This is a genomic window from Acinetobacter sp. YH01022 (assembly GCF_013420235.1).
GTDB lineage: Bacteria > Pseudomonadota > Gammaproteobacteria > Pseudomonadales > Moraxellaceae > Acinetobacter.
Genome location: NZ_VOYP01000002.1, coordinates 1 through 57,671, shown reverse-complemented (window position 1 = coordinate 57,671; position 57,671 = coordinate 1). Strand labels below are relative to the sequence as shown.

Genomic DNA, 57,671 nt, shown 5'->3' with positions numbered 1-57,671 from the left:
CGTGACTGTTTTAGTGATGCCGTTTGTCTTTAAGCTGCCTCTCAGTCTCCGATCTGGATGCCAGCCGAAAAGCGATGTTTTATGTGAATGTTTTTTAGTACATGGACATGGTAGTATTGATTCATAGCTTGACGGAGCGCGAGTAATAACTCGCTGAGATCGCCTAAATTCTATATGCAAATATGGCATTTGAGGGTGAGTACCGTTGAACCTGATCAGGTTAAGACCTGCGTAGGAATCAAGCCATCAAAAAACCTAAGCCTTCAATTGATTTGTGTTGATTTTAAAATCATTCAATCAGATCAATCTGCCACGTTTTTGGTCGTGCTTGATTCGTTGATATTATTCACAAGGATCATTACCATGGACCAATTAACGAATCGCTCTGCAACAGATATTTCCGCTCAGCATGAGCAAGATGCCAAAGATCTCACCCGAATTTTACCCGCTTCCAGAAAAGTCTACATTCAAGGTTCGCGTAGTGACATTCAGGTGCCTATGCGTGAAATTTCCCTGACCGAAACCCCAACCGGTCTGGGTGGTGAACACAATCCGGCCATTATGGTCTATGACACTTCAGGCGTTTATACCGACCCGAACGTGGCGATTGACCTGAATAAAGGTTTGCCCAATGTGCGTGAAAGCTGGATTGAAGAACGTCAGGATACCGAACGTTTAGATACCTTGAGCTCTGCTTTTGGACAGGAACGTCTGAAAGATATTCGTACGGCAGAAATCCGTTTCGCCCATATTCAAAAGCCACGCCGTGCTAAAGCGGGCAAAAATGTTACCCAGATGCACTATGCACGTCAGGGCATCATTACTCCGGAAATGGAATATATCGCCATTCGTGAAAACCAGCGCCAGCAGGCAGGTGTCGATGCACGCCAGCATGCCGGTCAAAACTTCGGGGCCAAGAATCTGACGGAAATTACCCCTGAATTTGTGCGTCAGGAAGTAGCGGAAGGCCGTGCCATTATTCCGGCCAATATTAACCATCCTGAAATTGAACCGATGATTATCGGACGTAATTTTCTGGTCAAGATCAATGCCAATATCGGCAACTCCGCACTCGGTTCCAGCATTGATGAAGAAGTAGCGAAAATGACCTGGGCCACCCGCTGGGGTGCTGACACCATTATGGATTTGTCGACCGGCAAAAATATTCATGAAACCCGTGAATGGATTATCCGCAACTCTCCTGTTCCAATTGGGACAGTTCCTATTTATCAGGCACTGGAAAAAGTTGATGGTGTAGCCGAAGATCTGACCTGGGAAATCTTTAAAGACACCCTGATTGAACAGGCAGAACAAGGCGTGGACTATTTCACCATTCATGCCGGCGTGCTTTTAAGATATGTACCGCTGACGGCTAACCGCTTAACCGGAATTGTTTCTCGCGGCGGCTCTATCATGGCGCAGTGGTGTCTGGCGCATCATCAGGAAAACTTCCTGTATACGCATTTTGATGAGATCTGCGAGATCATGAAGGCCTATGATGTGTCCTTCAGCCTGGGGGATGGCTTACGTCCAGGCTGTATTCAGGATGCCAATGACGAAGCACAGTTTAGTGAACTACGTACCTTGGGTGAACTGACCCATCGTGCCTGGGAGCATGATGTACAGGTGATGATTGAAGGTCCGGGGCATGTACCGATGCACATGGTCAAAGAGAATATGGATCTGCAACTGGAAGTCTGTAAAGAAGCGCCTTTCTATACCCTAGGGCCTTTAACCACCGATATCGCTCCCGGTTATGACCATATTACCTCGGCAATTGGCGCTGCCATGATTGGCTGGTACGGTACCGCCATGCTGTGCTATGTCACGCCAAAAGAGCATTTGGGCTTACCGAACAAGAAAGATGTCAAAGACGGTATCATCACCTATAAAATTGCAGCCCATGCCGCCGATCTGGCCAAAGGCCATCCGGGTTCGCAAGTCCGTGATAATGCCCTATCCAAAGCGCGTTTCGAATTCCGCTGGGAAGATCAGTTCAATTTGAGTCTGGACCCGGATACGGCACGTAGTATGCATGATGAAACCATGCCGAAGGAAGCACACAAATCTGCGCATTTCTGTTCCATGTGCGGTCCTAAATTCTGTTCGATGAAAATCACTCAAAATGTGAGGGATTATGCGAAAAATCAAACTAACGAGGGACAGGATACAGAGATTGAAGCAGGTTTGAATGCCATGAAAACCAGCTATCATGAACATGGTCAAAAACTGTACCACAAGCTGTAATTCTTAAAAAAAAATCTTTTATTTTCATAAAATTCTCAGTTAGGATGAATGTATGCTTTTCATCCTGACTGAGCTATATGAATATTATTAAACAAGCCACATATAACAACGACCAAGTTAAAATTCAGTCGCGTGAATATCTTTTCCGTGGCTTCATTCAGGTTGAAAAAGTCAATCTCTGTCATCGTTTATTTAACCAGAGCAAATTCACTCCTGTTATGCAGCGTGAACTGATTCACCGCCCTGAAGCTGCAGGTGTACTGATTTATGATGATACCCAGCAAAAATTTGCCTTGATTGAACAATTCCGTGTTGGTGCAATGGATGATCCAGAATCCCCCTGGCAACTAGAAGTGATTGCCGGTGTACTCGATGGTGATGAATCGCCGGAAAGCTGTATACGTCGTGAGAGCGTGGAAGAATCAGGCTGCGAGATTGACCAGTTACAGCATTTATTCAGCTTTTATCCTTCGGCTGGGGCCTGTTCTGAACTGTTTCATTTATATAGTGCCCAGGCGCATCTTCCTGAACACGGCGGAGTGTTTGGCATGCCGGATGAAGGGGAAAATATTCAGCTGCATATCATTGATTATAGTGAAATCACTACCTTATTGAGTAATGGCCGATTAAGGAATGCGCCAGTCATTATGGCCTTGCAATGGCTGCAACAACATATTAAAACAACAAGGAATGTCTAGGAGTCGGACATGACTTTATACCAACCCAATGAAGACCAGCAAGACTGGACCATTATTCAGATTTCAGACACACATTTGATGGATCAGGACGATCTGGAATTTGTAGAGATGAATCCGGAACACAGCTTTCATGCTGTGATGCAACAAATTCAGCAGCAATATCCGAGTACCGATGCCATTATTCATACTGGGGATCTGGCACAAGTACCGGTCAAACAGACGTATACACGTTATTTATCTTATATGCAGAATCTTGGTATTCCCTTTTATCAAATTCCAGGCAATCATGATGATATTGATCTGTTCCCTTTCTATCAGCATAAAAATCAGGTACACGCCATTCATTTTGGCAGATGGAGCGTGCTGCTGCTAAACACAGCCGTAGACGGCAGAATAGATGGCCGGATTGAACCAGAGCAATTACAACAGCTAGATCAGCTACTGGCAGAACTGCAACAGCAATTTGTCATTGTGGCATGTCATCATCATCCTTTTGCCATGCAATCAAAATGGATCGATCAACATAAACTGAAAAACCCTGAAAACTTGACCGCTGTTTTAGCCAGGCATAGTCATGTTAAAGCGGTTATTTTTGGTCATGTGCATCAGGATTCGTGTCATGAATGGCAGCACATCCTGTTTTTCTCAACTCCATCGACCTGTGTCCAGTTCAAACCTTTCAGTGAAAATTTTGCCCTAGATGACCAGGCCCCGGGGTTTCGTGTCCTGCATCTAAAAGCCAATGGTGAGCTTGAAACCCGAATTCAGCGTGTCCAAACAGTACGGCAACAAATTAATAGCGAAATTTCAGGTTACTAACTTTTCATTTTGCTTTTTTTCTATTACTTTATGGCTTCTGAAGGAAGCATGATCGATAGAATCCAAGCATCAAAGACTATCAAAAAGCACAAAAAGTCTATATGATGACGACCCTCGAAGGAGAATCTCCTTAGGGTTGGATAAAAACACTTGCATATCACCATATTTTTTGCGTATAGATAATACGCATATGATGAGGAATGCCCTATATGGCGAATGACAACCAAAATCAAGTCTTGGACGAACAAACTGATGTGGTAGATGAAAAATCTACCAAACGCGTGCGTAAAACAAAGCCAAAAGCGTCAGAAAGTGGTTCTACTGCTAGCTTATTTGGTATTGCACCTTATCAGCCTAAAAAAAATGAAGAATACATGTCTGAAGGACAGCTTGAGCATTTCCGCCAGATTTTATTGGCGTGGAAAGCAGAGCTCATGTCTGAAGTAGACCGTACACTCAACACCATGCAAGACGAAAATACCGCATTGCCTGATGTTAATGACCGTGCCACACAAGAAGAAGAGTTTGCGATTGAACTCCGTACACGTGACCGTGAACGCAAGCTGATTCGCAAGATTGAGCAATCTATCGAAGCGATTAAAAACGACGATTACGGTTTCTGTGAAACCTGTGGTATTGAAATTGGTCTGCGTCGTCTTGAAGCACGTCCAACGGCTACCCTTTGTATTGACTGCAAAACTTTGGCAGAAATCAAAGAGAAGCAAAATAACGGTTAATACTGTGTTAAGTAATCCCTCCCTGACCCTCCCTTTAAAAAAGGGAGGGAAAGCTGAAGAGAATTACGTGGGTCGGTTTGCGCCATCGCCAACCGGCCCTTTGCATTTTGGCTCGCTTATTACAGCGGTGGCCAGTTATTGCGATGCCCGTGCCCATCAGGGTCAATGGCTGATCCGGATTGAAGATACTGACATGCCGCGTATTTATCCCGGTAGTGAAGAACATATCTTGCGCTCAATCGATGCGTTCCAGTTTGAGCCCGATGCCGAGATCATTTTCCAGAAAGACCGCCTTGATATTTATGAATCTGTGATAGAACAGCTGCATCAGCAAGGCTGGGTCTATGCCTGCCAGTGCACCCGTAAAATGCTCGGTTCCAATCATATCTATGCTGGAACCTGCCGGGATTTAAACCTGCCTTTTGATCAGCAAGCCATTCGTGTCAAAGTACCAGATCAACAGATCTGCTTTACCGATCGCCTGCAAGGAACACATTGTTCCAACCTGCAACAGGACCTAGGCGATTTTGTGCTGAAGCGCCGTGATGGCATTATCAATTATCAGCTCGCCGTAGTGGTTGATGATTATCTGCAAGGAGTCACCCACGTAGTTCGCGGTGCCGACCTGCTGGACAATACCGAACGGCAAATCTGGCTCGGTTCGCTGCTGGGTTATCCGCAACTTGAATACATGCATCTGCCTTTAGCGATGAATGCTCAGGGACAAAAACTCTCTAAACAGAATCTGGCTCAAGCACTCGATCTCAAGCGTGCTCCTGAATTATTACAGCAAGCCATTCGCGCTTTGCACCAACCGGAAGTCGATTTAGACACCCCCCCAAATATGCTGAAACAGGCTATTGTCCAGTGGAATACAGACTTGATTCCCCATACAACTGAGCTACAAGGCAGCTATTTATAAAACTCGGATGATCGTTAAGCTAAAAACATCTACAGTAGACAATGACAGACTTAAAATGTTTTTTATCTTTGGTATTGGCCCTAAAACCAAAGTAGTCGAGAAAAATCAGTTTCTATGCCCGGTATGCAGAACGCGCAGCGCTTATGAATTGAAACAACAACGCAATTATTTTTCTATATTTTTTATCCCACTGATTCCCCTCTCAAAAGCGAAAGGAGAATTTGTGCAATGCTTGCATTGTGGAACTGAAATGCCGAGCACCGTGTTAAACCATGCTCAGCCAGACTGATCGTCCGAATCAAAGCTAGAAGCTTGATTCTTCTTTGCTTGGATTGGCTTTTTGTGTCGTGGCATCAATTTTCAAAATCAGGCTGATCATCACTGCACACATAATTAACGATGAACCGCCATAACTGATAAATGGCAAGGTCAAACCTTTGGTCGGTAACATGCCCATATTCATGCCGGCATTCACCAGGATTTGAAGCAGGAAAATAATACTGATGCCATAAGCCAGATAACCTGCACGCAAATATTGATACTGCAAGGCACGATGTCCAATCTTGATACAGCAGACCACCATCATGAAAGAAAGAATCAATACGGTACTGATACCGAAAAAGCCGAATTCCTCACCTAAAATAGCCAACATAAAGTCAGTATGCGCTTCAGGCAGATAAGACATTTTCTGGATACTATGACCCAGTCCGACTCCCATCCATTCACCCCGACCAAAGGCCATCAGCGCATTAGACAACTGATAGCCGGTGCCCAAGGGGTCAGCCCAAGGATTGGTAAATGATAAGGCACGCTGTAAACGGTAAGGCTCAAAGATAATTGCGGCGGCCAAAGCAAATATAATCGCGATCAGGAAGAAAATAAACTGAATCGGCGGCGCGCCAGCCAGGAAGAAAACGCCTAAAATCATCAGGACAATCACCGCAGTCGCACCCAGATCGGGTTCCAGCAGGATTAAGCCTACAGTGATGATCATCACACCGACCAAGCGATATAGGCCGGATGCACTGCTTCGCACCTCTTTTGCCCGTCGTACCACATAATCCGCAGTAAAGATGGCCATCATGACCTTGGCCACTTCCGAGGCCTGCAAGGTAAAACCAGCTATACGAATCCAGCGGGTGGAACCGTTGACCTCAGTACCGGCAACCAGCACCACAGCCAGCAGCAGAATGGTCATGATCCATAAGGGAAAGGTATTATTAAACCAGACATTCAATGACACCTTATACGCCAGAAATGCGGCTACACCTGCCACAAAAATGGAAATGCCGTGTCGGATTACATAATGAAATGCATTTTCATGTAAGCGGTCGGCATAGGGCATCGATGCCGATGCCACCATGATTGAACCGATACAAAGCAAGGCAATCACACAAAAAATCAGTACATTACGTGGCGTAACTTCAGAGGGAATTTTCGCTCCCCACTGATTGTAGACCTGATTAATTTTATTTATGGTCGTCTGAGCTAACCCAGCCATACAACTTTCCTTATCGTTCTTCTAAGCAAGTGTGTTCACACATTCAACAAACTGGTGTCCACGTTCACTATAACCTTTAAACATATCAAAACTTGCACATGCAGGTGACAATAACACCACATCATGGGCTTGGGTATGTTGCTGGCATAATTCCACCGCTTCTTTTAAAGATTCGGCATGAAGCAATGTCGTGGTTCCTTCAATGGCGGCTTCAATAATCGGACGGTCTTCACCAATTAACACCGCGACTTTGGCATATTTGCTTAAAGACTCGCGTAAAGCAGTGAAATCCTGACCTTTACCCTGCCCACCCAAGATGATTGCCACTTTACCTTGCTGCGGCTCAATTGCAGCACCCAAACCATCAATCGCCGCCAAGGTTGCGCCAATATTGGTACCTTTAGAGTCGTTGTAATAACGTACGCCCTGCACTTCTTTGACAAATTCACAGCGGTGCTCTAGGCCTTTAAAGGTTTTCAGCGTTTCCAGCATACTGTCTAGTGGTAAACCAATCGCTTCACCCAAAGCTAGACAAGCCAAGGCATTGGCAACATTATGCGTCCCTTGAATGTACATATCTGTGCTTTTTAACAGGCGTTCACGACCACGTGCCAGCCAGATCGTGCCATTATCTTCTTTTAAAATGCCGTATTGATTTAAATCCGGTGCATTCAGACCAAAGCTCTGCATGGGTGTCGTATCTGGAACCAGTGGACGAGTAAGTGAATCATCACGGTTAAACACGACTTTTTTCACGCCCTGGAAAATACGATGTTTTGCAGTGTGATAACCAAACATATCACCATGACGATCAAGATGATCTTCACTCATGTTCAGTACCACTGCCACTTCGGCATTTAAATTAGAGGTAGTTTCCAACTGGAAGCTGGACAATTCCAGAATATACAGTTCAGGGTCATCTTTGGTTAAATCCAGTGCCGGACGACCCAGGTTACCGCCTACCGCCACTTTCTTGCCGGCATCTTTGGCCATTAGGCCAATCAGGGTCGTCACGGTACTTTTGGCATTTGAACCGGTAATTGCAACAATCGGTTTATCGGTGGCACGGCGCAAAACCTGAATTTCACTGATTACCGGAATGCCTTGGGCAATCGCTGCCTGAATTTCTGCAATCTTTGGATCAAGCCCCGGACTAATCACAATTTCTTCAGCTTGTAATAACAGATCTTGATCAAGCTGACCAAAACTGGTCTGAACATCGGCAGGAATCTGATCATGTCCGGGAGGTGTCTTTCGAGAATCTGTTACTGCAACGCGGTAGCCATGTTCATGTAAGAAATTGACTGCTGCAACACCTGAAATTCCGAGTCCTGCAACAACTTTTAATCCACCACGCTGTATTAACATTTTTGCCCCATTTTATGGTCTGTTTTTAAAACTGACAAAATGTTAGCACTTTGCTGTTTTGAATGCTTTTTCTGTTTTGACTTTATCTCGGCTTTTTTGTGTCAGCGCGTAAAAAAACCGTCATAAAAATGACGGTTTTGCAAAATTCTTATTGAAGATGGAAATATGACCTGAAAGTTATTTCCATTTTACCGCTTGCACTTCAGGTTTTTTCTGAACCAAGTCGGGATTTGCAGCACAGCCACAGCTTCCTCCGCAACCTGAAACCATCGCCGGTTTTAACCACTTTGCCAAAGCTGCCCAACCTTGCTTTTCACAGTGCTTGGACAATGCCGTGAAGGCTGAATTTGATGTTCTGGGAAAAACTTTCTTAAACACCACGACAGCACTCCAAAGGACCAAAGCAGCCACAATCAGAATTTCAATCATTTCAGTCTCCTTTCACAGCCTTAAATCACACTATCCAAAGTAATGTGAAGCAATTTGATAGGTCAGGAATGACATCAGATATGCCAGACCAAACAGGTACAGGGTCATGACAGACATGGTTTTCCACGACCCCGTTTCGCGGCGCACCGTCGCTAAAGTGGCCAGACAGTGCGGTGCATAGATAAACCACACCAGCAATGACAAACCGGTCGCCAATGACCAGCCCAATTCACCTGTGCCACCGATAATAGAAGCCAGACCCTGTGACATGGCATCTTCATCTACCGCAGAAAGTGCATAGACGGTACCCAATGCAGCCACCACCACTTCACGAGCCGCCATTGCAGGAATTAAAGCAATACAGATTTGCCAGTTAAAGCCCAGTGGGGCAAAAATTGGCTGCATCACATGACCCAGCATCCCGGCAAAGGAATAATCAATTGCCGGGGCAGTCGCACCGTCCGGTGCTTGCGGGAAGGTACACAGAAACCACAGTAAAATAGACAGGGCGAAGATGATGCCACCGACACGTTTCAGGAAGATTTTGGCGCGATCCAGCAGACCAATCCACACGCTTTTCACGTCGGGAAAACGATAGCTTGGCAACTCCATTAATAACATATGCTGTGACTTGTCTTTCTGGAAAAATTTCAGCACGGTCGCCACAATCAAGGCACTAACAATCCCAGCCATATATAGACCGAATAGCACTAAACCTTGTAAATTGAATATACCCCAAACCATTTTTTCCGGAATGAAAGCGGCAATCAGCAAGGCATAGACCGGCAAACGGGCCGAGCAGGTCATCAGCGGTGCCACAAAAATCGTGGTTAAACGGTCACGTGGATCACTGATGCTGCGGGTTGCCATAATGCCCGGCACCGCACAGGCAAAGCTGGACAGTAGTGGAATAAAAGCACGACCTGAAAGACCGGCTTTAAACATCAGCTTATCCAGCAAAAATGCCGCACGCGGTAGGTAACCCGATTCTTCCAGCACCAAAATGAAAAAGAACAGGATTAAAATCTGGGGCAGAAAGACCACCACACCACCAGCACCGGCGATAATTCCATCCACCACCAGACTGTTCAATAACGGATGGGAAATCTGTGCACTGACCACTTCACCCAGCCAGCCAAAAAAGCGTTCAATGCCATCCATGAATGGCGCAGCCCAGGCAAATACTGCCTGAAATACAATAAACATCATCAGGGCCAGACTGACCAGACCTAAAACCGGATGTAAAAATATCTTGTCCAGAAAATCGGAGCGTTTGTCTTCATGGTCAACAAAAACCACCACATCTTTTAGCAGCTGAGCAATTTTTTCATGATTTGAACCCGAAATTTTGACATCACTCAGTTCAGCATTGGGCGTTCTAAACGTTTCCGCATCCAGTGCACCCATCAGGTTTTCAATCCCTGCATTACGTACTGCAACGGTTTCTACCACAGGAATGCCTAAACGTTGCGATAGTTTTTGCGTGTTGATCTGCATGCCACGGCGGCGTGCTTCGTCCATCATGTTTAAGACCAGTAAAATCGGACGGCCCAGCTCAATCATTTCCAGAACCAAACCGAGATGCAATTTTAGGTTAGTTGCATCGACTACACATAGAAAGGCATCTTGCTGACCTTCTTCTGCAATTTTGCCTTGCACCACATCACGGGTAATGGCTTCGTCCGGACTAGTGGCATTCAGACTATAGGTCCCAGGTAAATCCAGTACACGAACCACGCGAGCTGAAGGTAAAGTAAACTGCCCCACTTTACGTTCAACCGTGACCCCGGCATAGTTACCAACCTTCTGCCGTGTTCCGGTTAAATGGTTGAATAATGATGTTTTACCGCAGTTCGGGTTACCTACAAGGGCAATACGTAGCGCATCACTCATGCAGTGATCCCCTCTTCAATTTCAATTTTTTCAGCTTCAACTTTGCGCAGTGCGAAACGGGTAAACCCCACCTGTATCAGGATAGGATCACCACCAAAAATACCTTTGGTAATGACCTGAACTTTTGTCCCCGGTACAAAGCCCAAAGTTTCCAAACGACTCGCCACCAGATCAGTCTGAGCTGTATCACCATTCAAAGTACGGTTGACTTTGCGAATGATGGCCGTTTGTTTCACTTTCAAATCAGATAATCGCACCGCATCTAATCCTAAAATATTTGCTACAGTATACAAACAAATGAGAATAATTACCAAGTAAGGTTTGATTCCAATTCTCATCTTGTCTGTAGCGTTCGACATTGCAAAAAAATTGGTCTACATTGATCAAGACCAAGAAAAACTTGGATTTTTCATTCAATGTAGAAGTGACATGCTCAATAAAAAGCCTCGTATTCCTGCACCGGTAAATATTCCTGAACATTTAAGTTTTTTACAGGGTTTTCGAGATTATTTAATTGCTCAAACCGTCAGTCCGCATACACGTAATGCTTATCTATCTGATTTAATTCAATGTAGTGAATGTCATGCGGTTTCAATGCCAGACTGGAATAGTGATGACATCTCCGATGTTTTATTGAATTTGACCAAACAGGGCAAAAGTCCGCGCTCGATTGCCCGCTCACTTTCTGCACTGCGATCCTTTTATAAATTTTTACGTGAACAAAAATTACGTAGCGATAATCCTGTTGCAACCCATAAAACGCCTAAGATTGGCCGGGCCTTGCCTAAAGATTTGTCTGAAGCCGATGTTGAAGCCCTGATTAATGCACCAGATATCAATACAGCACTGGGCTTACGCGACCGGGCCATGTTTGAAGTCCTCTATGCCTGCGGCCTGCGCGTATCGGAATTACTCAATTTAAGACTGGAACTGATTAATTTAAAACAAGGTTATTTGCGCATTGTCGGTAAAGGTAACAAGGAGCGTCTGGTGCCTTTGGGACAAGTCGCTTGCGAATGGATTGAAAAGTATCTTAATGAAGCGCGTTCCCATTTATATAAAACTGCTACCGACTATGTCTTTTTAACCCAGCATGGCGGCATTATGAGCCGGCAAAATTTCTGGTATGCCATTAAACGTTATGCCTTGCAGGCCGGGATTCAGACCGAACTTTCACCGCATACCCTGCGTCACGCCTTTGCCACCCATTTACTCAATCATGGTGCCGACTTGCGTGTGGTGCAGATGCTGCTCGGGCATAGTGATTTATCCACCACGCAAATTTATACCCACGTGGCTCAGGTTCGCATGCAGCAATTGCATGCCACTTATCACCCACGCGCTTAAGGGCAGCAAATTCAGACCAAGAAGTTTTATCGCGGGCATTTTTTTTTGTTATGCTTAGGCACCTGTTTTTATGCCTACAAGAAAGGGTTGTTTATGTTATTTACCCGTTCAAAAATTTTTCTCGCATGTACACTTGCTGCTGGCTTAGGATTAACGGCCTGCTCCAATTCGAATAATGATGAAAAAAAACAAAGTACTTTAACCGCTAGTGCACCTGCTACCGGCCAGGCCTCCAATCTTTCAGAACGCAATGCACAGCAACGTCTGGTAAACACGCTGCAACAGCACTTCAAGAAAGCCAATATCAATGCCAAAATTTTAAATATCAAGGCAACCGAAGTTCCTAACCTGTATTGGGTTAACTTGGAAGGTATGTCATCAGTTTATGCCACCGCTGATGGCAAATACATTATTCAGGGTGACGTGCTGCGTCTAGGCGACAGTAAAATTCACAATGTCAGTGAAAACCTGCAATCCGAAGCCAATAAAAAGCTACTGGCCAACTTAAAAACCGAAGACTTGCTGGTTTATAAAGCCCAAGGCAAAACCAAACATATCGTGTATGTGTTTACCGATGCCAGTTGCCCGTATTGCCATAAACTGCATGAGCATATGAGCGAAATTAATGCCAAGGGCATCGAAGTACGCTATATCGCTTGGCCACGTGGCGAACAGTTCATGCCAGCCATGGAAAGCGTGTGGTGTAGTGCAGACCGTCAGGCGGCTTTTGATCAGGCCATTGCCGGAGCACCGCTTGCTCCAGCGACTTGTAAGAATCCGGTCAGAGATCAATATCAGCTGGGGCTGAATATGGGCGTCAATGGCACTCCGGCCATTTATAACAGCGAGGGCGTTTACCTGGGTGGATATCTCTCGCCTGAAGAATTGGTAGAGCGTTTAAATAACTAATTTTTATCAGTTCATCTACTAAATTTAATAGGTAGAGATAAAGTGATTTCTGCCCTAGAGTCTGGCCGTTTTTTTAGCTATGATCTAAGTTCGCTTAAAGTTGAATACATATTTGGAGTGTGACGTGAAACCAGTTCGTCTGGCAATCCTCGGTCTAGGTACTGTGGGTGGTGGTGCCCTTAAACTACTAAAAGAAAATGCTGCTGAGATTAAGCGTCGCACCGGTCGTGAAATTGAGATTACCCATGTGGGTACTCGTCGCCCTCGTCCTGATCTGGATTTGCCTGCTTCGGTGAAACAAAGTGCTGATCTGCTCGATATTGTTCGTCAACCGGATGTCGATATCGTGGTAGAAGTCATGGGCGGCATTCATCCTGCTTATGAAGTCATTATGGAAGCGATGAAATACGGCAAGCACATTGTAACGGCTAACAAGGCCCTGCTCGCTGAACATGGCAATGAGCTGTTTAAAGCAGCCGAAGACCATGCCGTGCAAATTGCCTATGAAGCCGCCGTTGCTGGTGGTATTCCAATTATTAAAGTTATTCGTGAAGGTCTGGCTGCCAACAAGATTGAATGGCTAGCGGGCATCATCAACGGTACAGGCAACTTCATTTTAAGTGAAATGCGTGAAAAAGGGCGTGCTTTTGCAGACGTGCTGAAAGAAGCGCAAGAGCTGGGTTATGCCGAAGCAGATCCAACCTTTGACGTTGAAGGCATTGATGCTGCACATAAACTGACGATTCTGGCTTCATGTGCCTTTGGTATTCCGCTACAGTTCGACAAGGTATTTACCGAAGGCATCAGCAAAGTGACTGCTCAAGACGTGAAATATGCCGAAGATCTGGGCTTCCGTATCAAGCACCTGGGAATTGCCCGTCGTGCTGCATCTGGTATTGAATTACGTGTTCATCCTACTTTAATTCCAGATGATCAACTGATTGCCAATGTTAATGGCGTGAAAAATGCAGTCTTGGTTCAAGCCAATGCTGTTGGTCCAACACTGTATTACGGCGCAGGCGCAGGTGCTGGCCCTACTGCTTCTGCGGTAGTCGCAGACATCGTGGATATTGTCCGTGATATTATTTACACAGAAGATGGTGCCGGAACCATTCCACAGCTGGCTTTTGAAGCTTTGACAGATTTGCCAATTCTGCCGCGTGAAGAAATGACCACGGGCTATTACATCCGCATTAATGCCGAAGATCAAACCGGTGTTCTGGCAGATGTCACCACCATTTTAAGCCGTGCCGGTATTAGCATTGACGCGATCATGCAACAGCCGCGCTTAAAAGACCTTATTCCTATCGTGATTCTGACTGATCCAGTCAAGGAATCAAAAATGGATGAAGCCCTTCAGCAAATTCAAGCATTGCCCGTCATTCATGGCGAAATTGTACGAATTCGTTTAGAATCGCTTGATAATTAATCGGGTTGAGGGGAGTATTCCCCTTGCCAAGCTCTACACACAATTGGAACATCATCATGTCTAATGCCAATCGTTATACTGGTTTAGTTGACCGCTATCGCGACCGTTTACCAGTGTCTGCAACTACTCGCGCAATCTCTTTAGGCGAAGGTAATACGCCACTGATCAAGCTTGAGAACATTCCACGCATTATTGGCAAAAATGTTGAAATTTATGTGAAGTACGAGGGCTTAAACCCGACTGGTTCATTTAAAGACCGTGGTATGACCATGGCGGTTACTAAAGCAGTTGAAGAAGGCTCTAAAGCGATTATCTGTGCTTCTACCGGTAACACTTCTGCTGCTGCAGCCGCTTATGCTGCCCGTGCTGGCATCAAAGCGTTTGTGCTCATTCCAGAAGGCAAAATTGCCATGGGTAAAATGGCACAAGCGATGATGTATGGTGCTGTCACCATGCAAATCCGCGGTAACTTCGACGACGGTATGCGTCTGGTCAAAGAAGTGGCTGACCAAGCACCTGTAACCATCGTAAACTCTATCAACCCTTACCGTTTGCAAGGTCAAAAAACCATTGCTTATGAAATCGTGGATGAGTTAGGTCGTGCGCCTGATTACCACTGCTTGCCTGTGGGTAATGCAGGTAATATCACGGCTCACTGGATGGGTTATACCGAAGCTGTTGCTAACCAGCCTAAAGAGCAGTTTGAACAAGTGGTTTATGATGCTGCAACTGATCAGTTCACCGGTCCTAAACCTGAAGGCTTGCCAACCATGGTCGGTTACCAGGCATCTGGTGCTGCACCGTTCCTGCGTGGTGCACCGGTTGAAAACCCTGAAACTGTAGCTACAGCGATTCGTATTGGTAACCCGCAAAGCTGGCATCATGCCAAAGCGGTGGTACGTGATTCAAAAGGCTGGTTCGATGAACTGACTGATACGGAAATTTTAGAAGCGCAACGCTTACTTTCGATGTATGAAGGTGTATTCGTAGAACCTGCTTCTGCAGCGTCTATCGGTGGTGCGATTCGTGACATTAAAGCAGGTAAAATTGCTGAAGGTTCTGTTATCGTATGTACAGTAACCGGTAATGGCCTGAAAGACCCTGATACAGCAATCAAACAATGTTCTGATGCCGTGATGTTGTCTATCGATGCCTCTATGGATCAAGTGAAAGACTCTATTCTTTCTAATATGTAATGCATATTTAGACCGAAGAAAAAAAACCCTGCAATCGCAGGGTTTTTTCATTTAGAAGCATTCAAACGTTGAGTAGATTTGAAGACTTCTCCAAATTCAGCCTTAAATACGCTTGGGTAACTGGCTAACCCAAGTCATTAAACGGGTGGCATCATTGGTACGTGCGGCAGAAGAATCTGCTCCAAGCAGTACAACCACAGCCGGACGGTTATTTAAAGTGGTATGCATGGCTACACAACGTCCTGCTTCATTGATATAACCGGTTTTGGAAATATTGATATTCCAGCCACCATTACGGACTAACGCATTGGTATTATTAGATTTCAATACCCGGTAACCAAGGTTAAAGTCATAGCTTGGAGTGGTCGAGAACTGGCGAATCAAACCATATTGCGATGCAGTATTGACCAAAATACCAAGGTCACGTGCTGAAGACACATTGCCCGGGTTCAAACCTGTTGACTCCAGATAATGGGTTGAATTCATTCCAAGTGCTTTGGCTTTTTTGTTCATCGCTGCGATGAAAGCCGAACGTCCCCCTGGATAAGTACGTGCCAATGCAGAAGCAGCTGGATTCTCAGACTTCATTAAAGCAAACAGTAAAGCTTCAGCACGATTCATGCTATCACCCGCACGGAGCGTTGAGCTTGAACTCTTACAGCCTGAACAAGAAAAGTCAGCCTGTTGTAAGGTAATTGTCTCAGACATGTTTAAACGCGCATCAGCAATGACCACAGCAGTCATCAGCTTGGTTAGAGAGGCAATTGGAAAGGCAGTATTACTATTTTTACTGTATAAAACCTCACCTGTCTGGCCATCCATCACCAAAGCAGCACGGGCATTCACCGAAGGCTGATTGCCATAGCTGGAATTATTTAAAATCTGTACAGCCTTGGGTGCAGAATGAGTAGCTGCAGTATTTGAACTGCGTACAGAAGTGGTTACTTTTGTTGAACCTTGTGGAGAGACTTCTTCAGCTGAAGCATCACCGTTTAATAATTGACTCACATCTTCAGAGGACCAGTTTAACGTCGCTTGTCCCGCCCCTTTAGACGCATCCATCACCAGCTCAGCAAAACTGGTTGAACTTATGCCTAGCAGAATCGATATGCCTAGCACATGCATTAAAGATTTTTTCGAATTTTTCACGGTGATTTACTCAACTCAAGAAGGCAATATACATTTGTATATTCCCTCAAAAATGCTTACATTTAAACACAAATATGAACACTTTTTGTTACTCACAACATTGTGTATAACATTTAATGGAAAGATAAAGAATAGGATTGCTAATTTTGTCATTTCATTGCAAGCTTATTTTGCTTTATGTAACAAAAAAATGCATTTTTTTGAGATGAGGGAGAACTAGGTGATCACAGTTTTAGTGGTAGATGACCATGAATTGGTACGTACCGGAATTTGCCGTATGCTCGAAGACCATGCGGATGTTCAAGTGGTTGGTCAGGCTGAATCTGGTGAAGAAGCGATTAACTTAGTCCGTCATCATCATCCGAATGTCGTTTTGCTGGATGTCAACATGCCGGGCATTGGCGGGGTAGAAACTACCCGACGCCTATTGCAAACAGCCCCTGAAACCAAAGTACTGGCCGTCAGTGGTCTGGCGGAGGAACCCTATCCTTCCTTATTACTGAAAGCCGGGGCGAAAGGCTATATCACCAAAGGTGCACCGGTTTCCGAAATGGTACGTGCCATCAACAAGGTCATGCAAGGCGGAAAATATTTCAGTGCCGACATTGCCGAACAACTGGCCAGTTCTTACCTTTCCGACACACAGCAATCTCCTTTCGATGCCTTGTCGGAACGCGAAATGCAGGTCGCAATGATGGTGGTAAATTGTATTAGTGCCCAGGAAATTGCCGATAAACTTTTTGTCAGTGTCAAAACGGTGAATACTTACCGCTACCGCATCTTCGAAAAGCTGAATCTGGATAGTGATGTCAAATTGACTCATCTGGCCATTCGCTATGGCCTGATTAAACCTTAAGGCCCTTTGGCTTGCTAGAAGACTTGCATGACGCAAAATAGCTATACTTTAGAGTTTAACCAATATCATTTAGGTATTTGGTATAGCACCTATAGACTCATTATTGCGACCAGTCTTCTGCTGATTTTCTTACTCACGTATCAGCGCTTAAGTCTAGATTACCACTATCAGCAACTTTATCTTTACGTGCTAATCGGCTACGTATCGGCAAGTTTTATCCAGTTAATCATACTCAAAAGCATACGCTTTAAAACTGCCCAGCAACTCCCGCTGTTATTTGTTGTCGATGTCATTGCTTTAAGCTTGCTCACCCTCGCGGTAGATGGCCCGAACCTGCAATTGAGTTTGCTGTTTGTGATTACTATCTTCGCGGCCTCGTTATTACTTGATGCCCAAAAGGCTTTGATCATTACCCTGATTGCCGTGATCAGTGTGATTTATCAGCTTTTTTTAGGCAGTATTTTTGATTTTTCTTCACTGAATAATATTGGCAACAGTGCGATATTGGCTTTTCTGTTTTTAGTGGTGTATGGCAGTGGGCAAATTGCAGTAAAACGCTTTCAACTGCTTGAAAATTTAAATTTTTCGCAGTCTTTGGAATTAAACCGGCTGCAAAACCTGAATCGCTATATTCTGGAACAGATCGAACTGGGGTATCTGGTTCTAGATGAAAACTGTCATATTGTGCTGAGCAACCCGGCTGCCTGCCTGCTTTTAGGCATTCCTCCACTCTATGCTTATGACAAATATCCCTTATACAAGGCTCAGCCGGATTTATTTGAATTGCTTAAATTTGATCAACTGCGGGATGGGGAAAAATTTCAGTTTGAGTCACAGCTCAGCCATTATCATATGCATATTGAAGTGCAAAAACTCATGGTGCCACAACAAACCCTGACATTATTGGTATTGCAGGATGCCACCAAGCTCAATCAACGTGTACAACAATTAAAACTCGCGGCACTCGGGCAACTGTCCGCCAGTATTGCTCATGAAATTCGCAATCCTTTAGCCGCGATTGTTCAGGCTAATGAACTTTTGAGTGATAGCGACCCGCATCAACAGGCGGTATTGAGCCGAATGATTGCCAAGCAGACACAGCGTATTGACCGGATTGTACAAGACACGCTGAATATGGTGCGCAATAAAGAAACCCACCCCTCAACCATTGAGTTGAAACAGTTTATTCCCCTACTAATTCTGGAAGATTTGGCTGATATTGCGCCCCAAATTAAATATACTGTTCAAAGTAAAATTTTTGTGCATTTTGACGAGGCACAACTTCGTCAAGTGCTGATTAACCTGATTCGCAATGCCATTCGACATAATGCACCAGAGCATTCACATATCGAGTTGAATGTTTACTTACATGACAACAATGTGCGTATTGATGTTCGTGATTTTGGCGCGGGCGTTGCATCCAAGGATTTGGCTTATTTATTTCAACCTTTTTTTAGTACCGAAATCACAGGAACAGGTTTAGGATTGTACTTATCACATAGTTTTTGTGAAGCCAATCAGGCAAAACTGAACTATGTAAAACAAGAACAGGGAGCATGCTTTCGGATAGAATGCCTGCAAGTTGCTTTATAAATGAAAATTGCTGGGGTGTATTGTGGAACAACAACCACTTGTCTTATTGGTGGATGATGAGGAAGATTTGTGTACCCTCATGCAAATGTCGTTATCTCGTATTGGAATTAAAACCCATATTGCCTATCGTCTGGAACAGGCCAAAAAATTCTTGTCCGAATACCGCTATGATGCCTGTCTAACCGATTTAAATTTACCGGACGGCAATGGACTGCAACTGGTGGAATGGATTAACCAGCACTTTCCATCCGTACCCGTGGCGGTACTGACGGCATATGGTAATATGGAAATCGCCATCGCAGCACTCAAAGCCGGTGCCTTCGATTTTGTCAGCAAACCCGTAAATCAGAAGCATCTGGAACAGCTCCTGCAAAAAGCCTTTAACAAACCACAAGATCATTTGCAGATCAAGGAAGATAGCCTGGAGCAAAAACTGTTAATTGGACAGTCACTGCCAATTCAACAGTTACGGGTGACCTTAAATAAAATTGCCCGCTCTCAGGCACCTGTTTTTATTACCGGTGAATCCGGAACAGGAAAAGAAGTCATTGCCAATCTGGTGCATCGCCTCAGTAACCGTAATGAAGGTCCTTTTATTGCCATTAACTGCGGCGCCATTCCGACTGAATTGATGGAAAGCGAACTGTTCGGGCATAAAAAAGGCAGCTTTACCGGCGCTACACAAGACAAACAGGGTCTAATTCAGTCTGCCCACGGCGGCAGTCTGTTTCTGGATGAAATTGCCGAACTGCCTTTAAACATGCAGGTTAAACTGCTGCGTGCCGTACAGGAAAAACGGATTCGTCCAGTCGGCTCAGATGGTGAAATTGATGTCGATTTCCGGGTGATTAGTGCCAGCCACCAGGATCTGGAAGCCCTAGTTCAGCAAGGCCGCTTTAGACAGGACTTGTTTTTCCGTATCCATGTCATGGATCTGGTCTTGCCTCCACTGCGTGACCGCGGTGACGATATTATTTTATTGGCGCATCACTTTATTCAGAAAATTAGTCAGGAATGGGATATTCCGCAAAAACAGCTGACTGATCGTGCGAAAAGCTTTTTACTGAGTCAGTATTATCCCGGCAATGTCCGCGAACTGCGCAATATTATTGAACGCGCCATTACCTTAAGCGATGATGAAAGAATCGATTTGCAACACCTGCAAAGCGCACCTTTACGCTACCCTACTGTAGCAGTGCCAGAGGTAACGGAAGACCCGCACAGCTTGCGCAGTGACATCGTGATGTCTTCCAAGAAATTACCCGATGAAGGTTTGGAGCTTTATCTGGAAAATATTGAAAAAGATATTTTACTCAATGCATTAAATTTAACCCATTGGAACAGAACACTGGCTGCCAAGAAACTGGGCATGTCTTTCCGTTCCTTGCGTTATCGACTGAAAAAATTTGGTTTAGATACCGACGAGGACTAGACCATTTTTTAAGGATCAGGCCGTTTTATTTATGAGTTAAAATGATCTCTGCAACATGTTCTAGATAGTTTTCTTCTTTCATTTCATGTTGCAGATAGTGTTGATTGGGCTGAATACCTACCCCTTCAATCATCTGCCCTTTAGGAGTGTAGTAATGCGATACCGTCATCTGTAAAGCTGCACCGTTGGAAAGTGGGAACAGTTTTTGTACCACCCCTTTTCCGTAACTCTTATCCCCGATCACCCAGGCACGGCCATGATCTTTCATCGCGGCAGTAAAGACTTCAGCGGCAGAGGCAGAACGGTTATTGATTAAAATACCCAACTTTAAATTCTGAAACTCAAAACTGGGCAGGGCCTGAAACTGCTGGTCGCCTTCGGAACGGCTTTTGGTTGAAACAATGATTCCCTGGTTCAAAAACAGATCAGCCGATTCAACCGCAGCGGACAACAATCCGCCAGGGTTATTTCTTAAATCCAATAACACCGTTTTCAAGCGTGAAGAAGAATACTCTTCAATCAAGCGTTTGATTTCATTGGCTGTATCTTGCTGAAACACCCTGACCTTGATCACCAGCACCTGATTATGCAATAAGGTTGCCTGAATATCGGTTTCTATTTTTTTATTACGAACTAAAATCAACGGCTTGCTATTTTGTGCCAGCTGTAAGCTTAAGGTCGAACCAATCGAACCATTCAGCAAGCTATTCACCTGATCATGATTGAATTTTTTCAGTTCCTGGTCATCAATCTTGAATACACTGACCCCATTGCGCAAACCTTGCTTGGTTGAATCTGCATTTTCCTTTAAGCCTTGAATGACCCATTGATGCAATTGCGGATCATAGGTCAGTTCAAAGTCGACAGAGGCGATATCCCCTTCAGTGTATTGTAATAACTGCTTATATTCTTCTGGACTTAAATAACGGGAATAACGATCGAGTCCACTGACCAGACCTTTAATCGCCTGTTGAAATAAGGCTTCATCATTTTTTTCATCGACATAATTTTCTTTGACAATGCTATAAATCTGCACGAACTGCTGAATCGATTCCACCGGAACTTCAGCATAGTTCTGTTCAGCTTCATCATCAAAATCTAAAACAGGCTGGCCCTTGCCTTTTACCGCAGCAAAAGCGGAATGGCTCACACACATGAATAACGTTGTTAAAATGACAACCTTTTTCCAGCGCTGTAAAGCCATCCATCCACCTGTTTATACGAAATTTTTTATGATTTTAAAGTAATCAAATTACGACCTTTCATTTCTTCAGGTACAGGAATTTGCATGAGGTTCAACAATGTCGGTGCGACATCTGCAAGTACACCACCTTCAGCAATGGTTGCAGAAGTTGGGCCGACATAAATAAACGGAACCAGTTCAGTGGTATGTTGAGTATGGACCTGACCACTTTGGTAGTCCTGCATTTGCTCTACATTACCATGATCGGCGGTGATCAGCATATGACCTTTTTGTGCCATCACCGCTTCATAGACACGACCGAGGCATGTATCTACTGCTTCCACTGCTTTCACTGCGGCATCGAATACACCGGTATGCCCCACCATATCACCATTGGCATAGTTCACAACCAATAAGTCATATTCACCCGAATTAATCGCAGCAACCAGTTCATCAGTCACCTCGAAAGCACTCATTTCCGGTTTCAGGTCATAAGTGGCAACGCTTGGAGATGGAATCAAAATGCGTTTTTCACCTGGATATTCATCTTCACGACCACCACTGAAGAAGAAAGTCACATGGGCATATTTTTCTGTTTCGGCAATACGCAGCTGTGTTTTACCCAGACTTGATAAATACTCGCCAATCGAGTTTTTCAGCGCTTCAGGCATGTAGGCCACAGGTGCATCAATGGTCGCCTGGTAACGGGTCAACATCACAAATTTAGACAGGTTTGGAACCACTTTACGTTCAAAACCAGCAAAATCTTTTTCGACAAAGGCCTTGGTGATTTCACGCGCACGGTCGGCACGGAAGTTCATAAACACTACACTGTCGCCATCCTGAATTTTCGCCACATCACCGATACGGGTGGCTTTGACAAATTCATCGCTTTCTTCAGCTGCATAAGCCTGTTCCAGACCTTCAACGGCTGTTGCAGCGGTACGTACTGCTTCACCTTCAGTCAGCAGACGGTAGGCCTGTTCTACACGATCCCAACGGTTGTCACGGTCCATGGCAAAGTAACGGCCGATCAGGGTGGCGATACGGCCTTGACCCGGATATTGGGCAAACAATGCATCGAGTTTTTCTAGAGATGGCTGTGCACTTTTAGGCGGTGTATCACGACCGTCCAGGAAAGCATGCAGATAAACTTTTGCACCACGTTTCAGTGCCAGTTCAGCCATGGCTACAATATGGTCTTCATGCGAATGCACGCCACCTTGCGACAGCAAGCCCAAAATATGGACTGCTCCATTTGCGGCTTTGGCTTTTTCAACGGCATCGACCAGCACTTCGTGCTCAAAAAAAGCACCGCTACGGATGTCTTTGGTAATGCGAGTGAAATCCTGATACAGCACTCGACCTGCACCCAGGTTCATATGACCCACTTCAGAGTTGCCCATTTGACCATCAGGCAGGCCGACATCTTCACCTGAACCTGAAATCAAACCATGTGGATGCTTTTGTTGCATAGCCGTTAAGTTAGGTCGTTTTGCTGCTAGGAAAGCATTGTCTTCGACCGCTTCGCGATGACCCACACCATCCATAATTACCAATACGTGAGGGATTTTGCCAGCAGTTGCATCCGTCATAATGAACACTCTTTTGTTTACAATTTCATCGTCATATCTTACCGAATTTTCGGTCAAGACTCTATGTGCAGATCATGACTAAAGCTGATCATGCACATTCTTTTTATCACTGTCGGAGCAGTTTAACGTGCACGGCGCAGCAAATAACCACCGACCAGCAGCATCAGCACAATCGGCACAAACACGAACCAGGCTGGTGATGGTGAATAGACCAGACTGGCATAGCCCAGAAAGTCCTGCAGATAGAAGAATCCCAAGCCAATAAACAAGGCAATGACCAGACGGAAACCCATCGACTGTTGACGTAAGGGACCAAAAATAAAGGAACAGGCAATGAGCACCAAGGCAATCAAGGCAAATGGCGAACCGACTTTTTGCCAGAATGCCAGCTGGTAGGTTTTCGGCACCTGGCTATATTCATGCATATAGCTCATAAAACTCACCAGCTGACTTGGAGATAAATCTTCCGGATCAATGGTGACCATATGCACATATTTCGGTTGCAGGGCTAAAGCCAGCGGTAGCTGTGCGCTCTGTAGCAGAGTAGAATTTCCTTGTGGCAAAATATCCATCTGGGTTGCCTGCTGCAGCTTCCAGTCACCATCTTTAATGAACTGGCCCTGTTCTGCATTCAGTACACCTTTCAGATAATAATTGTCATCAAAGTCAACCACCTGAACACGCTGAAGCTGGCCTTGTGCATTGGCATAATCAATATAAATAAAACGCTGACCTTCACGGGTCCAGTAACCCCTCACCTCACCCAATGCACTGGCGCTACGGTGATCTTTGACACTTTTGGCCTGTTCATTAGTATACGGAATCACCCACTCACTTAAGACAAAGGATAACACCACCAGAATCAGCGCTGAACGAATCACCCAGCCCACAATACGCCACAGGCTGATGCCCACCGAGCGCATCACCACCAGCTCACTATTGGAAGCCAGAGTACCTAAACCCAGCACCGCCCCAATCAGGGCAGAGATCGGCAAAATTTCATAGAGATAACGCGGTGCACCCCATAATACATAGAGAAATGCCTGCCAGGCCCCATAGTTTTCGTTCAGCGAACCCAATTCACCCAAATAGGTGAACAGCACCTGTAAAACAGAGAGCACTGCGGTTGCACCCAGCATGGCAAGTGCCGTAGTTTTGGTCACATGTTTGGCGACTATTCGACGTGCTAACATTTTAAGACCTCACCTGCTGAATTCGTTTCTTGATTTTTGGTGCCAGTTTCTGTTTCCGGGAAAACAGTGCTGCGGCAACAGCATAGGCCAGCAACACCAAAGGATAGGCCCAGATGCCCATTTCATCTTTACTAATGCGCGTTTTGACCGCCATCAGGGCCACAATCAGACTGGCAAAAATCAGTAAGGCCGGGAACAGTTTTAAATAACGTCCCTGACGCGGGCTTACTTCACACAGTGCAATCGCCAGCATTAAGGCAACCACAATGGAAAATGGTACGAAGAGACGCCAGCCCAATTCACTCACAACGACAGGATCATTGCGGTTGTTCCAAAGTTTGGCAATTGGTAAGGCTTCCACTTCAGCGCTTTCAAATTTTGCTTCTTGATCACTTTCTAAACGTAAACGATAAGATTGAAACTCTGCTTGTGTATATTTTGGTGTTCCCGGGAAAATTTCATAACGGCGCCCTTCTACCAAATCCACAATACTGGCGGTTTCATTAGCAACATCTACACGGGTGGCTTCCTTCGCCAAAATCATGACATCAGGTTTGCCCGGTTTTTCGGCACGCTGATAGAAAAACACATCTTTTAAATTGTGACGATCTTCCGACAAATCTCCAGCATAAATAGTATAGGGACCAGAGGAAATGAATTCTTTGGGGCGAACCAGATCGAAACCGGTTCTCACCGCCTGATTGGTGATCAGTTCTTCAAAGTGACGCAGTCCCCAAGGGGACATCCACACCATCAATACTGTTTGAACCGCAAGAAAAACCACCGTCAGTGGAATCAGCAAACGTCCCAACTGATTACGGCTGATGCCACTACCATTCATGACTGCCATCTCATGATCGACGTAGAGACGGCCAAACACCAGCATCAGACCAATGAAAAAGCCGAGCGGAAGAATTAATGTTAAAAATTCTGGCAGTCGATAACCAATAATGCTAAACAAAATACTGGTATCTAAACGACCTTGTGCCGCCACACCAAAAAACTTGATCAGCCGACCACCCATCATGATTAAGGTCAATAAAGCAATGACCACCAGGGAGGTAGACAGCACTTGCTTGACCAGATAACGCCGAATAATCAAATTAATTCTTCCCAAAAAAGAAACAAATAAAACTAGCGCTAGTTTACCCGAATGGTGAAAATATAAAACCTATACTGTTGTTGCGCATTGAAACCCTATTCATAGAAATGTTTCAATGGTTTAATGATTTGCAATCTTTCCAAGGCATGAATACAGCACATGAAACTGACCATTAATACGTCATTCCAAGAGAATGCATCTAGCCCATGTTTATTGATATTAGTAGATTCCGAACAGCTGCAACAGGCCTCGACCACTTATCAAATCAATGATTTAAATAGTTTAGTCGAAGCTGCACAATTCAAGGCGAGTCTATGCGAATCTTTAACCCTGATCGGCAAAGTGGCTGCCTGTACCAATACCACGCTGATTGGCCTAGATAAAGCAGCTGAAATTCAGCCGACCAAATTAGCAAAAATCGCACAAAACATTATCAAAGAGTCACAAAAAAAATTCAAACAGATCAGTATTGATATTTCTGCCCTAGCCCCTGAACAGCATTATTTATTTGCACTGGCGCTGACTCAGGCAAATTATGCATTTGATGAGTACAAATCGAAGAAAAATGAATTTGTGCTTGAAGAAATTCATCTGATTGCTGCAAACAGTACATTAAACCCGCAACAATTGTCTCTGATTCATGCCGTGCAATCCGGTCAAAACCTGGCCCGTGATTTAGGCAATCGCCCAGGTAATATCTGTTTCCCAGAATATCTGGCTGAACAGGCTCAAGCTTTGGCAGCACAATATCCGGACCTACTAAAAGTCACTGTGATTAATGAACAGCAAATGGCAGACTTGGGCATGAATGCCTTCCTGGCAGTGAGCAAAGGTTCAGACCGTCCGGGTCGTGTGATTACCCTCGAATATAAAGCCCATACTGAACAGGCCCCTGTGGTACTGGTTGGTAAGGGCGTAACCTTTGATACAGGCGGTATTTCACTTAAGCCGGGTCTGGGCATGGATGAGATGAAATTTGACATGTGCGGCGCAGCATCAGTGCTAGGCACCATCCGTGCGCTATGTGAAGCAAAACTGCCAATTCATGTGGTCGGTGCCATTGCCGCTGCTGAAAATATGCCTTCAGGTCATGCCACCCGTCCAGGTGATATCGTAACCACCATGAGTGGACAAACGGTGGAAATTTTAAATACCGATGCAGAAGGCCGTTTGGTACTATGCGACACTCTGACTTACATCAAGCGTTTCAATCCGGCGCTGGTGATTGATATTGCAACCTTGACCGGTGCCTGCGTGGTGGCCTTGGGTTCAGTGTTGTCAGGTTTATTTACCCCGGATGATGAATTGGCTACTGAAATTACCGCTGCAGGCCAGGCTTCATTTGACCGGGTATGGCGCATGCCGGTGATTGAAGACTATCAGGAACAGTTGGATTCACCATTTGCCGATATTGCCAATATTGGTGGACCGAAAGCCGGTTCTGTGACGGCTGCTTGTTTCTTGCAACGCTTCACACGTGAATACCGCTGGGCACATCTGGATGTTGCCGGTACAGCATGGAACTCAGGTACAGCCAAAAATGCAACCGGTCGTCCTGTGCCATTACTGGTTCAGTTCCTGGCCAATCGTGTGCAGTCGAATGGCTAAAGTCAGCTTTTATCTGTTTGAAAAAAGCAATGAACGGCAAGTGCAAAGCACTTGCCGTTTGTGCCGCAAGATTCTGAAACAGCCGGCACAGATCTGGTTATATTGCGAAAATACCGACTTGCAGCAGCAGCTTGATGAACAGTTGTGGAGTTTTGATCCTGGCAGTTTTATTCCGCATGGTATTGATCAGGAACAGGCCAGCATTTGCATTTCATCCCGCCTGCCGCAAGAGTCTGACTGGATTGTGTTTAATTTTAACAATCAAGCCCTTGAACAGATTGATAAATTTAGTCACATTATAGAAATCATCGAAAATAATGAATCGGCAAAACAACTGGGTCGTGAAAAATTTAAACAATATCGACGCTTAGGTATTGAGCCGCGAACATTCAAGCTTTAGCCGATCAATGGAAATAAGGAGAGATGTGGTGGCATTAAATGTCGGTCAAGATTTTAAACAGCGCTGGTTAAACGTACCTGAGGCTGTTCGTCAGGCATTTATTGATGACCTACACCGCGTCTGCAATGTCCTCAAACCTGAAACCAATATTCAGAAGTGGCTAGAAAAAGACAAAGAAGCCCAGCAGCAATCTTATGAAAAGATTGAACATGCCTATGCCGAACGTAAGGCCCAGCTGATTGAAGAAGCGCGCTTGCGCAAGCAGCGTGCCTTGGAACAGTCGCTGGAAAATAAGCGTGCCGAACAGGCGGCTTATGCACAGGCATTACAGCTAGACGAAGAAAGACAATTTGCCGAGCAGGTTCATACCTTGGCTTTTATACGTCAAAATATAGAGCACGAAATGCAAACCTATACTGCACGTTATCACAAGAACCCTGCGGGCCCGGCCTTGAATTTTGCCAAGGGCATGTTCTCGATTGCTGACCATGAAATATTATCGGAGCTGGAAAGCCTGCGTTTACGTCTGGAATTGGAAGCTGAAACGCTGATTGAGCAAGCGGTGACTGTATTTCGCGCCAAGTTGCATCAAGCCAGTCAGGAAGAAATTGACTATATTTTAAAGAACTCTAATTTATCTTCGGAAAAACCTGGCACTTGAGTTTCAGCATGGCGACTTCAGGTATTTTTTAATTTCGTTGCCATGACAAAAAAAAAAGTCCATTTCGGTGGACTTTTTTTTGACTTCAGCATATGGAATGAGGCTGAAATTCAAAGTATTCAAAATTAAAACAGGTCCACCGCTAGACCCAGTATATTCCCTGCACCGTAGCCTATACTCAATAATACCGCAATCCAGATTAAACCACCGGCTACGTTATACAGCATAAAACTCAAGAGATTCATATGCCCTGCCCCTGCAGCAAAGGGAGCAAATGAACGTACAAATGGAACAAAGCGAGCCATCAAAATGGTTTTACCACCATGCTTGGTAAAATAATGGTTGGTTTTTACGATATAGGCCGGTTTTAAGTAACGTGAATGTTCATGGAAAAACTTAAACCCCAAAATCTGCCCGGTATAATAATTGACAATATAACCCAGTACCGCAGCACTAAACAGCAACAGTCCCATGGTATTTAAATGGATCACATCTGTGGTTGAGCAGAGGGCACCAATCGCAATCAGCAGGCTGTCTCCCGGCAAGAAGAACATAAATACGGAACCAGTTTCTGCAAAGATAATCAGAAATAAAATAGCATAGATCCACAGACCATACTGATCCAGCAAAGTAGGCAACCATTGTTCAATATGCATTAGAAAATCAAGCATCTTCAGCTACTCACTTTAACCACATTATTTTCATAACTTATTAAAAATAAAAACTAAAAACAAAAAAAACAGCCTGACTTTTCAATCAGACTGTTTTCTATTCTAAGATGTTTTACTTCAAGAAGCCATTTTCTGCTAAAAATGCCATGCTTAATTTGGATTGCTCTTTGACTTCAGCAGCTTTATCCCCCAGCATTAAACGCTCGATATAACGCGCTAAAACATCGACTTCCAGATTCACTTTCGCCCCGGTTTTCCAGGTGCCAATATTGGTTCGTTCTGCCGTATGCGGAATCAGGTTCAGGCTGATAATATTGCCACGCAGGTGGTTAATGGTCAGACTAATGCCATCTACCGTCACCGAGCCTTTTTCTGCCAGATATTTGGCAATTTCCGCCGGAGCCGTGACCTCATAATAAATGGAACGCGCATCTTCACGTACCAGCGTGATTTCACCGACCGCATCGACATGACCACTGACAATATGTCCACCAAAACGGGTGGTTGGCAACATGGCTTTTTCCACATTGACCGGCTGCCCCACTTTCCAAGTGCCTAAAGTAGTTCGATTCAGACTTTCACGTGAAACATCAGCGGCATACCAGTTTTCGCCCCACTCAATCACAGTCAGGCAGATCCCGTTGGTGGCAATCGAATCGCCCAAATGCACATCAGACATGTCGAGGTCGGTGCCAATACGCAGACGCACATCACCACCCACACTTTGCAAGCTTTCCACTTTACCTAGACTTTCAATAATGCCTGTAAACATAACTTTTTCTCTAATGCTGTCCTTGTTTTACCACAATGCCAGTTGCGTACTTACACCGGTCGTATCTACTCCACCCAGTTCAGCAAAATGATACAGCTGACCCAAGAGCTGGCGCAGTGGCGGACCCGATTTGGCATGGGTATCGGTGATGACAATAAATTCTAGCACACGTGCACGTTCTGACTGGCGCTGCTTGCTCACCCGGTAGCGCGGTACATCTTGGGTCAGCAAGGTGACGCGACCACGCTTCAAGTTAGCCTGCAGCAAATCGCCCGCTTCAATATTCCCATCGGTCGAATAGCTGGTCAGAATATAACGTGCATTAATGGTTGCCAATAATTTTTCATAGGCTTCTTTGGCATGCTTGGAAGAATTGTACTGGCTCGGACGTTCTTTACGCCATGCCCGGTCAATCCCGCTTTTAAAGCCTTTGGTGTCTGGACTCGGCAAATCGACCTGATCCCACAGCGTCAAGGCATTCAATACATGATAGTTACTGCTATAGGCATGCTGGTTATACGGCGGATCCAGATAAGCGATATCGACTTCAAAATGACTCATCTGGTTGGCCAGATGCTGTGCATCAACACACCACATTTCCGCGGCCGGTTTTTTCGGGTCGCCGATTTCACAGAAACGGCTTGGGGTCAGCCAGAGTAAGGATTCAATCCGTTCCAGAGCAGTTTGGGTTTTACCGCCCCAGCCATGGTGGAAGCTTTTAAATACCCCTGAGGTATTACTGACGAAACTGGCCGAATACAGCAAGGGTGCCAGCAAAGCCGACATTTCTACATCATCAATCGCACCTTGTGCCTGCCAAGTGGCAATCTGCTGACGGATGGCATCAATACGCATCCCGTTACGACGTTTGAAGAACAGACGGTCGCGAGTCGGATCATAGATTTCGTCATTACGCGGGCACAGGTTATGCGTCACCCAGCCTTTGACTTCCGGCAAACGGTTCAGATAATCAATCGCTTTTTGATAGCCGCCCAACTCTTTAAATGCCGGTGCTTCGACACAGGACAAAATCGCGCTATTTAACGCATGGCTGTAGGGTTCCCAGTCATTGGCAATGACCCGATAGCCATTTTGTCGCGCCAGACGCGAAACCACGCCGGAACCGGCGAAAAAATCAGCAAAAATCGGCGCCCGGCCATTGTGGCTATTTAAGGTTCCCGTACTCTCAAGGGCTTCCAAAATCAGATGCAGTAACCGGCGCTTATTGCCTAAATACGGAACAAGCTGGTTGAAAAGGTATTCATCTGTAGTACGTGCTGAATGACGACGTTTATGATAAACCGAAGACTCTGAATTCATACTGTCTCTTGAGAAGGGATTAACCTTAAGCGCACATCATTCCCGACTTGAACCAGGTCGATGAGCTTAAATCGAAGTTGCTCTGCCATACGGTCGAATTCCGCATTAAACATCGCACGAGCGGTTTGACCTAAAAAGGTCGGTGCAACATAGCTGATCATTTCATCCACCAGTTGCTGCTGCAAAAAGGCTGTGGATAATGTTGCCCCTGCTTCCACTAGCACATCATAAATTTGATATTGGGTAGATAAGGTCTGTAGCAGGTCTTTTAAAGGCTGTACTGGCAATTGTAACACGCCTAAATCGGCCAGTTCCTGACGAAACGGTCCCATCACCATGACTGTTTCAGGCTGCTGTAGTATTTTTGCAGTCAGAGGTAAACGCCCCTGACGGTCCAGTACCAGACGTTTGGGCTGAACAATCGTACTGATATCGGCAATGCCATTCAGCTGACGCACATTCAGCTGGCAGTCATCGGCAAGTACCGTTTCAATGCCAGTAATCACCACACCGGAAATGGCACGCCAGTGCTGTACATCCTGACGGGCCTCGCTTCCGGTAATCCATTTCGATTCACCCGATGCCATGGCAGTTCGACCATCCAGGCTGGAAGCGACTTTTAAACGCACATAAGGCATGCCAGTGGCCATGGTTTTTAAAAAACCCAGATTGAGTTTTTCTGCTTCTTGTTCGCAAATACCAACACTGACGTCAATACCGGCCTCTTTTAAAATCTGCACACCTTTACCCGCCACTAAGGGATTCGGGTCCGGACAGGCCACAATCACTTTTGCAATTCCAGCTTCGACCAGACCTTTGGCACACGGCGGTGTACGGCCATAATGTGCACATGGCTCCAAAGTGACATACGCTGTTGCACCACGTGCCTGTTCACCAGCCTGGCGCATGGCAAACACTTCGGCATGCGGTTGCCCGGCCTTCGGATGAAAGCCCTCACCGACCAGTTGACCATTTTTGACGATGACACAGCCGACATTGGGATTGGGTTTAGTGGAATATTGTCCAAGTCGTGCCAATTCGATTGCACGTTGCATCCAAAGCTGATCTGGCTGAATGGAATCTTCTTTTAACTCGGACATTGCATGACTCTTGGAAAAATAAAATCTTAGTGTTCGATTTAGTGTTCGCGCTGCTGCATCTGTTCAATTTGACGACGGAAGGCTTCAACATCCTGAAAGTCTTGATAGACTGAAGCAAAACGGACATAAGCGACATGATCCAGGGCAAATAAAGCCTGCATCACAATTTCGCCAATGGTGCGGGATTTTACATCGCGCTCACCTAAACGGCGAATCTGTAATTGGATATCGCTGAGTACGGTTTCAATCTGTTCCTGGGTCACCGGCCTTTTTTGCAAAGCATGCATCAGGGAACGACGCATTTTTGCTTCGTCAAACGGTTCACTCTTACCATCAGATTTAATCACCCGGGGCATCACCACTTCATAGGTTTCAAAGGTAGTAAAACGTTCTCCGCAGCTGATACATTCACGACGTCGACGAATCTGGCAGCCTTCGGCAGCCAAACGCGAATCGATCACTTTACTATCTGCAGCGTTGCAAAATGGACAGTGCATAGCGGTTTAATTGAACAAATCAAATCGGATTCAGAGTGTAGCAAAAATTCTGCCCTTTGTAGAGACTTACGCAAGATATGGAAAAAAAACAGCCCTGACGGGCTGTTTTACACAATATATTGATTATTGGTTTTTATATTATTCTACACGTTCGCCATGTTGACTTAGGTCAAGACCCATACGTTCGTCATCACTCGCAACACGGATACCGATGACCAGATCAATCACTTTTAGAATGATAAAGGTCAATACTGCAGAGTAAGCAATAGTTGCCAGTACACCTTCAAGTTGCACCCATAATTGATGCATCATGTCTGTCGGCACTTTATCACCCATAATAAATTCACTGGCAAATACCGCAGTCAGAATTGCACCGACAATACCACCCACACCATGCAGACCAAAAGCATCCAAAGAGTCATCCGCTTTCAGTGCACGTTTAAGTGCAGTAATACCCCAGAAGCACACCACACCACCGATCAAGCCCATAGCTAAAGCACCGCCTACAGTCACGAAACCTGCTGCTGGTGTAATGACCACCAGGCCAGCAACTGCACCAGATGCACCACCCAATACCGAAGCTTTACCACGAATCACTTTTTCAGTAATTAACCAGGAAATTGCAGCAGCGGCAGCAGCAACTTGTGTAGCAATAAGTGCATAACTGGCTGAACCGTTGGCACCGAGTGCAGAACCACCATTGAAACCGAACCAGCCTACCCATACCAGGCTTGCGCCCACCACGGTTAAAGTCAGGTTATGGGGAGCCATTGATTCACGGCCCAAGCCCATACGTTTACCGAGCATGTATGCAGCAACCAGACCTGCAACACCCGAGTTAATATGAACTACCGTGCCGCCAGCAAAGTCTAATGCGCCATCATTCGCTAACCAGCCGCCACCCCATACCCAGTGAGTAATTGGCGCGTACACAATCACACTCCAAAGTGTAATGAATGCAACGAAAGCTCCAAATTTCATACGTTCTGCAATCGAACCAGTAATAATAGCTACAGTAATGATGGCAAAAGTCATTTGGAAAATCACAAACAGAACTTCCGGAATCGTTCCAGTTAAGGCATCTGTGGTAATGCCGGATAGCATGATTTTATCCAGGTTACCAATGAAAGCATTGCCACTGCCAAAGGCCAGGCTATAACCAATCACCACCCAGGTAATACTGACAATGGCTGCTGCAACAAAGCTATGTGCCATGGTACCAAGTACGTTTTTCTTACGAACCATACCGCCGTAAAATAATGCAAGTCCGGGAATGGTCATCAATAGAACCAGTGCTGTAGACACTAAAATCCATGAGGTGTCACCTGTATCTAATTTTGGTTTTTCTTCGACAGGCGCTGCTGTTTGTTCAGCTGGAGTAGGTGCCGCAGCTAATTCAGAATTTGTTGTTAAAGACGAGGCAGCCGTTTCAGTCGCTGCGACATTTTCAGCAGGAGTGGATGCTGCTGTTAGTGCTTCTTCAGCCCATGCAACAGAACCACCTAAAAGTGCGCCAGATAAACTCAGCGCAATAAGCATTTTTTTCATTCGTATCCCCCAACCTAGTTTTGTGAGTTATTAGCTACTCAGCAAACTTCATGCCAAATTAAACAGCATCTGCACCTGTTTCACCGGTACGGATACGGATGACTTGTTCTAAATTAGTAACGAAAATTTTACCGTCACCAATTTTTCCTGTGCTTGCTACACGGGTAATCGATTCAATGACTGAATCAACCATTTCATCGCTAATCGCGATTTCAATTTTTACTTTAGGCAAAAAATCAACAACATATTCTGCACCACGGTAAAGTTCAGTATGACCTTTTTGACGACCAAAGCCTTTGACTTCAGTTACGGTGATCCCTTGAACACCAATGTCAGAGAGTGCTTCACGCACATCATCCAATTTAAAGGGTTTTACAATTGCAGTTACGAGCTTCATGTTTGTTTTCCTTCGGCTTCTTTCACCAGTAAGGTTTTATGTTCAAATTCCGTGCCAAAAATTCTAAGGTTGGGGGAAATAGAAACTTTGACACGAGTTTTCTTTATAACCTATTTTATCCTTTTACATGTAGTCTGAATTCCAGAAACTAGACATTTTTACTATAAAATTAACGATTTTAAACATCGGATAAAGCTATATCCGGTTGAGTGGGACTATGGTCCAGGTAGCAGCAATGTTACACTAGCACCACTTCTCCATCCTTATATGGGTACTGCAATGATTGAAACCTTATTACAAGCCATAATGGAACAGCTCGATCAACCGAAAAAAGATGTTGAGCATAATTTACGTGCCTTACTGAACGAAGCAGTCAGCAAGATGGATCTGGTTTCCAAAGAAGAAATTGAACGTCAACGTACTGCATTAAATAATGCCAACCTACGCTTGAATGAACTGCTTAAACAGGTTGAAGCTTTAGAAATTAAAATCAAGAACAATAAATAAGCACTTGTTTAGTGCATAAAAAGACCAAAAACGATTAAAAATAACGCACTACAATGGAACAATAATAAATGTCTTTTGCTAAAATTTACACTCGAGGTCTGCTTGGACTTCATGCACCTTTAATTGAGGTGGAAGTTCATGTCAGTCAGGGCTTGCCTTCTTTAACCATTGTTGGGTTGCCTGAAGCAGCAGTTCGGGAAAGTAAAGACCGGGTACGTTCTGCCATTATTAATAGTGGTTTCCAATTCCCCACCAAACGTCTCACCATCAATTTAGCGCCTGCAGACTTACCCAAAGATGGCTCGCGTCTGGATTTGCCCATTGCTTTAGGAATTTTAATCGCTTCAGGCCAACTACCTGAAAATGTGACAGATCAGCTGGAATTTATTGGTGAACTGGCCCTGGATGGTCAACTTCGTCCCATCAGCGGTATTTTAAGCATTGCCATTGCCTGCCAGCAGTCTGGACATCAACTGATTTTGCCAGAACAGAATGCCCAAGATGCTTCGCAACTGCCCAATTTTGAAGTGTTTGCTGCCCACCATCTCAAAAATGTCTGTGAACATTTATCCAGACAACATCCGCTTCAGCAATATCAAGCCCCTAGCAGCAATCCAATCAATCAGTACAAATTTGATTTAGCCGATATCAAAGGTCAATTGCGCCCGCGACGGGCTTTGGAAATTGCTGCCGCTGGTGGACATTCACTATTGTTTAAAGGCCCACCAGGTACAGGAAAAACACTGTTGGCTTCACGGCTGGCCAGTATTTTGCCCCCTCTGGACATGCAGGAAAATCTGGAAGTAGCCAGTATTTACTCGGTTGCCAATAGCTCGCATCCTTTTGGGCAGCGCCCTTTTCGTGCACCACATCATACTGCTTCCGCAATTGCCTTGGTGGGTGGGGGTTCACATCCCAAACCGGGGGAAATTACGCTGGCTCATTTGGGCGTATTATTTTTAGATGAGCTGCCTGAATTTGATCGCAAGGTCTTGGAAGTATTAAGACAGCCGCTCGAATCCAAGGAAATAGTGATTTCCCGTGCCTCCAGGCAAATTACCTTCCCGGCCAACTTTCAACTCATTGCAGCAATGAATCCCTGCCCTTGTGGTTATGCTTTTAATCAGGATATCCGCTGCCAATGTTCCCCAGATGCGATTAAACGTTATCAAAACCGGATTTCAGGTCCGCTACTGGACCGGATTGACCTGCATATTGATGTGCCGCCTTTACAAGCCCATGAATTACAGGCGACTACACCAGTTGAAAACTCACACACGGTTCGGGAACGGGTAATTCAAGCCTATAATTTACAAATCCAGCGACAACAATGCCTGAATCATGCTTTAAGTCCCAAACAGCTGGAACAGTTTGCATGCCTTGATGCGCAGGCACAGAAAATTATGGAAATGGCCCAGCAACGCTTAAACCTGTCTGCCCGGGCTTATCATCGGGTATTACGTGTCGCGCGAAGCATTGCCGATTTAACCCAACATACTGACATTAAAAGCCAGCATTTAACTGAAGCGTTGTCCTATCGGGCACAACAGGGTTAATACTAAATGCGAAACTTTATTCGCCATCCTGAAAGTCTTGTCGATGCCATACAGATGGGCCAAATGATTAAACAGACATTTAAAGGTCAGTCCGATTCAAATGATGGCGAATACCTGATTGCCAATACCTTGGCTAGCCTTTTTTTACATGGATCGTCATAACACGGCATCAATTCAGTGCTGATCCGCGCTGCATTTTCTGCAACAGCCTGCACATCAGATCCTGACCTATAAAAAAACCTCCAAAGTCATGCTTTGGAGGTTTTTTAATGCTTTGAAATTACAATTAGAATGTTTTGGTAAGGGTAAATACCGCACCGGTATCCACCGCACGTTCTGCGACATCCGATAAACCATCAGTATCAATATTGGTGCCTACAGCTGCCAGTTCAGCACTAGCACCTGGAATGGATTTAAAGCCATAGCTTAGCCCCACTTTCCAGTCTACATAATTATCATCACCATTAAAGGTATATTTGTCTTCATCTACAACGGTATAGCCTACAGCAGCAACCCCACCAAAACCTGATGAACCAAATGGAACTGAATAACCCACATTCACATTCCAGCTGTCTGCATCTGCACCGGCATAGTCATTGGTATAATTGAGATTGGTTAAAATGCTATCGCCTTCTGCAATCACACTTTTGAAGCCTAATTTGCCATATAATTCTGCCCAGTTCAGATCGCTGGCACTTGGATAATTATAGTACACCACCCCAACATCTACTGTCGGTTTGCTGCTGAAAGCTTCAAGCGTGGTGGCATAGCCAAGCGATGGATCCAGTTCCAGGCTAGGTGTGCCGCTGCCAAAATTCACATTGGAACCCCACAAGCCAAAATATAACCCTGAAGTATGAGCTAGCGTGAATCCTGCTTGTACGGCTGGATCATTTTCCGTTTGAGTCACACCACGGAAACGATAGTCTGTAGTGACGGCTGCACTACCACTAAAAGACAGGCCAAAAGGTAAGGCAGGTGCATCTGCAGCAAATACAGCACCTGACATAGTAGCTAAAGTGGTCACAGCAAATAATTTTTTAAGCATTTTATAGATCCCCGACAGATTTTTATGGATTCAAGAGATATCAGCAATTGCTATGCCAGTTTAAAAAACAACACAGTAATTTTTAGCCCGTAAATCGTCAATAAAATACTAATATATTGATATTTATAAATTTATTTTTAAAAAATAAAAACAAAACCTAGTCATTTTTCGAGCTTCACAAGATTGACGACTTTCTCTCTTTTAGATGATCTGCATGCTAATACGGCTTAAATATTTATTTACAACCTGCCTTATTTTGAGACTGTTTTTTCAGGTAGAGCTAAAAATGCCTAGAAAAAGTGCACAAAAAATATTCACTGTACGCTTGTTTATGCATCTCTCTCCTTCTCTGGCTAAAATCGGCCAGTTAAAACCCCAATCCACCGGCTCAAAAATCTGGATCAAAATCAGCTGCTACCTTCTCAAGTTTTAATCAAACAATATTGGCCATGTTTGACTTACTGACATATTAAGCATGCATCGCAGTAAATGTCGGGAGCATGAGCAGCTCCTGCAAAGTTCTGTTTAAAACCTTCATCTTGATCTGCACACGATTATTCAAAAGTCCTGACATAGACTGGACAATAGCTGCGGAACCAAGGATGAATCAGCTTTTATGTACCTATGCCCTACTGATAGCTAAAAAAGATCATTATTTTTATCTCACTGCCCACATTTTATGCACAAAAGCATCGCATGGACTTTTTTGCTGATAATCAGACCGTATTTTCGACTCATATAAATCAGGAACTTATTGCGCGAAAAAATAATACAATTTTATCTGGACCTAGCAGAATTTATTCCGACTATGGAATGATTAATATTTTACCAAATGATAAACTGAACAACAATAATTAAAAATTTATCTATAATTTTTGGTCAATTTTTTGATCATTTTAAAGCATATTTATTGAACAAAAAAAATCGACATGTAAGCCTAATTTTTTGACCAGAATGTCTAATTACTTCAGCCAAAAGTCAGCTGATTTTGCTACTTTTTTAAAAATTAAATCATTATAAAGAGGTGTTTCTGCTGATATCACTGGTTGATAAAAGCCATGTTTTAGGCCTGATATCAAAATTTAGGATGCTAAAATAGCATTTTTCAAAACCACAACTCCCTATCAATTTTTAATGAGGCATCGGCATTAGCCCAGAATTTATTTAGAGTTAAAATATCATATTGTTTTGTAAAAAAATTTACACAAATAATAATTTTTTAATATTTTGTTAACCAAAAGGTATAATTTACATTTGAATACGTTATAACTTTAATTAAATAAAATGTATTAAAAAAAGCTTTTTTTGCGATACATTACGTATACAATTCTGCCAATTTCTTCTCCCATTTTGTATAAGGCTCTCTCCCAATGCAAAAAGCTAAAAAACTTACCTTAGCAGTTTTAATTCAAGCTGCCTTAATTTCAACTGTATATGCTAGCGAGCAAAGCGAATCGAAAGGCTTTGTTGAAGATGCAGAAGGTTCTGTATTGTTCCGTACAGGCTATTTAAGCCGTGACAAAAAAAATGGCGTAGATGACACAAGCTCTTTTGCTCAAACAGCAATTGTGAACCTGGATTCCGGCTACACTCAAGGCCTGATCGGTTTTGGTGTGGGTGTCGTGGGTGATGCTTCATTTAAATTGGGCGAAAATAAACATGCCGGTAATGGCATGATTCCACGTGAAACTGGCCTAAACAGTCAAGGTCAACTCACTAAAGGTGCAGGTGATACTTATGATCACTGGACCCGTGGTGGTGCCAATGTAAAAGCACGTGTATCTAATACTGATGTACGTTATGGTACTCAAGTTTTAGACTTGCCTGTATTAGCCAGCAATACAGCCCGTTTAGTTCCTGAATATTTCGACGGCTTCCTTGTAACAAGCCGTGAAATTAAAGGTCTGGAACTAACCGCAGGTAAATTCACTAAAAACCAGTATTCAGACCAGATCAATTCAGATGGTAATGAACTAGACCGTGCTGTGGTATGGGGTGCTAAATATAAAGTGAATGATGCTTTAAATACTGCATACTACGGTGTAGACATTAAAGATAAATTAGAACGCCATTATGCCAATGTAAACTTTAAGCAAAGTCTTGCCAACAACAGTTCACTCACTTATGACTTCAGTGGCTATCATACTGAATGGGATCGTGGTGCCAATAGCAACTTATATTCATTCATTGGTCCAGCTGATGGTAATTACCAAAACTCAATTTGGGCAGTTTCTGGTACTTATAACAAAGGTTCGCATAATGTCATGTTGGCTTACCAGCAAAACTCAGGCAATACTGGTTATGACTATGGTTTAGGTCGAGGTGTGGGTGATGGTCATCAAACCATTTACATGCCAAACTCTTATCTGTCAGACTTTATTGGTAATGACGAAAAATCAGCGCAAATTCAATATACTTATGACTTTGGTGCAATGAATGTTCCTGGTTTAACCTGGACATCAGCGTTCGTTTACGGTTGGGATATCAAAGCAACTGATAATAAAGGAACAATGATCAGTGACAATGCTCAAGAACGCGAGTTCTTTAACCAGGTGAAATATACTGTTCAAAGTGGTTTTGCTAAAGATGCTAGCCTTCGCCTACGTAATTCTTACTACCGTGCAAGCAATGATTATCAAAGTAATTACATTGGTGATACCAATGAATGGCGTATTTTCCTTGATATTCCTGTGAAATTATTTTAATTCACAGTAAGTTCAAGAGATAAAAAAACCTGCACAATGTGCAGGTTTTTTTATCTAAGCCTTTCAGGCTAAATTCGAAACAAACAATTATTTGTTTGCTTCTGCATAAGCTGCAATTGAGCTAAGCACTTCCTGTTTAGCAACATCAGCACCTTCCCAACCACTTAACTTCACCCATTTTCCTGGCTCTAAGTCTTTGTAGTGCTGGAAAAAATGTTCAATTTGGCTGATTAAAAGCGGAGGAAGATCGGTATATTCCTGAACGTCTTTATAGATCGGTGTTAATTTGTCGTGCGGTACTGCAACCAGTTTCGCATCAACACCACCATCATCTTCCATGTTCAATTTACCTACAGGACGGCAACGAATCACTGAACCTGGTTCAACCGGGTGTGGAGTCACAACCAATACGTCAAGTGGGTCACCATCAAGTGACAATGTGTTTGGCACATAACCGTAGTTTGCCGGGTAGAACATTGCAGTACCCATGAAACGGTCTACAAATAATGCATCAGAATCTTTGTCGATTTCATATTTGATTGGTGCTGCATTTGCAGGAATTTCAATAATTACATAGATGTCGTTTGGTGCATCTTTACCCGCTGGGATATTGCTGTAGCTCATAGCATCACTCTTTAACAAGTTAAATCTTTTTTAAACCGCAACGATTATAACGGTTTTTGCGTATTAAATAACTTTTCGATTATACATCTGCTGGGTGAAAATATGTATTTTCACCTTCTCAGGCCTCATGTGGTTAATTTAATCACCAGCAGCAACAGACAAATCGGACACAGCAAGGATAAGGTCCAGATAATGGAACGCAAAGTGGCCCAATTGGCTAAATAGCAGATGCCGTAGAAAATACGGAGTACAATATAGGCAACACCAAAAGTCATGATTACGGTTTGAGAAATCACCATATATTCTGCCATTAAAATGGAAGCAATAAATAAAGGTAAACTTTCAAAACTGTTTTGTTGTACCGCATTGGCACGGGCGGCCAAACCTGTGGTTTTAGCCAGAAATTCACGCGGGTTCTGATTATCTCGTGCTTTAAAACCGGCTGTTTTTTTTGCAATTGCAGTAAAAACATAGGGCAATAAACATGCGATTAAGATGAGATAGATTATTCCGCTAATGCTTTGCATCTCACTTTTCTCATTAAAATTTTATGCTGCCTATCATAGCATGGTGTTTTCGCAATATTTTTTGTAAATTATAGCGTTTTTATAAATGAGCAATAAGGATCCATAATGATCAATCCTGATCAAGAAAAAATGTTTGATGTACTCGAAAAGCAGCGCCAGCATCAACTTAAAGTGGATCGGGTACTCAAAATCGTATTGCCTATTACAGGATTTTTACTTGCAGTGGTGTGTGCCAATTTTAATAGGCTTTCCCTTATTTTTACCATTGTTATTTCAATTCTCGCACTTTGGATGGTGGGAATTAAACGTCAGGCCCTTTGGATATGGACTACAGTCGTTGCACTCTACTGTTTGCTCGATAATTTATATAGCTTTGGTGCATTTGATTTACAGCGATACATCTATCAATTTGGTAGCATCACGACCTTTCTATGGATTACTGGGATAGCACGTCCCTATATTGATCGATGGATGTTAAAAGATTAAAGCCTGGCCTATTTCCAAATAAAAAAGCGCCGTGATCGGCGCTTTTTTATTGCAGCATTTATGCAGTTTTACGCAAGTCTTTACGTAAGATTTTACCTACGTTGGACTTTGGTAATTCATCTATAAATTCAACATAACGTGGGCGTTTGTAGCCTGTTAAGTTCTCTTTAGCGAAAGCAAGCACTTCTTCTGTGGTGAGTGACGGATCTTTCTTCACCACAAACAGTTTAGGCACTTCACCTGATTTTTCATCCGGCACACCAATCGCAGCAACTTCCAATACTTTAGGATGCGTAGAAATTACTTCTTCAATTTCTGAAGGATAAACGTTGAAGCCCGACACCAGAATCATGTCTTTCTTACGATCGACAATCTTGATATAACCACGATCATCCATGATCCCAATATCACCGGTACGGAAGAAACCGTTAATCATCACTTTTTCAGTTTCATCTGGACGGTTCCAATAGCCTTTCATGACTTGTGGACCACGAATAGAGATTTCACCCTGTTCGCCAAGCGGCACTTCATTACCATCATCATCCAAAATTGCAACTTCAGTCAACGGTAATGGAATACCAATGGTACCGCTAAATTCAGTGGATTGCGGTGGATTGGCTGTTGCAACAGGTGAAGTTTCAGATAAACCGTAACCTTCAATAATATTGGTGCCAGTAATTTTCTTCCATGCTTCAGCAGTAGAAGGAAGGACTGCCATGCCGCCACCCATCGCCATTTTCAGTTTGCTATGGTCCAGCTGTCTAAATTCTTCATTGTTCACCAATGCATTAAACAGGGTATTCACTGCCGGGAAGAATGATGGCTGGTATTTACGCAGTTCTTTCATTACCGCAGGTAAGTCACGCGGGTTTGGAATAAGCACGTTGGCCTGACCTTTATACATGCCGTACAACGCACAGACCATGAAGGCAAAGATGTGATAGAGTGGCAAAGCACAGAAAATACGGTCATCCGGTTGCCCATCTTGAGCACCAAATTTACTTTGGAAAATACCGTCGCACTGCAACATGTTGGCAACCAGGTTACGGTGAGTCAGTTCAGCACCTTTAGAAACACCGGTAGTACCGCCAGTATATTGAAGTACAGCTGTATCACTGAGCGTAAGGTTTGGACGCTTATAATTGCTTGCGCTGACTTTAGACATTGCTGCATTAAAACGAATATGTCCTGGAATATTCCAAGCCGGAATTTGCTTACGCACTGAACGTAAAACAAAGTTGACTAATGTACCTTTTAAGGCACCCAACATATCACCCACAGAAGCCACTACCACATGCTTCACAGGGGTTTTACCAATAATTGCCTGGTAAACCGTTGCAAAGTTTTCAATAATAACCAGCACTTCAGAACCGGAGTCATTTAACTGATGCTCAAGTTCACGAGAAGTATAAAGCGGGTTGACGTTTACAAGCACTAAACCTGCGCGGAAAATCCCCAATGCGACAACAGGATATTGAAGTACGTTTGGCATCATCACCGCCACACGTGTACCCTTTGCCAAACCTAAACTTTGTAAATATGTTGCAAATTTACGGCTTGCTTCTTCCAGCTCACTAAAAGAGAGAACTTTATCCATAAAAATAAAGGCGTCACGTGAGCCAAATTTTTGGAAGTTGCGCTCAAACACATCAACCAATGAGGTATTTTCAGCCGGTAATTCTACAGTTTCTGGAATCCCTGTCTTTTGGTATTCAGCGAACCAAATCTTTTCCATAATGCCTATCACTCCAATCTTAATCCTTAGTTTTTAAACTATTTTTTTCTTTGCTGAACCTGGTTTTTTCCTTTTGTATTGTTCAACAAAGCATCCATTTGCACGAATTACACCATATATAGCCTATTTCATATCTGGGATGCTAGTTTTATCTTTGAATGAACAGTCTATTTGCTTTTTGATATCCTCGTGGTAAGAGTTGACCTTTAGTGCCTCGCTTACCGATATATTTTTGAAGATCATCACCTTTTAATTTTAATTGTTGCTGTCCAGCAACTACTTGAATTATTTCATCTAAATTCAACATTGTCATAGATACAATTTGATCTTTCGCCTCGAGTTGTATCAATTTATTACCTTTACCTTTGTTCAGGCTTGGTAATTCTGACAAATCGACAACCAGCATACGGCCTGCTGAACTGAGTAAGGCCACATGAGTCGCCTGTTCTATTGCTTGCAGTGGCATCGCCTTGCCATCTTCAGGCACAGTCAGAAAGGACTTCCCTGCCTTGGCATTGGTATCCAGTTGTTTCGCCTGGGTTTTAAAGCCATAACCTTTGGAACTCAAGGCCAAAATTTCAGCTTCATCCTCGGCAATAAACACCTGAATGAAACCTACACCGCTGGCGGGTGCAAGTTTAGAACTTAAAGGTTCACCCAAACCACGTGCCGAAGGTAAAGTGTTAATAGCCAGTGCATAACTACGACCGGTATCGTCCAGTACATAGACCCGTTGATTGGATTTACCTTGGGCATGGCTTAAATATTGGTCACCGGCCCGGAAATTCAGATTTTCGGCATCGACCTCATGGCCTTTAGCTGAACGGATCCAGCCCGCCTCAGACAACACCACAGTCACAGGATCGGCTGGCAACATGTCCTGTTCATTAATCGCCAATGCTTCGGCGCGGCGTACAATAGGCGAACGGCGGTCATCACCAAACTTTTTCGCATCTTCTTTAAGTTCATTAATAATCAATGCTTTTAAAGATTCAGGATTGGCCAGCTGCTCGCGGATAATGGCCGCACGTGCTTCCAGTTCTTCCTGTTCGCGGCGCATTTCCATTTCTTCAAGTCTGGCCAAATGACGTAACTTGAGTTCTAAAATGGCTTCAGCCTGAATTTCATCAATATTGAAATGAGACATCAGCACCGGTTTGGGCTGATCTTCCTCACGAATAATCCGAATCACTTCATCAATATTTAAGTAGGCAATAATCAAGCCGACCAGGATATGCAGACGCTTTTCAATTTTATTTAAATGATATTGCAGGCGGCGCGTTACCGTATTTTTACGAATCTCGATCCATTCCAGCAAAATGCGGCGAATCGATTTCACTTGCGGACGGCCATCGGCACCAATCATGTTCATGTTGACGCGATAGCTGGATTCCAGATCGGTCGTTGCAAATAAGTGACTCATCACTGCTTCGGCATCAATCCGGTTAGAACGTAATACAATCACCAGACGGGTCGGATTTTGATGATCCGATTCGTCACGCAGGTCACTAACCAAAGGCAATTTTTTCGCCTGCATCTGATCGGCAATCTGGGTAATCACTTTAGAACCCGACACCTGATACGGTAAGTCGGTAATCACGATTTCATTTTTTTCTATTTTATAAACCGCACGCATACGGTAACTGCCACGTCCTGTGGTCTGCAGTTTGAGCAGTTCTTCAGGGGCAGTAATAATTTCGGCTTTGGTCGGCAAATCCGGGGCTGGAATATATTCCGCCACTTTTTCATCGCTTAAATTTGGATTACGGATCAGCGCGATGGTGCCTTTAATCACTTCACGCAAGTTATGCGGTGGAATATCGGTCGCCATCCCCACAGCAATGCCTGTAGTACCATTTAGTAAGATATTCGGTACACGTGCTGGCAAATTCACCGGTTCTTTCATTGAACCATCGAAGTTGTCCTGCCAATCACAGGTGCCTTGACCCAATTCAGACAACAGCACTTCACTATAAAGCGAAAGTTTGGCTTCGGTATAACGCATTGCTGCAAAAGATTTCGGATCATCGGGTGAACCCCAGTTACCTTGACCTTCAATAAAAGGATAACGGTAACTGAATGGCTGTGCCATCAGTACCATCGCTTCATAACAGGCAGAGTCACCATGCGGATGGTATTTACCCAGCACATCCCCCACGGTACGGGCCGATTTTTTCGGTTTACCGCTATACTTTAAGCCCAATTCACTCATGGCGAAGACAATACGGCGCTGTACTGGTTTTAAACCGTCACTGATATGCGGCAATGCACGGTCCATAATCACGTACATGGCATAGTTAAGGTAAGCTTGTTCAGTAAATTCGGCTACGGAACGATTTTCTGTCGCATGATGCACAAGGCTGGTCATAAAAGCGTGAAATCCTAAATAATTCGTTTTTGTATCTACGTTGTTATGCTATGTCGCAGCTGCGGACTACACAAGGGCAGTAACCCACACTCTGCGACAAATTGTGTCTTATGGACTAAAAATATCCATTTTATAAGGGCCAATCAACCCAAAAATCAGCAATTTTATAAACCAATCGACTCTAAAGTTTTACCTTTGGTTTCTTCACCCAGCAGCAGGATAATCAGTGCCACGGCAATTAAAACGGCGGTAAACATCATAAAGACATAGCTGAAACCATGGTCGAGCACCATTATATGGGTGACAGCAAATGGCGCGAAAATACCACCAATACGGCCAATCGCCCCGGCCCAGCCTGAACCGAAGGCACGGATATTGGCTGGATACTGTTCTGGGGTATAAGTGTATAAAACACCCCAAGCCCCCAAATTAAAGAAGGACATCAAACAGCCCCACAGCACAATCTGGGTCACATTGTCGGATTGACCAAAGAAGTAGGCAGAGACCGCACACATGGCAATGAAACCGGCCAATGTTGCCTTACGTCCCAGTTTTTCCACCAGCCATGCCGCGGCAATATAACCCGGCAACTGGGCCAGAATCATCACCAATACATACTCAAAAGACTTCACAATGGTATAGCCTTCTTTGACCAGTAAACTTGGCAGCCAGGTAAAAATACCGTAGTAGGAAAATACAATACCAAACCAGATCAGCCACAGCATCAGGGTACGGCGGGCAAAAATGCCGGACCAGAGTTGAGAGAAGCTAATATCATGCTTTTCGGCCACCGGTTTGACTTCAAAAATTTCAATCACTTCCACGCCACATTGTGCTTCAATTTTTTTCACCAAAGCATGCGCTTCTTTATGTCGACCGCGGTTAATTAAGTAAGGCACCGATTCTGGCACCATTTTCCAGATCACGATGGCATACAGCGCAGGAATCCCCCCAATCAGAAAGGCAGCATGCCAGCCAAAATCTGGAATCACAAACCGCGAAACCAGTGCTGCCACCAGCCAGCCCAAACCCCAAAAACTTTCCAGCAGCACAATAAAGCGGCCACGGACATGGGCAGGAATATACTCACTCACCAGCGTCACCGCCACCGGTAGCTGACCACCCAGTCCAAGCCCGACTATGAAACGGAACACCAGCAGCCAGCTCAGGTTCGGTGCAAAGGCACAAGCCGCGGTTGCCAGACTATAAATCACCAGGGTTGAAGCAAAAACCGTTTTACGCCCCCAGCGATCGGCAAGAGCTCCCGAACACACTGCCCCAATAGCCATTCCAATAAAACCAATGGAAACCACCCAGCTTTTATCATCCGGCGTCATGGCCCAGTCTTCCGCCATTTTGGCCAAAATAAAGGAAATCAATCCGGTATCCATGGCATCAAACATCCAGCCCAGACCAATCACCCATAGCAAGGTATAGTGAAACTTACCAATCGGTAAACGTTGTATACGTGAGACTAAATCCATAACAAGAGCTCTGATTTGGTGAAAGAATGCATGCTGCTTTCCCAACAGGATTTATAATTGTATTAATTTTTATACGCCAATTTGCAGATGATGACCGCTCATTTCGTCGGTCATTCATCATATTAAGGCAATATTCTAGGAAGCATCTTTGGAGGATGCGGACTGGTCGTCGTCATCTTTATAAATAAATTTCGGCATTTCCAGACCAAAATAGATAGCGATGCAGCGTAAAGAGAAACCGAAGATTAAGGTGGAAATGACAGTGATTTCTAGAGAGAAACCAATATCCTGACAAATCCAGTAACAGATCACGGAAACAAAAGAAATACTGGCATACAGTTCACGGCGGAATACCAGTGGCACATCATTACACAGAATATCGCGCAAAATGCCGCCGGAAACTCCGGTTAACACCCCGGCAACCGCGGAAACCACAAAACCATGCCCCATCTGCAAGGCAATCTGGCAGCCAATGATGGTAAAACCGATTAAACCCAGGGCATCGAGAATCAGGAAAATAGAACGTAAATGGCGCATCCATTTGGCTATCAGAATGGTGACAAAGGCTGCGCAGCAGGTCAGGACCAGATATTCCGGATGCTTCACCCAGGTCAGAGGATAGTGCCCAAGCAGTACATCGCGAACCGAGCCACCACCCAGTGCAGTCACACAGGCAATCAGCGTTACCCCAAACCAGTCCATACTGCGCCGACCTGCCGACAGTGCCCCTGTCATGGCTTCAGCCGTAATTGCGATAATATAGATGACCAATAGCAACATTGCCCTGATTCCCCTGAGGGTAATTGATGCGCGCTATTCTAAGGCAAATTTAGCGGAAAATTACAGATATTGTGCACAACATTGCTTAAATTTTTTCCCTGAACCGCAAATACACGGCTGTTTCATCGTAATATTCATTGTGGTTGTCGGATCAAGGAAATACCATGCGCCTTCATGCTTTACAAAATGGGAAATTTCATGATGAACCTGTGCTTGCTGACCATCATGATAATGCGCCTTAAATTCAACCTGGGCATGGTGCTTGTCCAGTTTTTCCCGGGCCTGAACGACTTCCAGCTTGAGCCACTGATTGGCCTTGCTCCAGTCACGAATTGCCGCCACATCCAGCACCTGTTGCTGGCCTAAGGCTGTGGTTTTCACAATATAGTCAATTTCATGCCGAGCAAAGGCACTATAACGCGAACGCATCAATTGTTCTGCACTTTGTGCTTTGAGCTGCCCCAAATGCAAGGGCTGGCAACAGCGGGCATACTCTCCTGCACCACATGGACACTTTGCTTCTGACATCAATTTTTTCCAACTTAGATTAGGGTCTGTTAACACTTCGTCTATGTTTGCGACTACGAGTATTTTTTAGAGGATACAAGGCGTGAACTACAAAATTTAGTCATTCTAAATGCGTAGTTCACAACGACGTAGCGTCAAAAAATACTCTAGTCCCGAAGGGTTGTGGCTAAAATTATCCCAGACTTCGTTATGAAATTTAAAAATGGAACCACCATTCTTTGCATTTCATTCCTTGTCTGATCAATTTTAGCCTACAACGCAAGCCATTTATGAAATGTCAACAGACCCTCATAATCAAATAGCCCGACAATGCGGGCTATTTTAATTCAATCTCAATAAAGATCATCTGTGCAGGATGAAATTAATCTTCTGTCTGATTTTGATTGAGCGGGATGATATGAACCTTATCAATTTTATGGCCATTCATCGTCACCACTTCAAAAATATGTTTATCTGCCTGCAATTTGGCACCACTTTCCGGCAAACGCCCCAGATGGAACAGGATATAACCGGACAAGGTTGAATACTGTTCAGACTCATCTACCAGATCACGGTTTAACAACAAGGAAACATGACGAATATCGGTAGAACCTTCCAGGATTAAAGTCCCGTCTTCCAGACTTTCTGCAGCTGTTTCAAATTCATCTTCATCAGGGAATTCACCGGCAATCGCTTCAAGCACATCAATCGGGGTAGCAAGCCCTTCAATCGAACCGTATTCATTCAGTACAATCGCCATTTGCAGCGGTGCCTGACGCAACTGTTCCATTACCATCAACACCTGGGCATTTTCATGTACAATCACCGGCTCGCGTAAATGCGCTTCAAAATTCAGTTTTCCAGTTTCGATGTAGTCGTTCATGACTTTATGGGTCAGCACTATACCGGCAATATTGTCCAGTTCACCATGTGCCACAATCAAACGTGAATGGGTCATGCTTAATAACTGTTCTTTAATGGAGGCTTCATCTTCATCCAGATCAATCCATTCCAGTTCCGGACGCGGCGTCATCACCGATTTCACCGGCCGTTCCGACAGCCCCAGCACACCTTGCACTAGCACACTGTGGTAAACTCCGTTCTCTTCATTAAAGACTTCATCGGCAAAGGCACGGGTCGCCAGCACATCTTCGGCTTCATTGTTTTGCGATTCACTTTTCCCCCCGAGCATACGCATAACCGCAGAAGCAGTACGGTAACGCAGGTCCGTCGTGGTCACCATGCGCTCCTGATTACGGCGCATGGTCTGGTTGATAAATTCCACCACCACAGAGAAACCAATCGCCGCGTATAAATAGCCTTTAGGAATATGGAAACCAAAGCCTTCAACAATCAGTGAAAAGCCGATCATCATCAGAAAGCCGAGGCACAGAATCACCACGGTCGGATGTCTGTTGACAAAGGTCATTAGCGGTTTAGATGCCCACAGCATGATGCCGACTGCAATCACCACCGCAATCATCATCACCGACAGGTCTTTGACCATGCCGACTGCGGTAATCACGCTATCCAGAGAGAATACGGCATCCAGTACCACAATCTGAACGATCACCATCCAGAATGCGGCATGCACCGGGTTTTCTTCTTTCTGCGGCTGAGCGCCTTCTATGCGCTCATGCAATTCCATGGTGCCTTTAAATAACAGGAAGACACCACCAAACAGCAGAATCAGGTCACGGCCGGAAAAAGGATGATCCAAAACATGGAACAGTGGCTGGGTCAAGGTCACCACCCAGGCAATAGATGCAAGTAAAATCAACCGCATACACAAAGCCATAATCAAGCCGACGATACGGCCTGCATTACGCTGTTCTGGGGGCAGTTTTTCCGCCAAAATGGCAATAAAAACCAGGTTGTCGATACCCAGTACAATTTCTAGAACCACTAAAGTTGCCAGTCCAATCCATGCTGATGGATCTGACATCCATTCCAAGATCATTGGATATTCTCCTGTGCAGGATGATGAGGGACTGATTTTAGAAGGTTCATATTAAAATCGCTGAATATGCGATGAACAGCATGCTGTATATTTTTTTCAGAAGCATTGAAGTGTTCAGAGTGAGGACAACCACTACCCATGTTAATTCATTTGTTGGAAAACAGATTTTTAGTATAGCAAGATGAAGTAGAAATTCATCCTCTTTTCCTCACTGCGCTGTTTTTTGCTCACCCAATTTCAACAAATCTTTGCAAGGTTGGTATAAGGCTGATCACGACCTGTCATATTTAACAGTTAAGCTAGAGACTGAAAAAATAAAATGCTATGGTAAAAATATAATGATGAACAGTGTATTAAAAATGACTCCCAAACATAACAATCCTACTCCCAAAACAACTCAACCTTTAATTGCACTCTACTGTGGTTCACGTTCAGGCAATAAACCAATTTATCAGGAAAAAGCCGTAGCTTTGGCTCAGGCACTGGCGGATCTAGGTTTCGGCATGGTCTATGGTGGCGCAAGTATAGGCCTCATGGGGCAAGTGGCTGATGCCGTCAGACAGCGTGGCGGTGAAACCGTCGGGGTGATCCCTGAATTTATGCTGGATTATGAAATTGCGCATCATCAGCTCACCGAATTACACATTGTACACAGCATGCATGAACGCAAGGCCATGATGGCTGAGCGTGCCAGTGCTTTTGTCGCTTTACCCGGGGGTTTGGGCACGTTTGAAGAAATTCTGGAAATTGCCACTTGGGGACAGTTAAATCAGCACCAGAAACCGATGATGCTCTATAATGTGAATGGCTTTTATGATGCCCTAGTGAGCCAGCTGGATCATGCGGTCAGTGAAGGCTTTTTACCGCCGCAGCATCGGGCCAAACTGATTATCTGCAATCATGCCGATCAGATTCTCAATGCCATTAAAAATCTGGATGCACCACAACACTTTGCCATTTAAGTCCAAGCCAGGACATAAAAAACGAACTCCAGACAGTGCTGTCCCATAATGGATAGCACAACTTTTTCTTACACCACTTTAAACGGATTGCTTTAAACTCTGTAAAAAATCACTTTAATATTTTTATGAACGCCACTCCTTCGCATCAAGCCCTACAACCTGAATTCCGCCTGTTAGTGTTGTTGGTATCGATCGGTTTTTTTATGCAAGGTTTGGATACCACCATTGTCAATACGGCAATTCCAGCCATGGCAGCCAATCTCGCTGAAGATCCGCTACAAATGCATAGCGTGGTGGTGGCCTACGTGCTTTCGGTAGCAGCCTGTATTCCTTTAAGCGGATGGCTGGCCGACCGTTTTGGTGTGCGTAATACCTACTTTACGGCCATTATTATTTTTACCTTGGCATCACTGGGCTGCGGACTGTCCAGCAGTTTAAACCAGCTGCTCTTTTATCGGGTCATTCAGGGCATTGGCGGTGCATTGTTACTTCCTGTAGGCCGGCTGGCGATGCTCAAGGTCATTCCGCGTACACAGTTTTTATCTGCAATGAGCTTGATGAGTTTAGCTGGTCTGATGGGTCCCTTGATTGGTCCGACCTTGGGCGGATGGATGGTCGAAGTGACAACATGGCACTGGATTTTTTTAATTAATATTCCGATGGGGCTGTTAGGGGTTCTGATTACCTTTAAGGCCATGCCGAACGTCACTGAACCTGCTGTCAAATCTTTTGATTTTTCAGGTTTTATCTTGCTGGTGATTGCCATGGTGGGACTTTCACTGGGCATTGAAAATTTTGCCAGCCCCCATCAATCGCTATGGTGGAGTATAGGTCTGGTACTTGCGGGTGTCTTGGCAGCGATTATCTATGCCATTCATGCCCATACACATCACAATGCGCTGTTCCGCAGTACATTATTTAGCAATAAAATTTATGCTATAGGCATTATCGGTAATTTCTTTGCCCGCTTAGGCGGCAACGCGATACCTTTTTTAATTCCGCTGATGTTGCAGGTTGCCTTTGGCTTTGAGCCATTTATTACCGGTCTGTTGATGATTCCGACCGTACTGGGTTCTCTCGCCTCCAAGCCGATTATTCGCCAGATTATTCAACGCTTTGGGTATCGCCAGGTATTACTGGTCAATACATTATTGGTCGGAGCATGTATTGCCAGTTTTGCCCTCACTACGGCGGATACCCCAACTTGGTTAAGAGCCTTACATTTCTTTGTTTTCGGCATACTAAATTCTTTGCAGTTTGTCTCCATGAATACCCTGACCCTGAAGGATTTACCTCAGCAAGATGCCAGTAGTGGCAACAGCTTTTTGTCAATGATCATGATGGTATCGATGAGTATCGGCGTGGCTTTGGCCGGAACCTTGGTCAACCTGTTTACCGCCTATTTCGGTAGCGAGCAGATCGTGACAGCTTTCCATACCACACTGATTTTCCTCGGCTGCATTAATCTGATTACCGCAGCCATTTTCTGGCAAATTCCACGTCACACCCCGATATAATCAGATGCTATTACAAACAACGTGGTCTGAATGTTCAGATCGCGTTATCATGTGTTTGATAAATCACGCCTAAATTATCTATGTCTAATAAACGATTTGCCAAGCACCATCATCACAAACTGTATGCTTCTTGCATCGGCCTGTTGCTGAGCTGTGTTGCAATCGTATTGTATGTTTTTGTGTTTCATCATAATCCTGCTTCGGCACAGGAGTATCCAGTCAAAGGTTTTGACGTATCCCATCATCAGGGCGACATTCAATGGCAACAGATTTCACCCAAAACCTATCGATTTGTTTATCTGAAAGCTACCGAAGGTGGTGATTTTAAAGATCGAAAATTTCAGGATTACTGGCTGCAAGCCCGTGAACATGGTTTCACCGTGGGGGCCTATCATTTTTATCGTTTATGCAGGGATGGCGAAGTTCAGGCGCAAAATTTTATTGAAACCGTACCCAATAAAGCCAATGCCTTGCCTCCAGTAATTGATCTCGAATATGACAGCAACTGCATCAATACCTATACCAAGGAACAACTGCTAAAAGAAATTCAGGTCATGCATGACCGGCTGTATCAGCATTATGGCAAACAACCGATTTTCTATATTTCCAAAGCTTTCTATAACATTATTGTAGCGGGAGAGTTTGCAAAAACACCGCTCTGGGTCCGTGAATATCACAGCAAACCCGATTTAAAAGGCAAGCCAAAATGGCTGTTCTGGCAGCATACCAATCAGGGTACCATCAAGGGCATTAACAAAACCGTCGACTTAAATGTGTTTAATGGTGATGAGGATGACTGGACACGATTTTTAGAACGCAATGGAATCTATCCACTTAACAAGGTGGAAACTTTACAAAAAAAAATAATAAGATAACTCCATTTATATAATCACGATAAAAAAATAAAACTGCATAAAAACGGGAAATTTTTGGCAAATCAAAAAGGATTTTGAGTGGCGGGAGTAGGCATCAGCATACTCGTTGGAGTGGCTGCCGTGGTTCTACTACTGCAACCTTCAGGTCAAGTGTCTGATTTTCAAAAATGGCAATATCAGTCATCTGCAAAACTATCTGGATCAAACTCTGCGAACCTTAAAACCTAAAGTGGTAGTACCCATTCATTGGGATAATTTTTTCAAACCAATTAATCAGCCTTTGGAATTTTTACCTTATCTGGCAGATCACACCGAGCAAAGCCTCAAAATTCTGATTCAAGCAGCAGAACAACAACACACCCGTCTGGTTTTACTCAGTCAGCCTGTGTCGTATCCACTTGATCCTGCTCTACAATCTGACCCATGAAGATGAGATACTGAAGCCCAGCGCATACAGGCAGAGTTTGGGACTGCATGAGAAAAATCATTCACATCGATATGGATGCCTTTTTTGCATCTGTGGAACTCAAAGACCGACCGGAGTTAAAGCATTTGCCGGTGGTCGTGTCTTCCCATCATCCAAGGGCCGTGATTTGTGCAGCGTCCTACCCTGCGCGCGAGTTTGGATTGCGCTCTGCCATGTCGATGGCACAAGGCCGAAAGCTTTGTCCACACGTAGTGGTGATTGAACCCAATTTTGAAAAATACCGTGCCATCTCCGCCCAGATTCATCAGGTGTTCCAGCGTTACACGCCGCTGATTGAACCCTTATCTTTAGATGAAGCTTATCTGGATGTCACAGAAAATCTGCAAAATATTCCAAGTGCTACTGAAGTTGCGATGCGAATACGGGAAGATATTTTCAAAATTACAGGTTTAACCGCCTCTGCCGGGGTAGCACCCAATAAATTTTTAGCCAAAATTGCTTCAGACTGGAACAAACCGGATGGCATTTGTATCATTAAGCCCTCACAGGTGCAGCATTTTATTCAGAATTTACCGCTAAAAAAAATTCCCGGTGTGGGAAAAGTGATGCAAGAAAAGCTCAAGTTGCTGCAATTACAAACGCTGGGAGATTTACAAAAAATTGAGCAAAATGTGCTGGTTCAGCATTTTGGCAAATATGGCAAACGACTTTTTCTCTATGCCCAGGGTATTGATGAACGGCCTGTACAAGTTGAACGTGAACGCCAGCAAATTTCCAAGGAAACCACCTTTGATGATGACCTGACCTTAATACAATGCCAGAATGCTTGGCCTCGACTGATTGATCAGGTCTGGAACAGTCTAGAGCGCAAACAACTCTGTGCACGTGGGGTTTCGGCCAAACTCAAGCTAAAAAATTTTCAGGTCTTGCAACACAGCAAGAGTTTTAAACAGCCTTTGCAAAATCGGCAACAACTGGAACAGGTACTGCAACAGCTACTCATTGAAATGCATATTCCAGAACATTTTCAGTTTCGTCTCATTGGCGTTGGGCTGTACCAGCTTTCGGAGCAGCAAGATCAGTCACAGCTTTCTCTCTGGTAGAGTTTGCATGTTTTTCAACCAAAAGAATGAAATTAGACCAATTGATTACACACAAGTACGATTTTTGCGGTACTCTATGGGCGCGATACATTTATCCATGTAGACGCCGAGATGCTAAAAATCACCTTTACTTTTAGCATACTGTCCTGTGATTGGCGTGACGATCAAATCCGAATATTACAGGGCAACTCTGTTAAACCGCATGGTCCCTCGCTCGCATTTCTTCTGCATATATCTCTATAAATTCCTAAAAACAGCATATCTCCTACTGCACTGAAGCATTTTATACAAGCTACTCTCGATCACTCCGATTTGCTACGGTATCTTCTGCTGGTCCCTGTTATTTTAAAAATCTTTTTTGTGACAGTTTTAGCTTAACAATCACTGCTCGATAAGTGATTTACGCTCACAGCTCATGGCATTATGATGTTGCCATCTACCTGGCTGCAGGCTGTATGACCAAAATATAGCTCGCAGCAATTATGCCGAAAATAAAGGACTTATATTATGACAGTACAACGTCTGCATGTTGAAAAGCGCTTTTCTGAAATTGCCATTTCAGGCAACCTGGTACATCTGGCTGGTCAATTGGCTGCAGATACCACGCTGGATATTAAAGGTCAGACACGGCAAACCCTGGAAATTATTGATCGCTTGCTGGCGGATGCAGCTACAGACAAGAGCCAGATTATGTCTGTGACCATTTATTTAAAAGATATTGAAAATGACTATGCGGCGATGAATGAAATCTGGGATGCCTGGGTCGCTGATATTGAAGCCCTGCCTCGTACCTGTGTCGAGGCCAAGTTGTATGCTCCTGACGTTCTGGTAGAAATGACGGTTACTGCTGTTCGTGCATCGAATTAAAAGCCAAAAAATAAGCATGAACAGTCATTCATGCTTATAGTGATTTAACCTAACAGGCGGATTTTCTTTCGGCCCAAATCTGGATAAAAATCATACTTTTTTATTGAAACTTCTGTTAACTCATCTAGCTGAAAATCAGTAGGGTTTTCAATTAAAAAATCTTGTCTTAACTGAAAATATTCCGGTACATCTTCATAGCGAATCACCCGATACCCGGCCATCGCCAACAGCGCATCCTGATACTGGGCATTTTGCGGATGGCGTAAGGCCATGGGATCATCCAATGCAATAATCGCAAGCACCTGATGATGTTCATCCAGAATCACAAAATCTGCCACCATATTGCGATATTTATGGCGGGTACGGCTGTATTTGGTCGTCAACAAGGCATCAAATGAAACATGAGCCAACACGGTACTGCGCGGCAATATTTCTTTAAGGCGTGTAAATGTTATCTGTTCACTAATATTAAAAATAGCTCTTTGTTTTAAAGCACTATCTTGCTGTTTAGCACTACCTTCCAGACTTTTCCAAGCCTTCAACAGAATGCCAAACAGAAGTAAACTTCCGACCAAAATATAAATTATCATCCTCTTAATCCTTTAATTTTTTATAGTCTTTCCGGTGTCACACCGATGCTTGTTATCAACCTCAGTATACAACGCTTATTTTTATTAAATATTTCAAGCAAACGAACTGCATTTAATCATGACGAAAACATTATAAATGCTGACAAAAAGTTGCACTGATTTTATTTTTTACATCTATGCCTAGGATTCATCCATTATCTGACACCAAATTACTGTAGCGCAAGGCACAGTAGGGATGCAAGACTACTTTTGAATATTGTCCTACAATTCCGATGAGCTGTTTTCATTAGAGAGCTATTTAATTGAATGGTAAAAAAAGAACGCCTAAGCGTCCTTTTTTATTTGGCGGATTCAAGCGGCAAGTGCAACAGTATAAAAACCAGCCATAACTTCACTCGGTGTATACCAACCTAGTGTTTTTCTAGGACGATGGTTGAGTGCAAATTCTATCTGCTCTATTTGTTCGTTTGA

At 44.2% G+C, this 57,671-nt stretch carries 55 protein-coding genes, 1 pseudogene and 1 riboswitch (1 of these 57 running past the window's edge); of the genes and pseudogenes, 28 read left to right on the top strand and 28 right to left on the bottom strand.

The genetic code is table 11. The features are described 5' to 3' along the window. From FTT87_RS01065 to FTT87_RS01035, 7 genes are all read left to right on the top strand, one after another. Positions 1-33 carry the end of a hypothetical protein gene (locus FTT87_RS01065; protein ID WP_180174209.1) on the top strand. It extends 1,026 nt beyond the left edge of the window, so the window shows 33 of its 1,059 coding nt (coding positions 1,027-1,059); its start codon lies off the left edge, out of view; the stop codon is at positions 31-33. 89 nt (positions 34-122) lie between these two features. Then, a riboswitch (TPP riboswitch) is annotated at positions 123-255 on the top strand. Between the two features lie 108 nt (positions 256-363). Then, complete coding sequence (gene thiC, locus FTT87_RS01060) at positions 364-2,247, top strand: phosphomethylpyrimidine synthase ThiC (protein WP_180174165.1); 1,884 nt, start codon at positions 364-366, stop codon at positions 2,245-2,247. Between the two features lie 77 nt (positions 2,248-2,324). Further along, positions 2,325-2,945, top strand: coding sequence for an NUDIX domain-containing protein (locus FTT87_RS01055; protein ID WP_180080868.1), 621 nt, complete (start codon positions 2,325-2,327; stop codon positions 2,943-2,945). A 9-nt stretch (positions 2,946-2,954) separates the two neighbouring features. Beyond that, positions 2,955-3,764 (top strand): 3',5'-cyclic-AMP phosphodiesterase, encoded by an 810-nt coding sequence (gene cpdA / locus FTT87_RS01050; protein WP_180174164.1) that lies wholly within the window; start codon positions 2,955-2,957, stop codon positions 3,762-3,764. A 209-nt stretch (positions 3,765-3,973) separates the two neighbouring features. Continuing rightward, the gene (gene dksA, locus FTT87_RS01045; protein ID WP_086174133.1) at positions 3,974-4,501 is read left to right on the top strand and encodes an RNA polymerase-binding protein DksA; all 528 of its coding nucleotides are present in this window, start codon (positions 3,974-3,976) and stop codon (positions 4,499-4,501) included. 4 nt (positions 4,502-4,505) lie between these two features. Beyond that, positions 4,506-5,423, top strand: a complete 918-nt coding sequence (gene gluQRS, locus FTT87_RS01040) for a tRNA glutamyl-Q(34) synthetase GluQRS (RefSeq protein WP_373423489.1) — start codon at positions 4,506-4,508, stop codon at positions 5,421-5,423. A 55-nt stretch (positions 5,424-5,478) separates the two neighbouring features. Beyond that, complete coding sequence (locus FTT87_RS01035) at positions 5,479-5,712, top strand: zinc-ribbon domain-containing protein (protein ID WP_180174207.1); 234 nt, start codon at positions 5,479-5,481, stop codon at positions 5,710-5,712. Positions 5,713-5,727: 15 nt separating this feature from the next. Here FTT87_RS01035 and ftsW read toward each other — a convergent pair whose 3' ends face one another. From ftsW to FTT87_RS01010, 5 genes are all read right to left on the bottom strand, one after another. Continuing rightward, positions 5,728-6,924, bottom strand: a complete 1,197-nt coding sequence (gene ftsW, locus FTT87_RS01030; protein WP_180174163.1) for a putative lipid II flippase FtsW — start codon at positions 6,922-6,924, stop codon at positions 5,728-5,730. A gap of 21 nt (positions 6,925-6,945) precedes the next feature. Continuing rightward, complete coding sequence (gene murD / locus FTT87_RS01025) at positions 6,946-8,292, bottom strand: UDP-N-acetylmuramoyl-L-alanine--D-glutamate ligase (RefSeq protein ID WP_166169581.1); 1,347 nt, start codon at positions 8,290-8,292, stop codon at positions 6,946-6,948. 177 nt (positions 8,293-8,469) lie between these two features. Further along, the gene (locus FTT87_RS01020; RefSeq protein WP_180174162.1) at positions 8,470-8,721 is read right to left on the bottom strand and encodes a DUF6587 family protein; all 252 of its coding nucleotides are present in this window, start codon (positions 8,719-8,721) and stop codon (positions 8,470-8,472) included. A gap of 30 nt (positions 8,722-8,751) precedes the next feature. Beyond that, on the bottom strand, positions 8,752-10,614 hold the full coding sequence (locus tag FTT87_RS01015) for a ferrous iron transporter B (RefSeq protein ID WP_180174161.1): 1,863 nt from the start codon (positions 10,612-10,614) through the stop codon (positions 8,752-8,754). Further along, on the bottom strand, positions 10,611-10,871 hold the full coding sequence (locus FTT87_RS01010; protein WP_086195419.1) for a FeoA family protein: 261 nt from the start codon (positions 10,869-10,871) through the stop codon (positions 10,611-10,613). Before FTT87_RS01010 ends, FTT87_RS01015 begins: the two co-directional genes overlap by 4 nt. Positions 10,872-11,043: 172 nt before the next feature. Here FTT87_RS01010 and xerD point away from each other — a divergent pair, with 172 nt between their 5' ends. From xerD to thrC, 4 genes are all read left to right on the top strand, one after another. Beyond that, positions 11,044-11,961, top strand: coding sequence for a site-specific tyrosine recombinase XerD (xerD, locus tag FTT87_RS01005; RefSeq protein ID WP_086195418.1), 918 nt, complete (start codon positions 11,044-11,046; stop codon positions 11,959-11,961). 93 nt (positions 11,962-12,054) lie between these two features. After that, a complete protein-coding gene (locus FTT87_RS01000) occupies positions 12,055-12,870 on the top strand; it encodes a DsbC family protein (RefSeq protein WP_180174160.1) in 816 nt (271 codons plus the stop codon). A 124-nt stretch (positions 12,871-12,994) separates the two neighbouring features. After that, positions 12,995-14,299, top strand: coding sequence for a homoserine dehydrogenase (locus FTT87_RS00995; protein ID WP_180080851.1), 1,305 nt, complete (start codon positions 12,995-12,997; stop codon positions 14,297-14,299). Positions 14,300-14,355: 56 nt separating this feature from the next. Further along, positions 14,356-15,495: a threonine synthase gene (gene thrC / locus FTT87_RS00990; protein ID WP_086195181.1), complete on the top strand. Its 1,140-nt coding sequence runs from the start codon at positions 14,356-14,358 to the stop codon at positions 15,493-15,495. A 102-nt stretch (positions 15,496-15,597) separates the two neighbouring features. On the opposite strand, the gene FTT87_RS00985 is transcribed toward thrC, so the two are convergent. Beyond that, positions 15,598-16,644, bottom strand: coding sequence for a serine hydrolase (locus FTT87_RS00985; protein WP_180174159.1), 1,047 nt, complete (start codon positions 16,642-16,644; stop codon positions 15,598-15,600). A gap of 220 nt (positions 16,645-16,864) precedes the next feature. On the opposite strand from FTT87_RS00985, the gene FTT87_RS00980 reads away from it, so the two are divergent. From FTT87_RS00980 to FTT87_RS00970, 3 genes are read left to right on the top strand one after another with little or no spacing between them, the layout of a single operon-like run. Further along, positions 16,865-17,500 carry a response regulator gene (locus FTT87_RS00980; protein ID WP_086195178.1) on the top strand — a complete coding sequence of 212 codons (636 nt, stop codon included), beginning with the start codon at positions 16,865-16,867 and terminating at the stop codon, positions 17,498-17,500. 27 nt (positions 17,501-17,527) lie between these two features. Beyond that, positions 17,528-19,093: a PAS domain-containing sensor histidine kinase gene (locus tag FTT87_RS00975; RefSeq protein ID WP_086195177.1), complete on the top strand. Its 1,566-nt coding sequence runs from the start codon at positions 17,528-17,530 to the stop codon at positions 19,091-19,093. 19 nt (positions 19,094-19,112) lie between these two features. After that, complete coding sequence (locus FTT87_RS00970) at positions 19,113-20,525, top strand: sigma-54 dependent transcriptional regulator (protein ID WP_171263153.1); 1,413 nt, start codon at positions 19,113-19,115, stop codon at positions 20,523-20,525. A 25-nt stretch (positions 20,526-20,550) separates the two neighbouring features. Here the strand turns inward: FTT87_RS00970 and FTT87_RS00965 are convergent, their stop codons facing one another. The 4 genes from FTT87_RS00965 to lptF all read right to left on the bottom strand — a co-directional run bounded on the left by FTT87_RS00965 (position 20,551) and on the right by lptF (position 25,598). Then, on the bottom strand, positions 20,551-21,729 hold the full coding sequence (locus FTT87_RS00965) for a S41 family peptidase (RefSeq protein ID WP_086195175.1): 1,179 nt from the start codon (positions 21,727-21,729) through the stop codon (positions 20,551-20,553). A gap of 26 nt (positions 21,730-21,755) precedes the next feature. After that, positions 21,756-23,303 carry a 2,3-bisphosphoglycerate-independent phosphoglycerate mutase gene (gene gpmI, locus FTT87_RS00960; RefSeq protein ID WP_180042629.1) on the bottom strand — a complete coding sequence of 516 codons (1,548 nt, stop codon included), beginning with the start codon at positions 23,301-23,303 and terminating at the stop codon, positions 21,756-21,758. Between the two features lie 122 nt (positions 23,304-23,425). Beyond that, positions 23,426-24,496: an LPS export ABC transporter permease LptG gene (lptG, locus tag FTT87_RS00955; RefSeq protein ID WP_086195173.1), complete on the bottom strand. Its 1,071-nt coding sequence runs from the start codon at positions 24,494-24,496 to the stop codon at positions 23,426-23,428. 1 nt (position 24,497) lies between these two features. Further along, positions 24,498-25,598 carry an LPS export ABC transporter permease LptF gene (gene lptF, locus FTT87_RS00950; RefSeq protein WP_086195172.1) on the bottom strand — a complete coding sequence of 367 codons (1,101 nt, stop codon included), beginning with the start codon at positions 25,596-25,598 and terminating at the stop codon, positions 24,498-24,500. A gap of 159 nt (positions 25,599-25,757) precedes the next feature. On the opposite strand from lptF, the gene FTT87_RS00945 reads away from it, so the two are divergent. The 3 genes from FTT87_RS00945 to FTT87_RS00935 are packed head-to-tail and all read left to right on the top strand — an operon-like array spanning position 25,758 to position 28,267. Then, entirely contained in the window at positions 25,758-27,206 is a 1,449-nt protein-coding gene (locus tag FTT87_RS00945; protein ID WP_086195171.1) for a leucyl aminopeptidase, read from the top strand. After that, positions 27,199-27,606: a DNA polymerase III subunit chi gene (locus FTT87_RS00940; protein WP_086195170.1), complete on the top strand. Its 408-nt coding sequence runs from the start codon at positions 27,199-27,201 to the stop codon at positions 27,604-27,606. The genes FTT87_RS00945 and FTT87_RS00940 overlap by 8 nt, the downstream gene beginning before the upstream one ends. Positions 27,607-27,631: 25 nt before the next feature. Then, positions 27,632-28,267, top strand: coding sequence for a hypothetical protein (locus FTT87_RS00935; RefSeq protein ID WP_227609515.1), 636 nt, complete (start codon positions 27,632-27,634; stop codon positions 28,265-28,267). Between the two features lie 125 nt (positions 28,268-28,392). Here FTT87_RS00935 and FTT87_RS00930 read toward each other — a convergent pair whose 3' ends face one another. The 7 genes from FTT87_RS00930 to glnK all read right to left on the bottom strand — a co-directional run bounded on the left by FTT87_RS00930 (position 28,393) and on the right by glnK (position 34,572). Further along, complete coding sequence (locus FTT87_RS00930) at positions 28,393-28,938, bottom strand: VTT domain-containing protein (protein WP_086195168.1); 546 nt, start codon at positions 28,936-28,938, stop codon at positions 28,393-28,395. A gap of 112 nt (positions 28,939-29,050) precedes the next feature. Then, positions 29,051-29,710: a riboflavin synthase gene (locus FTT87_RS00925; RefSeq protein WP_086195167.1), complete on the bottom strand. Its 660-nt coding sequence runs from the start codon at positions 29,708-29,710 to the stop codon at positions 29,051-29,053. 27 nt (positions 29,711-29,737) lie between these two features. Next, the gene (locus FTT87_RS00920; protein ID WP_086195166.1) at positions 29,738-31,030 is read right to left on the bottom strand and encodes a DNA adenine methylase; all 1,293 of its coding nucleotides are present in this window, start codon (positions 31,028-31,030) and stop codon (positions 29,738-29,740) included. Beyond that, positions 31,027-32,130 carry a bifunctional diaminohydroxyphosphoribosylaminopyrimidine deaminase/5-amino-6-(5-phosphoribosylamino)uracil reductase RibD gene (gene ribD / locus FTT87_RS00915; RefSeq protein ID WP_086195165.1) on the bottom strand — a complete coding sequence of 368 codons (1,104 nt, stop codon included), beginning with the start codon at positions 32,128-32,130 and terminating at the stop codon, positions 31,027-31,029. The genes FTT87_RS00920 and ribD overlap by 4 nt, the downstream gene beginning before the upstream one ends. Positions 32,131-32,168: 38 nt before the next feature. Further along, on the bottom strand, positions 32,169-32,627 hold the full coding sequence (nrdR, locus tag FTT87_RS00910) for a transcriptional regulator NrdR (protein ID WP_086174158.1): 459 nt from the start codon (positions 32,625-32,627) through the stop codon (positions 32,169-32,171). Positions 32,628-32,765: 138 nt separating this feature from the next. Then, complete coding sequence (amt, locus tag FTT87_RS00905; protein WP_086195164.1) at positions 32,766-34,175, bottom strand: ammonium transporter; 1,410 nt, start codon at positions 34,173-34,175, stop codon at positions 32,766-32,768. Positions 34,176-34,233: 58 nt separating this feature from the next. Continuing rightward, on the bottom strand, positions 34,234-34,572 hold the full coding sequence (gene glnK / locus FTT87_RS00900; protein ID WP_086174160.1) for a P-II family nitrogen regulator: 339 nt from the start codon (positions 34,570-34,572) through the stop codon (positions 34,234-34,236). Between the two features lie 279 nt (positions 34,573-34,851). Between glnK and FTT87_RS00895 the strand changes: the two genes are divergently transcribed. The 3 genes from FTT87_RS00895 to FTT87_RS00885 all read left to right on the top strand — a co-directional run bounded on the left by FTT87_RS00895 (position 34,852) and on the right by FTT87_RS00885 (position 36,797). Beyond that, positions 34,852-35,079 carry an accessory factor UbiK family protein gene (locus tag FTT87_RS00895; RefSeq protein ID WP_086195417.1) on the top strand — a complete coding sequence of 76 codons (228 nt, stop codon included), beginning with the start codon at positions 34,852-34,854 and terminating at the stop codon, positions 35,077-35,079. Between the two features lie 68 nt (positions 35,080-35,147). Further along, a complete protein-coding gene (locus FTT87_RS00890; RefSeq protein ID WP_086195163.1) occupies positions 35,148-36,635 on the top strand; it encodes a YifB family Mg chelatase-like AAA ATPase in 1,488 nt (495 codons plus the stop codon). A 6-nt stretch (positions 36,636-36,641) separates the two neighbouring features. Further along, positions 36,642-36,797: a hypothetical protein gene (locus tag FTT87_RS00885; RefSeq protein ID WP_171263145.1), complete on the top strand. Its 156-nt coding sequence runs from the start codon at positions 36,642-36,644 to the stop codon at positions 36,795-36,797. A 124-nt stretch (positions 36,798-36,921) separates the two neighbouring features. On the opposite strand, the gene FTT87_RS00880 is transcribed toward FTT87_RS00885, so the two are convergent. Continuing rightward, a complete protein-coding gene (locus FTT87_RS00880; RefSeq protein ID WP_086195162.1) occupies positions 36,922-37,683 on the bottom strand; it encodes a TorF family putative porin in 762 nt (253 codons plus the stop codon). A gap of 1,370 nt (positions 37,684-39,053) precedes the next feature. On the opposite strand from FTT87_RS00880, the gene FTT87_RS00875 reads away from it, so the two are divergent. Beyond that, entirely contained in the window at positions 39,054-40,388 is a 1,335-nt protein-coding gene (locus FTT87_RS00875) for an OprD family outer membrane porin (protein WP_180042634.1), read from the top strand. Between the two features lie 87 nt (positions 40,389-40,475). On the opposite strand, the gene ppa is transcribed toward FTT87_RS00875, so the two are convergent. After that, positions 40,476-41,012 (bottom strand): inorganic diphosphatase, encoded by a 537-nt coding sequence (gene ppa / locus FTT87_RS00870; protein WP_005233448.1) that lies wholly within the window; start codon positions 41,010-41,012, stop codon positions 40,476-40,478. A gap of 125 nt (positions 41,013-41,137) precedes the next feature. Further along, positions 41,138-41,539 (bottom strand): MAPEG family protein, encoded by a 402-nt coding sequence (locus tag FTT87_RS00865; protein WP_086195160.1) that lies wholly within the window; start codon positions 41,537-41,539, stop codon positions 41,138-41,140. A gap of 105 nt (positions 41,540-41,644) precedes the next feature. Between FTT87_RS00865 and FTT87_RS00860 the strand changes: the two genes are divergently transcribed. Beyond that, positions 41,645-42,025, top strand: a complete 381-nt coding sequence (locus tag FTT87_RS00860) for a hypothetical protein (protein ID WP_086195159.1) — start codon at positions 41,645-41,647, stop codon at positions 42,023-42,025. A 58-nt stretch (positions 42,026-42,083) separates the two neighbouring features. Here FTT87_RS00860 and FTT87_RS00855 read toward each other — a convergent pair whose 3' ends face one another. From FTT87_RS00855 to FTT87_RS00830, 6 genes are all read right to left on the bottom strand, one after another. Further along, positions 42,084-43,760 carry an AMP-binding protein gene (locus FTT87_RS00855; RefSeq protein WP_086195158.1) on the bottom strand — a complete coding sequence of 559 codons (1,677 nt, stop codon included), beginning with the start codon at positions 43,758-43,760 and terminating at the stop codon, positions 42,084-42,086. 148 nt (positions 43,761-43,908) lie between these two features. Further along, positions 43,909-46,128: a DNA topoisomerase IV subunit A gene (gene parC / locus FTT87_RS00850; RefSeq protein WP_086195157.1), complete on the bottom strand. Its 2,220-nt coding sequence runs from the start codon at positions 46,126-46,128 to the stop codon at positions 43,909-43,911. Positions 46,129-46,292: 164 nt separating this feature from the next. After that, on the bottom strand, positions 46,293-47,612 hold the full coding sequence (locus FTT87_RS00845) for an MFS transporter (RefSeq protein ID WP_086195156.1): 1,320 nt from the start codon (positions 47,610-47,612) through the stop codon (positions 46,293-46,295). Between the two features lie 135 nt (positions 47,613-47,747). After that, entirely contained in the window at positions 47,748-48,392 is a 645-nt protein-coding gene (locus FTT87_RS00840) for a trimeric intracellular cation channel family protein (RefSeq protein WP_086195155.1), read from the bottom strand. A gap of 60 nt (positions 48,393-48,452) precedes the next feature. Then, the gene (locus FTT87_RS00835) at positions 48,453-48,920 is read right to left on the bottom strand and encodes a YchJ family protein (protein WP_180174158.1); all 468 of its coding nucleotides are present in this window, start codon (positions 48,918-48,920) and stop codon (positions 48,453-48,455) included. A gap of 361 nt (positions 48,921-49,281) precedes the next feature. Beyond that, positions 49,282-50,859, bottom strand: a complete 1,578-nt coding sequence (locus tag FTT87_RS00830; RefSeq protein ID WP_086195153.1) for a TerC family protein — start codon at positions 50,857-50,859, stop codon at positions 49,282-49,284. A 341-nt stretch (positions 50,860-51,200) separates the two neighbouring features. Here FTT87_RS00830 and FTT87_RS00825 point away from each other — a divergent pair, with 341 nt between their 5' ends. The 6 genes from FTT87_RS00825 to FTT87_RS00800 all read left to right on the top strand — a co-directional run bounded on the left by FTT87_RS00825 (position 51,201) and on the right by FTT87_RS00800 (position 56,610). Then, on the top strand, positions 51,201-51,821 hold the full coding sequence (locus tag FTT87_RS00825; RefSeq protein WP_180042635.1) for a TIGR00730 family Rossman fold protein: 621 nt from the start codon (positions 51,201-51,203) through the stop codon (positions 51,819-51,821). A 125-nt stretch (positions 51,822-51,946) separates the two neighbouring features. Beyond that, positions 51,947-53,338 carry a multidrug transporter subunit MdtD gene (mdtD, locus tag FTT87_RS00820; protein ID WP_180174157.1) on the top strand — a complete coding sequence of 464 codons (1,392 nt, stop codon included), beginning with the start codon at positions 51,947-51,949 and terminating at the stop codon, positions 53,336-53,338. A gap of 80 nt (positions 53,339-53,418) precedes the next feature. Then, complete coding sequence (locus FTT87_RS00815; protein WP_180174156.1) at positions 53,419-54,213, top strand: GH25 family lysozyme; 795 nt, start codon at positions 53,419-53,421, stop codon at positions 54,211-54,213. Positions 54,214-54,319: 106 nt separating this feature from the next. Then, the gene (locus FTT87_RS00810; protein ID WP_180174155.1) at positions 54,320-54,640 is read left to right on the top strand and encodes an MBL fold metallo-hydrolase; all 321 of its coding nucleotides are present in this window, start codon (positions 54,320-54,322) and stop codon (positions 54,638-54,640) included. A 47-nt stretch (positions 54,641-54,687) separates the two neighbouring features. Further along, complete coding sequence (dinB, locus tag FTT87_RS00805) at positions 54,688-55,743, top strand: DNA polymerase IV (RefSeq protein ID WP_180174154.1); 1,056 nt, start codon at positions 54,688-54,690, stop codon at positions 55,741-55,743. Between the two features lie 507 nt (positions 55,744-56,250). Continuing rightward, positions 56,251-56,610, top strand: a complete 360-nt coding sequence (locus FTT87_RS00800) for a RidA family protein (RefSeq protein WP_180174153.1) — start codon at positions 56,251-56,253, stop codon at positions 56,608-56,610. A 44-nt stretch (positions 56,611-56,654) separates the two neighbouring features. Here the strand turns inward: FTT87_RS00800 and FTT87_RS00795 are convergent, their stop codons facing one another. Together FTT87_RS00795 and FTT87_RS00790 are read right to left on the bottom strand one after the other, a co-directional pair. Continuing rightward, positions 56,655-57,200 (bottom strand): DUF2726 domain-containing protein, encoded by a 546-nt coding sequence (locus FTT87_RS00795; protein WP_166169649.1) that lies wholly within the window; start codon positions 57,198-57,200, stop codon positions 56,655-56,657. A 351-nt stretch (positions 57,201-57,551) separates the two neighbouring features. Beyond that, positions 57,552-57,671: pseudogene (locus FTT87_RS00790) on the bottom strand (IS30 family transposase); the annotation flags it as partial.

Bases quoted from the DNA above. Each gene is read 5' to 3' on its own strand.
- thiC (WP_180174165.1), top strand. From the start codon at position 364: ATGGACCAATTAACGAATCGCTCTGCAACAGATATTTCCGCTCAGCAT.
- FTT87_RS01055 (WP_180080868.1), top strand. From the start codon at position 2,325: ATGAATATTATTAAACAAGCCACATATAACAACGACCAAGTTAAAATT.
- cpdA (WP_180174164.1), top strand. From the start codon at position 2,955: ATGACTTTATACCAACCCAATGAAGACCAGCAAGACTGGACCATTATT.
- dksA (WP_086174133.1), top strand. From the start codon at position 3,974: ATGGCGAATGACAACCAAAATCAAGTCTTGGACGAACAAACTGATGTG.
- FTT87_RS01035 (WP_180174207.1), top strand. From the start codon at position 5,479: ATGTTTTTTATCTTTGGTATTGGCCCTAAAACCAAAGTAGTCGAGAAA.
- ftsW (WP_180174163.1), bottom strand. From the start codon at position 6,924: ATGGCTGGGTTAGCTCAGACGACCATAAATAAAATTAATCAGGTCTAC.
- murD (WP_166169581.1), bottom strand. From the start codon at position 8,292: ATGTTAATACAGCGTGGTGGATTAAAAGTTGTTGCAGGACTCGGAATT.
- FTT87_RS01020 (WP_180174162.1), bottom strand. From the start codon at position 8,721: ATGATTGAAATTCTGATTGTGGCTGCTTTGGTCCTTTGGAGTGCTGTC.
- FTT87_RS01015 (WP_180174161.1), bottom strand. From the start codon at position 10,614: ATGAGTGATGCGCTACGTATTGCCCTTGTAGGTAACCCGAACTGCGGT.
- xerD (WP_086195418.1), top strand. From the start codon at position 11,044: ATGCTCAATAAAAAGCCTCGTATTCCTGCACCGGTAAATATTCCTGAA.
- FTT87_RS01000 (WP_180174160.1), top strand. From the start codon at position 12,055: ATGTTATTTACCCGTTCAAAAATTTTTCTCGCATGTACACTTGCTGCT.
- thrC (WP_086195181.1), top strand. From the start codon at position 14,356: ATGTCTAATGCCAATCGTTATACTGGTTTAGTTGACCGCTATCGCGAC.
- FTT87_RS00975 (WP_086195177.1), top strand. From the start codon at position 17,528: ATGACGCAAAATAGCTATACTTTAGAGTTTAACCAATATCATTTAGGT.
- FTT87_RS00965 (WP_086195175.1), bottom strand. From the start codon at position 21,729: ATGGCTTTACAGCGCTGGAAAAAGGTTGTCATTTTAACAACGTTATTC.
- gpmI (WP_180042629.1), bottom strand. From the start codon at position 23,303: ATGACGGATGCAACTGCTGGCAAAATCCCTCACGTATTGGTAATTATG.
- lptG (WP_086195173.1), bottom strand. From the start codon at position 24,496: ATGTTAGCACGTCGAATAGTCGCCAAACATGTGACCAAAACTACGGCA.
- FTT87_RS00945 (WP_086195171.1), top strand. From the start codon at position 25,758: ATGAAACTGACCATTAATACGTCATTCCAAGAGAATGCATCTAGCCCA.
- FTT87_RS00940 (WP_086195170.1), top strand. From the start codon at position 27,199: ATGGCTAAAGTCAGCTTTTATCTGTTTGAAAAAAGCAATGAACGGCAA.
- FTT87_RS00930 (WP_086195168.1), bottom strand. From the start codon at position 28,938: ATGCTTGATTTTCTAATGCATATTGAACAATGGTTGCCTACTTTGCTG.
- FTT87_RS00925 (WP_086195167.1), bottom strand. From the start codon at position 29,710: ATGTTTACAGGCATTATTGAAAGTCTAGGTAAAGTGGAAAGCTTGCAA.
- FTT87_RS00920 (WP_086195166.1), bottom strand. From the start codon at position 31,030: ATGAATTCAGAGTCTTCGGTTTATCATAAACGTCGTCATTCAGCACGT.
- ribD (WP_086195165.1), bottom strand. From the start codon at position 32,130: ATGTCCGAGTTAAAAGAAGATTCCATTCAGCCAGATCAGCTTTGGATG.
- nrdR (WP_086174158.1), bottom strand. From the start codon at position 32,627: ATGCACTGTCCATTTTGCAACGCTGCAGATAGTAAAGTGATCGATTCG.
- amt (WP_086195164.1), bottom strand. From the start codon at position 34,175: ATGAAAAAAATGCTTATTGCGCTGAGTTTATCTGGCGCACTTTTAGGT.
- glnK (WP_086174160.1), bottom strand. From the start codon at position 34,572: ATGAAGCTCGTAACTGCAATTGTAAAACCCTTTAAATTGGATGATGTG.
- FTT87_RS00895 (WP_086195417.1), top strand. From the start codon at position 34,852: ATGATTGAAACCTTATTACAAGCCATAATGGAACAGCTCGATCAACCG.
- FTT87_RS00890 (WP_086195163.1), top strand. From the start codon at position 35,148: ATGTCTTTTGCTAAAATTTACACTCGAGGTCTGCTTGGACTTCATGCA.
- FTT87_RS00885 (WP_171263145.1), top strand. From the start codon at position 36,642: ATGCGAAACTTTATTCGCCATCCTGAAAGTCTTGTCGATGCCATACAG.
- FTT87_RS00880 (WP_086195162.1), bottom strand. From the start codon at position 37,683: ATGCTTAAAAAATTATTTGCTGTGACCACTTTAGCTACTATGTCAGGT.
- FTT87_RS00875 (WP_180042634.1), top strand. From the start codon at position 39,054: ATGCAAAAAGCTAAAAAACTTACCTTAGCAGTTTTAATTCAAGCTGCC.
- ppa (WP_005233448.1), bottom strand. From the start codon at position 41,012: ATGAGCTACAGCAATATCCCAGCGGGTAAAGATGCACCAAACGACATC.
- FTT87_RS00865 (WP_086195160.1), bottom strand. From the start codon at position 41,539: ATGCAAAGCATTAGCGGAATAATCTATCTCATCTTAATCGCATGTTTA.
- FTT87_RS00860 (WP_086195159.1), top strand. From the start codon at position 41,645: ATGATCAATCCTGATCAAGAAAAAATGTTTGATGTACTCGAAAAGCAG.
- FTT87_RS00855 (WP_086195158.1), bottom strand. From the start codon at position 43,760: ATGGAAAAGATTTGGTTCGCTGAATACCAAAAGACAGGGATTCCAGAA.
- parC (WP_086195157.1), bottom strand. From the start codon at position 46,128: ATGACCAGCCTTGTGCATCATGCGACAGAAAATCGTTCCGTAGCCGAA.
- FTT87_RS00845 (WP_086195156.1), bottom strand. From the start codon at position 47,612: ATGGATTTAGTCTCACGTATACAACGTTTACCGATTGGTAAGTTTCAC.
- FTT87_RS00840 (WP_086195155.1), bottom strand. From the start codon at position 48,392: ATGTTGCTATTGGTCATCTATATTATCGCAATTACGGCTGAAGCCATG.
- FTT87_RS00835 (WP_180174158.1), bottom strand. From the start codon at position 48,920: ATGTCAGAAGCAAAGTGTCCATGTGGTGCAGGAGAGTATGCCCGCTGT.
- FTT87_RS00830 (WP_086195153.1), bottom strand. From the start codon at position 50,859: ATGATCTTGGAATGGATGTCAGATCCATCAGCATGGATTGGACTGGCA.
- FTT87_RS00825 (WP_180042635.1), top strand. From the start codon at position 51,201: ATGAACAGTGTATTAAAAATGACTCCCAAACATAACAATCCTACTCCC.
- mdtD (WP_180174157.1), top strand. From the start codon at position 51,947: ATGAACGCCACTCCTTCGCATCAAGCCCTACAACCTGAATTCCGCCTG.
- FTT87_RS00815 (WP_180174156.1), top strand. From the start codon at position 53,419: ATGTCTAATAAACGATTTGCCAAGCACCATCATCACAAACTGTATGCT.
- dinB (WP_180174154.1), top strand. From the start codon at position 54,688: ATGAGAAAAATCATTCACATCGATATGGATGCCTTTTTTGCATCTGTG.
- FTT87_RS00800 (WP_180174153.1), top strand. From the start codon at position 56,251: ATGACAGTACAACGTCTGCATGTTGAAAAGCGCTTTTCTGAAATTGCC.
- FTT87_RS00795 (WP_166169649.1), bottom strand. From the start codon at position 57,200: ATGATAATTTATATTTTGGTCGGAAGTTTACTTCTGTTTGGCATTCTG.